Annotated in this window: 53 protein-coding genes and 1 pseudogene (2 of these 54 only partly in view); 34 read left to right on the forward strand and 20 right to left on the reverse strand. The window is 42.2% G+C overall.

Annotated elements, in window-relative coordinates:
• The 4 genes in view from IEE86_RS13195 to IEE86_RS13210 are tightly spaced (at most 14 nt apart) and all read left to right on the forward strand, a layout consistent with a single transcriptional unit that may run on beyond the window.
• Positions 1-263, forward strand: the final stretch of a protein-coding gene (locus tag IEE86_RS13195) for an aspartate aminotransferase family protein (protein WP_191097627.1). It extends 1,102 nt beyond the left edge of the window; the window shows 263 of its 1,365 coding nt (coding positions 1,103-1,365); the start codon falls outside the window, past its left edge; it ends in the stop codon at positions 261-263.
• A gap of 12 nt (positions 264-275) precedes the next feature.
• Positions 276-962 carry a CoA transferase subunit A gene (locus IEE86_RS13200; protein ID WP_191097628.1) on the forward strand — a complete coding sequence of 229 codons (687 nt, stop codon included), beginning with the start codon at positions 276-278 and terminating at the stop codon, positions 960-962.
• Entirely contained in the window at positions 938-1,603 is a 666-nt protein-coding gene (locus IEE86_RS13205) for a 3-oxoacid CoA-transferase subunit B (RefSeq protein WP_191097629.1), read from the forward strand. The genes IEE86_RS13200 and IEE86_RS13205 overlap by 25 nt, the downstream gene beginning before the upstream one ends.
• Positions 1,604-1,617: 14 nt before the next feature.
• Positions 1,618-2,883 carry a peptidase gene (locus IEE86_RS13210; RefSeq protein ID WP_191097630.1) on the forward strand — a complete coding sequence of 422 codons (1,266 nt, stop codon included), beginning with the start codon at positions 1,618-1,620 and terminating at the stop codon, positions 2,881-2,883.
• A gap of 31 nt (positions 2,884-2,914) precedes the next feature.
• Here the strand turns inward: IEE86_RS13210 and IEE86_RS13215 are convergent, their stop codons facing one another.
• On the reverse strand, positions 2,915-3,136 hold the full coding sequence (locus IEE86_RS13215; RefSeq protein ID WP_191097631.1) for a YgaP family membrane protein: 222 nt from the start codon (positions 3,134-3,136) through the stop codon (positions 2,915-2,917).
• 125 nt (positions 3,137-3,261) lie between these two features.
• Between IEE86_RS13215 and IEE86_RS13220 the strand changes: the two genes are divergently transcribed.
• Both IEE86_RS13220 and IEE86_RS13225 read left to right on the forward strand, forming a co-directional pair.
• Positions 3,262-5,004 (forward strand): adenine deaminase C-terminal domain-containing protein, encoded by a 1,743-nt coding sequence (locus IEE86_RS13220; RefSeq protein ID WP_191097632.1) that lies wholly within the window; start codon positions 3,262-3,264, stop codon positions 5,002-5,004.
• Between the two features lie 553 nt (positions 5,005-5,557).
• Positions 5,558-5,872 carry a YerC/YecD family TrpR-related protein gene (locus IEE86_RS13225; protein WP_191097633.1) on the forward strand — a complete coding sequence of 105 codons (315 nt, stop codon included), beginning with the start codon at positions 5,558-5,560 and terminating at the stop codon, positions 5,870-5,872.
• An 89-nt stretch (positions 5,873-5,961) separates the two neighbouring features.
• Here the strand turns inward: IEE86_RS13225 and IEE86_RS19695 are convergent, their stop codons facing one another.
• The 3 genes from IEE86_RS19695 to IEE86_RS13235 form a co-directional block, all read right to left on the reverse strand.
• The gene (locus tag IEE86_RS19695; RefSeq protein WP_224740982.1) at positions 5,962-6,060 is read right to left on the reverse strand and encodes a hypothetical protein; all 99 of its coding nucleotides are present in this window, start codon (positions 6,058-6,060) and stop codon (positions 5,962-5,964) included.
• Complete coding sequence (locus tag IEE86_RS13230; protein ID WP_224740983.1) at positions 6,041-6,271, reverse strand: DUF3916 domain-containing protein; 231 nt, start codon at positions 6,269-6,271, stop codon at positions 6,041-6,043. The genes IEE86_RS19695 and IEE86_RS13230 overlap by 20 nt, the downstream gene beginning before the upstream one ends.
• A gap of 118 nt (positions 6,272-6,389) precedes the next feature.
• Complete coding sequence (locus IEE86_RS13235) at positions 6,390-7,970, reverse strand: FMN-binding glutamate synthase family protein (protein WP_191097634.1); 1,581 nt, start codon at positions 7,968-7,970, stop codon at positions 6,390-6,392.
• Between the two features lie 139 nt (positions 7,971-8,109).
• Between IEE86_RS13235 and IEE86_RS13240 the strand changes: the two genes are divergently transcribed.
• Positions 8,110-8,340: a hypothetical protein gene (locus tag IEE86_RS13240; protein WP_191097635.1), complete on the forward strand. Its 231-nt coding sequence runs from the start codon at positions 8,110-8,112 to the stop codon at positions 8,338-8,340.
• Here the strand turns inward: IEE86_RS13240 and IEE86_RS13245 are convergent.
• On the reverse strand, positions 8,300-8,734 hold the full coding sequence (locus IEE86_RS13245) for a DUF2283 domain-containing protein (RefSeq protein WP_191097636.1): 435 nt from the start codon (positions 8,732-8,734) through the stop codon (positions 8,300-8,302). The genes IEE86_RS13240 and IEE86_RS13245 overlap by 41 nt on opposite strands.
• Positions 8,735-9,018: 284 nt before the next feature.
• Here IEE86_RS13245 and pcrB point away from each other — a divergent pair, with 284 nt between their 5' ends.
• The 5 genes from pcrB to IEE86_RS13270 all read left to right on the forward strand — a co-directional run bounded on the left by pcrB (position 9,019) and on the right by IEE86_RS13270 (position 16,563).
• Positions 9,019-9,711: a heptaprenylglyceryl phosphate synthase gene (gene pcrB / locus IEE86_RS13250; protein ID WP_191097637.1), complete on the forward strand. Its 693-nt coding sequence runs from the start codon at positions 9,019-9,021 to the stop codon at positions 9,709-9,711.
• 57 nt (positions 9,712-9,768) lie between these two features.
• Positions 9,769-11,991, forward strand: a complete 2,223-nt coding sequence (pcrA, locus tag IEE86_RS13255; RefSeq protein WP_191097638.1) for a DNA helicase PcrA — start codon at positions 9,769-9,771, stop codon at positions 11,989-11,991.
• 43 nt (positions 11,992-12,034) lie between these two features.
• A complete protein-coding gene (gene ligA / locus IEE86_RS13260; RefSeq protein ID WP_191097639.1) occupies positions 12,035-14,041 on the forward strand; it encodes an NAD-dependent DNA ligase LigA in 2,007 nt (668 codons plus the stop codon).
• A 15-nt stretch (positions 14,042-14,056) separates the two neighbouring features.
• Complete coding sequence (locus IEE86_RS13265) at positions 14,057-15,244, forward strand: CamS family sex pheromone protein (RefSeq protein WP_191097640.1); 1,188 nt, start codon at positions 14,057-14,059, stop codon at positions 15,242-15,244.
• A gap of 311 nt (positions 15,245-15,555) precedes the next feature.
• Positions 15,556-16,563 (forward strand): phosphotransferase enzyme family protein, encoded by a 1,008-nt coding sequence (locus IEE86_RS13270; RefSeq protein WP_191097641.1) that lies wholly within the window; start codon positions 15,556-15,558, stop codon positions 16,561-16,563.
• A gap of 42 nt (positions 16,564-16,605) precedes the next feature.
• On the opposite strand, the gene IEE86_RS13275 is transcribed toward IEE86_RS13270, so the two are convergent.
• Positions 16,606-17,298 (reverse strand): MgtC/SapB family protein, encoded by a 693-nt coding sequence (locus tag IEE86_RS13275; protein WP_224740984.1) that lies wholly within the window; start codon positions 17,296-17,298, stop codon positions 16,606-16,608.
• 169 nt (positions 17,299-17,467) lie between these two features.
• Positions 17,468-18,949 carry a sodium/proline symporter PutP gene (gene putP / locus IEE86_RS13280; RefSeq protein WP_191097642.1) on the reverse strand — a complete coding sequence of 494 codons (1,482 nt, stop codon included), beginning with the start codon at positions 18,947-18,949 and terminating at the stop codon, positions 17,468-17,470.
• Positions 18,950-19,359: 410 nt separating this feature from the next.
• Between putP and gatC the strand changes: the two genes are divergently transcribed.
• The 3 genes from gatC to gatB are packed head-to-tail and all read left to right on the forward strand — an operon-like array spanning position 19,360 to position 22,566.
• Positions 19,360-19,650, forward strand: a complete 291-nt coding sequence (gatC, locus tag IEE86_RS13285) for an Asp-tRNA(Asn)/Glu-tRNA(Gln) amidotransferase subunit GatC (protein ID WP_191097643.1) — start codon at positions 19,360-19,362, stop codon at positions 19,648-19,650.
• A gap of 14 nt (positions 19,651-19,664) precedes the next feature.
• Entirely contained in the window at positions 19,665-21,122 is a 1,458-nt protein-coding gene (gene gatA / locus IEE86_RS13290; protein WP_191097644.1) for an Asp-tRNA(Asn)/Glu-tRNA(Gln) amidotransferase subunit GatA, read from the forward strand.
• A gap of 13 nt (positions 21,123-21,135) precedes the next feature.
• The gene (gatB, locus tag IEE86_RS13295) at positions 21,136-22,566 is read left to right on the forward strand and encodes an Asp-tRNA(Asn)/Glu-tRNA(Gln) amidotransferase subunit GatB (protein ID WP_191097645.1); all 1,431 of its coding nucleotides are present in this window, start codon (positions 21,136-21,138) and stop codon (positions 22,564-22,566) included.
• Positions 22,567-22,747: 181 nt separating this feature from the next.
• On the opposite strand, the gene IEE86_RS13300 is transcribed toward gatB, so the two are convergent.
• Complete coding sequence (locus IEE86_RS13300) at positions 22,748-23,593, reverse strand: TetR/AcrR family transcriptional regulator (protein ID WP_191097646.1); 846 nt, start codon at positions 23,591-23,593, stop codon at positions 22,748-22,750.
• A gap of 133 nt (positions 23,594-23,726) precedes the next feature.
• On the opposite strand from IEE86_RS13300, the gene IEE86_RS13305 reads away from it, so the two are divergent.
• Positions 23,727-26,936: an efflux RND transporter permease subunit gene (locus tag IEE86_RS13305; protein WP_191097647.1), complete on the forward strand. Its 3,210-nt coding sequence runs from the start codon at positions 23,727-23,729 to the stop codon at positions 26,934-26,936.
• 30 nt (positions 26,937-26,966) lie between these two features.
• Here IEE86_RS13305 and IEE86_RS13310 read toward each other — a convergent pair whose 3' ends face one another.
• The gene (locus tag IEE86_RS13310) at positions 26,967-27,920 is read right to left on the reverse strand and encodes a nucleoside hydrolase (protein ID WP_191097648.1); all 954 of its coding nucleotides are present in this window, start codon (positions 27,918-27,920) and stop codon (positions 26,967-26,969) included.
• A 181-nt stretch (positions 27,921-28,101) separates the two neighbouring features.
• Here IEE86_RS13310 and IEE86_RS13315 point away from each other — a divergent pair, with 181 nt between their 5' ends.
• From IEE86_RS13315 to IEE86_RS13330, 4 genes and pseudogenes are all read left to right on the forward strand, one after another.
• Complete coding sequence (locus IEE86_RS13315) at positions 28,102-29,010, forward strand: diacylglycerol kinase (protein ID WP_191097649.1); 909 nt, start codon at positions 28,102-28,104, stop codon at positions 29,008-29,010.
• 61 nt (positions 29,011-29,071) lie between these two features.
• Positions 29,072-30,451: a 23S rRNA (uracil(1939)-C(5))-methyltransferase RlmD gene (gene rlmD, locus IEE86_RS13320; protein WP_191097650.1), complete on the forward strand. Its 1,380-nt coding sequence runs from the start codon at positions 29,072-29,074 to the stop codon at positions 30,449-30,451.
• A 251-nt stretch (positions 30,452-30,702) separates the two neighbouring features.
• Positions 30,703-31,677, forward strand: coding sequence for a tRNA dihydrouridine synthase (locus IEE86_RS13325; protein WP_191097651.1), 975 nt, complete (start codon positions 30,703-30,705; stop codon positions 31,675-31,677).
• A gap of 107 nt (positions 31,678-31,784) precedes the next feature.
• Positions 31,785-32,234 (forward strand): annotated as a pseudogene (locus tag IEE86_RS13330) (SMI1/KNR4 family protein); the annotation flags it as partial.
• 131 nt (positions 32,235-32,365) lie between these two features.
• Here IEE86_RS13330 and IEE86_RS13335 read toward each other — a convergent pair.
• Complete coding sequence (locus IEE86_RS13335) at positions 32,366-33,130, reverse strand: MurR/RpiR family transcriptional regulator (RefSeq protein ID WP_191097652.1); 765 nt, start codon at positions 33,128-33,130, stop codon at positions 32,366-32,368.
• A gap of 148 nt (positions 33,131-33,278) precedes the next feature.
• Here IEE86_RS13335 and IEE86_RS13340 point away from each other — a divergent pair, with 148 nt between their 5' ends.
• A complete protein-coding gene (locus IEE86_RS13340) occupies positions 33,279-34,868 on the forward strand; it encodes an alpha-glucoside-specific PTS transporter subunit IIBC (RefSeq protein WP_191097653.1) in 1,590 nt (529 codons plus the stop codon).
• 17 nt (positions 34,869-34,885) lie between these two features.
• A complete protein-coding gene (locus IEE86_RS13345; protein ID WP_144485793.1) occupies positions 34,886-36,211 on the forward strand; it encodes a 6-phospho-alpha-glucosidase in 1,326 nt (441 codons plus the stop codon).
• 90 nt (positions 36,212-36,301) lie between these two features.
• Here the strand turns inward: IEE86_RS13345 and IEE86_RS13350 are convergent, their stop codons facing one another.
• On the reverse strand, positions 36,302-36,673 hold the full coding sequence (locus IEE86_RS13350; RefSeq protein ID WP_191097654.1) for a hypothetical protein: 372 nt from the start codon (positions 36,671-36,673) through the stop codon (positions 36,302-36,304).
• A 172-nt stretch (positions 36,674-36,845) separates the two neighbouring features.
• Between IEE86_RS13350 and IEE86_RS13355 the strand changes: the two genes are divergently transcribed.
• Complete coding sequence (locus IEE86_RS13355; protein ID WP_034623077.1) at positions 36,846-37,283, forward strand: Rrf2 family transcriptional regulator; 438 nt, start codon at positions 36,846-36,848, stop codon at positions 37,281-37,283.
• Positions 37,284-37,347: 64 nt separating this feature from the next.
• Positions 37,348-38,259: an NAD(P)/FAD-dependent oxidoreductase gene (locus IEE86_RS13360; RefSeq protein WP_191097655.1), complete on the forward strand. Its 912-nt coding sequence runs from the start codon at positions 37,348-37,350 to the stop codon at positions 38,257-38,259.
• Positions 38,260-38,269: 10 nt separating this feature from the next.
• On the opposite strand, the gene IEE86_RS13365 is transcribed toward IEE86_RS13360, so the two are convergent.
• Entirely contained in the window at positions 38,270-38,476 is a 207-nt protein-coding gene (locus IEE86_RS13365; RefSeq protein ID WP_191097757.1) for a hypothetical protein, read from the reverse strand.
• Between the two features lie 113 nt (positions 38,477-38,589).
• On the opposite strand from IEE86_RS13365, the gene IEE86_RS13370 reads away from it, so the two are divergent.
• Complete coding sequence (locus IEE86_RS13370; RefSeq protein ID WP_191097656.1) at positions 38,590-39,237, forward strand: DUF3885 domain-containing protein; 648 nt, start codon at positions 38,590-38,592, stop codon at positions 39,235-39,237.
• Positions 39,238-39,418: 181 nt separating this feature from the next.
• On the opposite strand, the gene IEE86_RS13375 is transcribed toward IEE86_RS13370, so the two are convergent.
• Complete coding sequence (locus IEE86_RS13375) at positions 39,419-40,747, reverse strand: 6-phospho-beta-glucosidase (protein WP_191097657.1); 1,329 nt, start codon at positions 40,745-40,747, stop codon at positions 39,419-39,421.
• A gap of 205 nt (positions 40,748-40,952) precedes the next feature.
• Between IEE86_RS13375 and IEE86_RS13380 the strand changes: the two genes are divergently transcribed.
• Positions 40,953-41,684 (forward strand): MurR/RpiR family transcriptional regulator, encoded by a 732-nt coding sequence (locus tag IEE86_RS13380; protein WP_191097658.1) that lies wholly within the window; start codon positions 40,953-40,955, stop codon positions 41,682-41,684.
• Between the two features lie 13 nt (positions 41,685-41,697).
• Here the strand turns inward: IEE86_RS13380 and IEE86_RS13385 are convergent, their stop codons facing one another.
• Positions 41,698-42,900, reverse strand: coding sequence for an MFS transporter (locus tag IEE86_RS13385; protein WP_191097659.1), 1,203 nt, complete (start codon positions 42,898-42,900; stop codon positions 41,698-41,700).
• A gap of 146 nt (positions 42,901-43,046) precedes the next feature.
• Here IEE86_RS13385 and IEE86_RS13390 point away from each other — a divergent pair, with 146 nt between their 5' ends.
• Positions 43,047-43,526, forward strand: a complete 480-nt coding sequence (locus IEE86_RS13390; protein ID WP_191097660.1) for an aminoacyl-tRNA deacylase — start codon at positions 43,047-43,049, stop codon at positions 43,524-43,526.
• Between the two features lie 36 nt (positions 43,527-43,562).
• Here IEE86_RS13390 and IEE86_RS13395 read toward each other — a convergent pair whose 3' ends face one another.
• The gene (locus IEE86_RS13395) at positions 43,563-44,471 is read right to left on the reverse strand and encodes a LysR family transcriptional regulator (protein WP_191097661.1); all 909 of its coding nucleotides are present in this window, start codon (positions 44,469-44,471) and stop codon (positions 43,563-43,565) included.
• Positions 44,472-44,574: 103 nt separating this feature from the next.
• Between IEE86_RS13395 and IEE86_RS13400 the strand changes: the two genes are divergently transcribed.
• Entirely contained in the window at positions 44,575-45,777 is a 1,203-nt protein-coding gene (locus IEE86_RS13400) for an MFS transporter (RefSeq protein ID WP_191097662.1), read from the forward strand.
• Between the two features lie 93 nt (positions 45,778-45,870).
• Here IEE86_RS13400 and IEE86_RS13405 read toward each other — a convergent pair whose 3' ends face one another.
• Together IEE86_RS13405 and IEE86_RS13410 are read right to left on the reverse strand one after the other, a co-directional pair.
• Positions 45,871-46,950 (reverse strand): DUF3900 domain-containing protein, encoded by a 1,080-nt coding sequence (locus IEE86_RS13405; RefSeq protein WP_191097663.1) that lies wholly within the window; start codon positions 46,948-46,950, stop codon positions 45,871-45,873.
• 198 nt (positions 46,951-47,148) lie between these two features.
• Entirely contained in the window at positions 47,149-47,298 is a 150-nt protein-coding gene (locus tag IEE86_RS13410; RefSeq protein ID WP_191097664.1) for a DUF1540 domain-containing protein, read from the reverse strand.
• Between the two features lie 351 nt (positions 47,299-47,649).
• Here IEE86_RS13410 and rfbF point away from each other — a divergent pair, with 351 nt between their 5' ends.
• The 5 genes from rfbF to IEE86_RS13435 are packed head-to-tail and all read left to right on the forward strand — an operon-like array spanning position 47,650 to position 52,431.
• A complete protein-coding gene (rfbF, locus tag IEE86_RS13415) occupies positions 47,650-48,414 on the forward strand; it encodes a glucose-1-phosphate cytidylyltransferase (RefSeq protein ID WP_191097665.1) in 765 nt (254 codons plus the stop codon).
• Positions 48,415-48,418: 4 nt separating this feature from the next.
• Positions 48,419-49,390, forward strand: a complete 972-nt coding sequence (locus IEE86_RS13420) for a GDP-mannose 4,6-dehydratase (protein WP_191097666.1) — start codon at positions 48,419-48,421, stop codon at positions 49,388-49,390.
• Positions 49,391-49,402: 12 nt separating this feature from the next.
• On the forward strand, positions 49,403-50,314 hold the full coding sequence (locus IEE86_RS13425; protein WP_191097667.1) for a putative nucleotide-diphospho-sugar transferase: 912 nt from the start codon (positions 49,403-49,405) through the stop codon (positions 50,312-50,314).
• Positions 50,311-51,501 (forward strand): glycosyltransferase family 2 protein, encoded by a 1,191-nt coding sequence (locus IEE86_RS13430; RefSeq protein WP_191097668.1) that lies wholly within the window; start codon positions 50,311-50,313, stop codon positions 51,499-51,501. The genes IEE86_RS13425 and IEE86_RS13430 overlap by 4 nt, the downstream gene beginning before the upstream one ends.
• Entirely contained in the window at positions 51,502-52,431 is a 930-nt protein-coding gene (locus IEE86_RS13435; RefSeq protein ID WP_191097669.1) for a putative nucleotide-diphospho-sugar transferase, read from the forward strand. It begins immediately after the preceding gene.
• Between the two features lie 36 nt (positions 52,432-52,467).
• Here the strand turns inward: IEE86_RS13435 and IEE86_RS13440 are convergent, their stop codons facing one another.
• Together IEE86_RS13440 and pbp4 are read right to left on the reverse strand one after the other, a co-directional pair.
• A complete protein-coding gene (locus IEE86_RS13440; RefSeq protein WP_191097670.1) occupies positions 52,468-53,706 on the reverse strand; it encodes an MFS transporter in 1,239 nt (412 codons plus the stop codon).
• Positions 53,707-53,852: 146 nt separating this feature from the next.
• On the reverse strand, positions 53,853-55,892 hold the full coding sequence (gene pbp4 / locus IEE86_RS13445) for a penicillin-binding protein PBP4(5) (protein ID WP_191097671.1): 2,040 nt from the start codon (positions 55,890-55,892) through the stop codon (positions 53,853-53,855).
• Between the two features lie 262 nt (positions 55,893-56,154).
• Between pbp4 and IEE86_RS13450 the strand changes: the two genes are divergently transcribed.
• Positions 56,155-57,567 (forward strand): SLC13 family permease, encoded by a 1,413-nt coding sequence (locus tag IEE86_RS13450; protein ID WP_191097672.1) that lies wholly within the window; start codon positions 56,155-56,157, stop codon positions 57,565-57,567.
• On the opposite strand, the gene IEE86_RS13455 is transcribed toward IEE86_RS13450, so the two are convergent.
• Positions 57,499-57,671, reverse strand: the 3' portion of a protein-coding gene (locus tag IEE86_RS13455) for a hypothetical protein (protein ID WP_191097673.1). 232 nt of this gene lie beyond the right edge of the window; the window shows 173 of its 405 coding nt (coding positions 233-405); its start codon lies beyond the right edge, outside the window — the gene reads right to left on this strand; it ends in the stop codon at positions 57,499-57,501. The two genes, IEE86_RS13450 and IEE86_RS13455, sit on opposite strands and share 69 nt — an antisense overlap.

Raw genomic sequence — 57,671 nt, forward strand, 5'->3', positions numbered from 1 at the left:
TGGCAGATCGATTATCCAAAACACCATTTCCTGCCCATGCTCAGATGACTCAACTAGTCGTTGAGACGGCAAAGCAAAATGGATTGCTCGTTTATCCAGCAAGCGCCGGGGAGGATGGAGTGGGAGGGGCAGCGGTCATGGTCGCACCGCCGCTTTCCATCACACAGCAGGAAATGGATGAACTCATTCAATTATTTGAGCAGACCATCACGCAGGTTGAACAAGAAGTCATCAATCGAGGGTTTTTCCCATCTGCTATGTAGGGAGGTAAGATGATGAACAAAACAGCGGGCTTTGATGAAGTAATCACACGTTTTAAAGACGGCATGACCATCATGTTTGGCGGTTTTGGCGGCGTGGGTTCCCCGCCATCGTTGATCGATGCCATTCTAGAAGCCAATATCAAAGATCTGACATTGATCGGAAATGATGCAGGCTTCCCGCAAATTGGTGTGGGCCGGCTGATCACAGAAGGGAGAGTCAAGAAAATCATTGCTTCTCATATTGGCTCAAATCCTATTGCAGGGCAGAAAATGCAGGCAGGTACACTAGACGTTCTTTTTTACCCGCAGGGCATCCTAGCAGAAAAAATTAGAGCAGGCGGAATGGGTTTAGCGGGCATTGTGACAGATGTCGGCATGGATAGTCTGAATCTCGATGAGAAACAATTGGTTCCGCTTAATGGGAAAAATTATATCCTTGAGCCTGCGCTGACAGCAGATATTGCCATCGTGAATGCCTTCAAAGCGGATGAAGTAGGGAATCTGATTTTTGATAAAAGTGCACGGAATACAAACCCGATTGTGGCGATGGCAGGAGACTGGACCGTTGCGGAAGTAGAAGAGATTGTGCCAGTGGGCGGGCTTCATCCAGAAGAAATCGTGACACCAGGTGTATTTGTAAACCAGATCGTGCAATCAAAAGGAGTGAACTGGACATGGGCATGGGAGACATCGATTTAAGACACCGCATAGCCAAACGAGCGGCGCAGGAAATTGAAGATGGCATGGTCGTGAATCTTGGGATCGGCATCCCGACCCTTGCAGCTGAATACATCCCGGCGCATTACCGGGTGTGGCTACATGCAGAAAACGGCATTATGGGGGCAGGGGCTTCACCCCTGCAAGGTGAAGAAGATCCAAATTTGTGCAATGCCGGCGGTTTTCCCATTACGTTAACAAAAGGCGGCTCCTACATGGACAGCACGACCGCTTTTGGCATCATTCGAAAAGGGATGCTGGATATGACCATTTTAGGTGCACTTGAAGTAAGCAGTCAGGGTGATCTTGCGAATTGGATTGTGCCAGGTAAACGAGTGCCTGGTATGGGCGGAGCGATTGAGCTGGCGCAAAAGGCGAAAAAGGTTGTGGTCGTGATGAGCCACCTTGATAAGCACGGACAATCAAAGGTGAAATCATCCTGTACATTGCCATTAACCGCTACATCTTGTGTCGATCTCATTATTACGGATATGGCGGTCATTGAGGTCAAGTCGCAGCTGCTCATTTTGCGTGAAGTGATGCCGCCGTTTCAGCCGGAAGATGTTATGAGGGCAACGGAAGCCCCTCTCATTTTAGCGCCTGATGTCAAATCTGTTGTGTAGAAAGGATGACCAACTTGCAGCCAATTACACGTATCAGAAACTGGATGAGAGAGCACCAGGATGAAGCGGTTACGCTTCTTCAGCAAATGGTGCAATGTGACAGCATCCAAGGGAATGAACAAGATGTACAGGAAATCGTGGCAAATAAGCTTTCCGCCATTGGCTTTGATGTAGACGTATGGGAAATCGGCGGCGATGATCTGCTGGAACATCCCTATTTTTATTCGCCACGGCGTTCTTTTAAAGGAAGTCCCAATGTCGCTGGACGATTGAAAGGAAAAGGGGACGGCAAATCCATTTTATTAAATGGCCACGTCGATGTTGTCCCAGAAGGAGATACGAATCAATGGACATCTCCGCCATACAGCGGGCATATCATAAACGGGAGACTTTATGGACGCGGGGCAACAGATATGAAAGGCGGGAATGTTTCTTTACTTTTTGCACTTGAGGCGCTGCATGCGCTTCAGATTCCGCTGAAAGGAGATGTCGTGTTCCATAGTGTCGTTGAAGAAGAGAGCGGCGGGGCAGGCACACTTGCAGCGATATTGAGAGGCTATACAGCAGATGCTGCCATCATTCCGGAACCAAGTCATATGAAAATCTTTCCGATTCAGCAGGGATCTAAGTGGTTCAGGCTGCATATTAAAGGAAGGGCAGCTCATGGCGGAACAAGATATCATGGCGTCTCTGCTATTGAAAAAAGCACCATCGTTCTTTCACATATAGCGGCACTAGAAGAAGAAAGAAATCAACGAATCACCGAGCCGCTGTTTCAGCATATCCCGATTCCGGTCCCGATCAACATTGGGAAAATTCAAGGCGGTGATTGGCCGTCCTCTGTAGCAGACCTTGTCATCATGGAAGGCAGACTTGGCGTGATGCCGGGTGAGACAGTTGAGCAGGCAGAGAAGGAATTAGAAAATTGGATGGCGGGACTTGGAGAAAAGGATGAATGGTTCAAGGATCATCCTGTCGAGGTCGAGTGGTTTGGCGCAAGATGGCTTCCAGGCTCAATCGATGCGGATCATCCGCTTTTACATCTATTGAAGGAGCAATATGAAGAGGTCATGAGGCAGCCGCCAAAGGTTGAAGCCGCCCCATGGGGAACAGATGGCGGATTACTGTCACAGGTGGCAGGTATACCAATCATCGTGTTTGGACCTGGAACAACGGAGCTTGCCCATTACCCGAATGAATCCATCGACATTGAACATGTGATCGAAGCAGCAGAAATAATCGCGGGTACAATGGTGAAATGGTGCGAGATAGCAGAATGATGCAAAGAATGATCAAAAAAAGAAGGCTGTCTCACTCAGCCTTCTCTTTATGTGCGTCCTGCTGCTCACACATATACGTCACCGGACAAAAACGTAGAATGCCAGATGCCAGCTTCAATCCGCCAAACATGATGCCAAAAAGGAGCATTTTACTCCATGGTTTTCTAGCATATAAGGATCCAGCCACAGTACATATTGTCATTCCGCAAGCAATTCTAATGAGCGCTTCCATTAAGCCGAGGTTAGGTTTCATTGAAGGTGAATCTCCTTTTTTAAATTATTTTAAGTGTGATTTCAAGAAATTGTAACGTTTCATTAATGCGTAACGTGGTTCGTTATGTTACGATAGGGCTAATACAAATGAAGGAGAGTATGTGAATGTCCGAACGTACTTTTAATTGGAGAAACAATGACATCCGCACACAAATCGATGTAGTCGACTCAAAAATAGTTCCAACACTCCTTTTAACGAATGGACTCGTGCTAAACCCGTTTTTAAAGCAATGGGTGAAGGCAAATATTTGGATACATGATGATCGAATTGTTTATGTCGGAGCAGAGCTTCCTCAAAATAAATCAGCTAAACGTGTGATGAATTGTGAAGGGAAATACATTGTGCCAGGGTATATTGAGCCTCACGCGCATCCGTTCCATATTTATAATCCCCAATCACTTGCAGAATATGTGTCTCAATTTGGCACAACAACCATGGTCAGCGATAACTTATTTCTTCTTTTGCAGAGCAATGAAAAGAAAGCGCTTTCCACGCTGTGCGAATTAAAAAAGCAGCCATTTCAGTATTTCTGGTGGTCCAGATACGACCTTCAGACTGAAGTAAGATATGAAGATGAAATGCTGCCAATCAACTACCGTAAGGAATGGATTGATCATCCTGATGTCCTTCAAGGCGGCGAATTAACAAGCTGGCCAAGATTGATGGACGGTGATGATCTCATCTTATATTGCATGCAAGAAACGAAGAAGCAGAGAAAACGAATTGAAGGGCATTTCCCTGGTGCTTCTGAGAAAACGCTAACAAAAATGAAGCTGTTTGGCGCGGACAGTGATCATGAAGCGATGAATGCAGACGATGTGCTCAAGCGCTTGTCCCTTGGCTACCATGTCTCACTTCGTCATTCTTCCATCCGTCCAGACTTAGTGAACATTTTAAGAGAACTGCATGAACGTGACTTTAGACACTACGATCACTTTTTCTATACAACAGATGGAGCTGCGCCTCATTTTTATGAGGAAGGCATGATTAATCGGTTGATTTCCATTGCCTTAGAAGAAGACGTGCCCATCATTGATGCGTACAATATGGCGACCTTTAACATTGCAAAATACTATCAAATTGACGACTTATTAGGCGTTGTCGGCCCTGGCCGGCTGGCTTCTTTGAATATTTTAGATGATCCGATGAATCCAAATCCTGAAACGGTGATATCTAAAGGGGTTATCCTCAAATCAGATGGCGAGAACCAGCATCAATTTCAAGAAACAAAATGGGAAAATGGCGGGCTGGTGCCGTTAGATTTAGGGTATGATCTGACGATGAGCGATTTGCAATTCTCCATGCCACTAGGTGTCAAAATGAGAAATGCCGTCATCATGGAGCCTTATACAGTAGAGATTGATAACTCCGTTAACCAGCTGTCATGTGACCATGATCAAAGCTTCTTTAGTCTGATTGACCGAAAAGGCGAGTGGCGCGTGAATACGATGCTAAAAGGTTTTGCAAACAAAGTGCAAGGCTTTGTCAGCTCATTTTCGCTTACGGGTGACATTTTAGTGATCGGGAAAAATAAAGAGGATATGATGCTGGCACATAAGCGAATGAAAGAAATCGGCGGAGGAATCGTACTCACAGAAAACGGAAAGATATTGCATGAGATACCGCTGCAATTATCAGGCTGTGCATCGGCTGAACCGTTTGAGACTGTTCTTCAGCAGATACAAACGTTACGCGAGCTGCTCATTGAGCGAGGCTATCCATTTGACTGCCCAATTGATACACTTGTCTTTTTCCAAAGTACACATTTGCCATATATTCGAGTGACACCAAGAGGAATATTTGATGTCATGAAAAAAACTGTACTCTTTCCGTCTATAATGCGTTAAAATATAACAGAGTGGAGCTGTATCATCTTTGCCGCATTTCTGACAGCTGTTATAGGGCAGAAGTGAACGATGGATCTCTTCACTGCCATGTAAGTGAAAATGCTTATATGGAGCTGTTGACAAAGCAGAGGGCTTTGACATGACGAGTGAAATGTCCTAATTGTAAAATGAATTTGTCGGTTACGCTGGCCGACCAACATATTTTGAATGATCGAGTAAGGCGGGACGCATGTTTGTGGTCTCGCCGAGCTTTCCGCGCAACCTGGATTTTAGGGTAGACCTAATCGAGCAGAAGTGATCTGGATACCGAAAGCAAACAAGTTTGTCAGATTGTCGTACAAGGAATATGACAAAACTTGTCGAATTTGTTTACGATAAAGAAGCTTCGGCTTTCGAAAGAACCTGACGGCATTTTCAGCGTAGAACCAAACCTGTCATGATTCGTTCAAAGCTCATTGCTAAGGTTGAAAAAAATAGTCAGGAAAGATACCGCTTTCTCGAAAACATATTGTGCGAAGCGGTGTGCCAATAGTAAAGGAGAAGATGTATAAAGATGCAAATTGATAAATTAAGGGGCAAAAGCTTAGATCAATTATTCAACTCCATCTTATCCCTTAAAGACCTGGAAGAATGCTATCGATTCTTTGATGATTTGTGTACCATCAATGAAATCCAATCTTTATCACAGCGTCTTGAAGTAGCCCGTATGCTTCGCGAGGGAAATACGTATCATAAAATTGAAACGGAAACAGGTGCGAGTACCGCAACCATCTCACGTGTCAAACGCTGCTTGAACTACGGAAATGATGCCTATACGATGGCACTTGACCGCGTAGCAGAACAGCAGGCAAATGAAGAAACAAAATAAAGCAATCTTCACTGTAAACACTCTTTACTGATCAAGTAGTTTGCAGTTTTTGAAGATGAACAATTTGAGCCATTTCAGTTGAAATGGCTCTATTTGATTTCATTCAATTCCCCCATAAACCATCGTTCATCTTCATAGGAAACTTCTTCTTCATCAGTGATGATTTCTTTAAAACCGATTGTTCGCATATTTTGTGAAACAGATAAATCCCATTCTCTTTGAATGTTTCTCTAATCGGAAAGGGGAAGGACGCTTGATCTTTTTCGGTGTTCTGTTGGAAGTAATAAAATCATAAGCCACTGGCAGAGGAAGGTGCCAGTAGTCATGATAAAAATACGCCGGAAACTCCTGCGTATTTGCTTCGATTCCTTTAATGATCTGTTGAGTCTTCCGTTTCATTCCGCGGCCCTTTTTTTTCACGCATACTCTTTTCCCTTTCTAAATATCTAGTAAGTTCTTTATACGAGATTGGGCAAGAATGTCAACGGAAAAAGGTACGTTTCCGCACCTTTTCAAGCTAGACAGATGACTCTGTCCCTGAGAACATAGGCACCTCGCTTGTCTGACCATTTTCTTGTCTATAGATAATATGTTTCTCATTAAAATGAATAGGCGATTCAATTCCAGCCGCTGCGCATAAATTAAACAAACCTTCTCTAAGTGACAGGATATAATTGCAGACTCGGTATTTCTTTTCTTCAATGGATAAACCTTTTTGCAGCTTTGGATCAGTGGTGGCAACTCCAACTGGGCATTTATTCGTGTGGCACACTTGCGCCCGGATGCAGCCAACTGAAAACATCAATCCTCGTGCGATATTCACAAAATCCGCTCCCATGGAAAGGGCAATTGCAATTTTATCAGGGGAGAGAAGTTTACCTGAAGCAAACAGCTTGAGCTGATCTCGAACCCCATATTTCTTCAAGATTTGATGAACCATTGGAAGAGCGGTGAAAATGGGTAGCCCTGCGGAATCTGCCAGTTCATGAAAGGAAGCCCCTGTACCGCCTTCTCCGCCATCTACTGTAATGAAATCAGGGTGCTTTCCGCTTTTTTTCATATAGCTGGCAAGCTCTTCAATCTCTTCTTTATGTCCCACCACAAGCTTAATACCTACAGGCTTTCCGCCTATACTTCGCAGTTGTTCAATGAAGTCAAACATGGCAGGAATGGAGTGGAACATCTCGAAACGGTTCGGACTATCAATTGATTGGTGCGGTGGCAATTTCCGAATATGCGCAATTTCTTCGGTGACTTTTTCGCCGTCAATGTGGCCGCCGCGTGTTTTTGCTCCTTGTGCGAGCTTGAGTTCAAAGGCTTTTACTTCATCATGTTCACTTTTTTTCTTAAACTCTTCAAACGAAAATGCGCCATCCTCTGTTCTCACGCCAAATAGACCAGGACCAATCTGGCAAATGATATCGGCGCTACCTTTTAGGTGATAAGGAGAAAGTCCACCTTCACCTGTGTTCATCCATGTGCCACCAGCCATTTTTAAGCCGGAGGAGAGAGCGGTAATCGCCCGGTCGCCTAAGGAACCATAGCTCATGGCGGATTGACCAATTAATCCTTTGACACGGAAGGGTTTTTGACACGTATGTTCACCAATGACTTGCACATCTTCTTCATGGAGGTAATAAGGTTTTGCTCCGATTTCTTTTATATGTTCACTTCTTCTAAGTAAATTATCTTGATCAATTTGATACACTTTTGTTTGAATATTTTCGGATTGGTCGATGCGCAATTCATCTCGCTGCTTTGGAAACAGGACATTTCGAATGTAATAACCTGGCTTGTCAAAATCACGTTTTGATCCAAACCCCATCGTCCGGCTTTTGTACTTTCCAGACATGACGGCCTGCTCGTACTCTCTTCTTGAAAAAGGAAGCTCCTCTCGATCATTTAAAAACAGATATTGGCGAAGCTCTGGTCCTATTTTTTCAAAAATGAATCGCAGCTTTCCAATGACCGGATAATTTCGCAGGACAGAATGTTCTTCCTGTTTTTCATCCCTCATCCAAATCCAGATCAATAAAATAATAGGTACAATGAAACAAATCAAAAGCAGTGCGGCTAGGACAATGAAAGTCGTTGTCACAAATATCCCCTCTTTTCTCTTTCATTGTTGTTGTTATTCCACTTTTCATTGAAAGAGAAACCACATCGGCATATTGTGACGTTTAGAAATGAAAAGGCGGGGTAACTTAAAAATAAGATAACAAGGGGAGGGAACATACATGAATAAGCGTCCAAATACGTATGTACTTGCAGGATTAGGGGTTGGAGGTGCTGTATTATTAGCAATGAAAAATAAACAGCATCTGAAAAAATGGGCAAGCATGTTCCGGTCAAATGAAAAGATTCCTGAAAAAGCCGGTCACCCTGATCCGTTAGATATCCAAGACAACAAAATGGTCGATGAAGGGGCTATGACCTCTGTCCATTATTATAATGAAGTGAGACAATAGTTTGAAAAAACCGTTTTGACCATTCAAAACGGTTTTTTCTTGTCTTTCTTTTGACGTGATATCTAAGAGGATCGACAATGGTAAAACCAATCAGTCCATTGTGATCAGGCGTCGAGAATTGAAATTCGATCCCTGATAAATGATAGGTTGAGAGAACTTCCTCATCTGTAAAACGTAACGAAAGCTCGTCCTCATAAACGGGTGTGTGCTTCAACACCTCGGCTTCTTCTGCAAATAACTCCAGCCCAGCCACTCGGCCCTCTTTGTCGATGTCTACGTTCACACATTCATTGACGTCTAATTCAATGGTTTCTTTGATTGTCCCGATTCCAAGCGGGATGAGATAGATGTATCCGGTGTTGATCGTTTGATCATATGTGATGGTTCTTTTCAAATCATTCACCTGCTTGGTCGATAGTAAAATGTTCCTTTATTGTATAATATCATGTGATGAGATGAAGCAGCTCTCATTTCAGTTCATTATCCATCTATTGATCTCCCTCAGCTCCTCTTGAAGTGGATCTTTCCATATAGTCTCCATTAGTCCCTCACCTAGAGTTAAAATCGTTCATTTTCAAAAGAATGAAACTTTTAGCTGAAGGAGGTTACCCATTTTTTGCGGTCTCTGATTTTGTTATAATATTTAAATGGAATGAAACGAATGGAGGAACGTTTTTCATGTATGATGTTACCGAGTGGAAGCATGTCTTTAAACTCGATCCAAATAAAGAGATTTCTGATGAACAGCTAGAAGCGATTTGCGAATCTGGTACGGATGCTATATTGATTGGCGGCAGTGACAATGTGACAGAGGACAACGTGCTCCAATTGATGTCAAAGGTTCGAAGGTTTCTTGTGCCATGTGTGCTTGAAATCTCAACACATGAGACGATTGTGCCGGGCTTCGATCTGTATTTCATCCCGACCGTTTTAAACAGCTCTCATCCGGATTGGATTGTTGGGCTTCATAAGGATGCGATGAAGGAATACGGTGATTTGATGTCAATGGAAGAGATTGTGCCAGAAGGATATGTGATCTTAAACGAAGATTGTAAAGCAGCCAAGCTCACAGAGGCAAAGACGGCGCTGGATATTGATGATGTACGGGCTTATGCAAGAGTGGCAGAGCATTTGATGAAACTGCCCATTTTTTATCTAGAATACAGTGGAACGCTTGGAGATATAGAGCTTGTGAAAGAAACGAAAGCAGTGCTTCACGAAACGGTTCTTTTTTATGGTGGAGGCATTGAGAACGCAAAGCAGGCAAAGGACTTCTCGCAGCATGCAGACGTTGTCGTTGTAGGAAACGTCATTTATGACAATTTCAAAGAAGCATTAAAGACAGTGGGCGCAGTCAAAAAGTCATCATAGTCAAACAAGACGAAACGGGTTAAAATAGAACGTAAGTTCGAATTGGCGGTGAATGAAATGAATGAAATATCGAATCATCTATTAGAAGGACTAAATGATGCGCAGAAAGAAGCGGTCAAAGCAACAGACGGTCCGCTACTCTTGATGGCAGGAGCAGGAAGCGGAAAGACACGGGTGCTCACACATCGAATTGCCTACTTAATGGCAGAAAAGCATGTGGCTCCGTGGAACATTTTAGCGATTACGTTTACAAATAAAGCAGCAAGAGAAATGCGTGAACGTGTCCAAGCCATTTTAGGGCCTGGTGCAGATGACATTTGGATCTCTACGTTTCACAGCATGTGTGTCCGCATTTTAAGACGCGACATTGACCGCATTGGTGTGAATCGCAATTTCTCTATTTTAGACACATCTGATCAGCTTTCAGTGATTAAGAACATTTTAAAAGAACGGAATATCGATCCTAAAAAGTTCGATCCTCGCAGCATATTAGGATCCATCAGCAGTGCAAAAAATGAACTCATTGATGCAGAGGAATACGCAAAAACAGCCGGTGATTTCTATGATCAAGTAGTCAGCGACGTCTATGCAGATTATCAAAAACGTTTACTTAAAAACCAATCCCTTGATTTTGATGATTTGATTATGATGACGATTCGTCTGTTTGAACGCATCCCCGAAGTATTAGAGCATTACCAGCGGAAGTTCCAATACATTCATGTCGATGAGTATCAGGATACAAACAGAGCGCAGTACATGCTTGTGAAGCTGCTCGCTCAGCGTTTTCAAAATATTTGTGTCGTCGGTGACTCTGACCAGTCCATTTATCGCTGGCGCGGAGCGGATATTACAAACATTCTTTCCTTTGAAAAAGATTACCCGTCGAGTGAAGTGATTCTGCTTGAGCAAAATTACAGATCGACGAAACGCATTTTGCATGCCGCAAATACGGTCATCCAAAACAATGCGAATCGTAAACCAAAAAACCTTTGGACAGAAAATGATGAAGGAGCGAAGATTGCCTATTACCGTGCAGATAATGAATTCGGTGAAGGTCAATTTGTTGCCGGAAAAATTCATCAGCTTTATCAAAGTGGAAAGCGCAAATTATCCGATTTTGCGATCCTCTATCGAACCAATGCACAGTCCCGTGTGATCGAGGAAACCTTATTGAAGTCAAACATTCAATACAACATTGTCGGCGGCACGAAGTTCTATGACAGAAAAGAGATCAAAGACATTTTGGCGTACTTACGACTTGTGGCAAACCCAGATGACGATATTAGCTTTGCGCGAATCGTCAACGTGCCAAAGCGCGGAATCGGTGCGACATCTGTTGATAAAATTGCGGCATATGCACAGATGAATGACCTGTCTATGTTTGAAGCGCTTGGTCAGGTGGATTTCATTGGACTTAGTGCAAGGGCAGCCAATGCGCTTGATGAGTTCAAACAGCTCATTGATCAAATGACGAATATGCAGGAGTATGTATCTGTCACAGAATTAACAGAAGAAATCCTCGAGAAAACAGGCTATCGTGAAGCGCTCAAGGTCGAAAAAACGATTGAAGCACAGAGTCGTTTAGAAAATATTGACGAGTTTCTCTCCGTCACAAAGAATTTTGAAGAACAAAATGAAGACAAATCGCTTGTGACCTTCCTGACAGATCTCGCCCTCGTCGCAGACATTGATAAGCTGGATGAAAATGAGGAAGAAAATCAGGATGCTGTCATCTTAATGACCCTTCACGCCGCAAAAGGTCTAGAATTCCCTGTTGTTTTCTTAATGGGGATGGAGGAAGGCGTTTTCCCGCATAGCCGTTCATTAATGGAAGATGCAGAGATGGAAGAAGAACGCCGCCTTGCATACGTAGGTATCACACGGGCTGAAGAAGAGCTTTATTTATCAAGTGCGAAGATGAGAACGCTATTCGGCCGGACAAACATGAACCTTGAATCAAGATTCATTCGAGAAATACCAGCCGATTTATTGGACAACCTAAATGAGAAAAAAGAAACGAAAACACCGTTTGGCCAAACAAGAGAAAGACCGCAAAGACGGGGGCCAGTCTCACGTCCGCAAACTCAAACCATTCAAAACACAGGCGCCGGCAGTATTGGCTGGGCTGTGGGCGATAAAGCTGCCCATAAAAAATGGGGTGTTGGAACGGTTGTGAGTGTGAAAGGTAGTGGAGACAGTACAGAGCTTGATATTGCGTTCCCAAGCCCTACAGGCATTAAGCGTCTTCTCGCAGCATTTGCGCCAATCGAGAAGCAATAAAACCAAAGGCTTACAAAACGGATGAATTGAAAGGAAGAAGCAGATGGATAAAGAAGCAGCGAAACGCCGGATCGAGGAACTGCACCAGATTTTGAATCAATACAACTACGAATATCATACACTTGATCGTCCAAGTGTTCCTGACGCTGAATATGATGCGCGGATGCGTGAGCTGATCTCTCTAGAGGAGGAATATCCTGATTTAAAAGCAGCAGATTCCCCCTCACAGAGAGTAGGAGGTGCTGTTTTAGACGCCTTCCAAAAAGTACGTCACGGCACACCGATGCTAAGTCTTGGCAATGCGTTTCATGAACAGGACCTTCTTGATTTTGACCGCCGGGTTCGTCAAGCAGTCGGTGACGATGTCGCATACAATGTCGAGCTGAAAATTGATGGACTCGCTGTTTCTCTCCGTTATGAAAATGGCGTGTTTGTCCGAGGTGCCACACGCGGAGATGGTACAACAGGTGAGGATATTACCGAAAACCTTAAAACCATTCGTTCCATCCCGCTCAAAATCAATCGTCCTCTGTCGATTGAGGTGAGAGGCGAAGCATTTATGCCAAAACCTTCTTTTGAAGCATTAAATGAAAAAAGAATACAAAACGAAGAGGAGCCGTTTGCGAACCCGCGTAATGCGGCGGCAGGCTCACTTCGTCAGCTTGATACGAAAATTGCGGCGAAACGAAACCTTGATATATTCGTCTACAGTATAGCGGAGCTTGATGAAATTGGTGTAGAAACGCAAAGCGCGGGACTCGATCTTCTCGACGAGCTTGGCTTTAAAACCAACAAGGAAAGACGGATGTGCCACACGATTGAAGAAGTGATCGACCTCATTGAAACATTGAAAACAAAGCGTGCCGATTTTTCATATGAAATCGACGGAATTGTCATCAAGGTCGATTCCTTGGCTCAGCAGGAAGAACTCGGCTTTACTGCAAAAAGCCCGCGCTGGGCGGTTGCGTACAAGTTTCCGGCAGAAGAGGTCGTGACGAAGCTGATTGATATTGAACTAAGTGTCGGGCGTACAGGCGTCATCACGCCAACAGCGATTCTTGAGCCTGTCAAAGTAGCAGGGACAACAGTGCAGCGTGCTTCTCTTCATAATGAAGATTTGATCAAAGAAAAGGATATTCGCCTTTTTGATCAGGTGATTGTGAAAAAAGCGGGCGATATTATTCCCGAAGTTGCAGGCGTCCTTGTCGATCAGCGAACAGGGGAAGAAAAGCCGTTTCACATGCCGACTGAATGTCCAGAGTGTCATAGCGAGCTGGTGAGAATCGAAGGCGAAGTAGCCTTGCGATGCATCAATCCAGAATGTCCCGCCCAAATACGTGAGGGACTCATTCATTTTGTTTCCCGTAATGCGATGAACATTGATGGTCTTGGCGAGCGAGTCATTACACAGCTTTTCCAAGAGCAGCTTGTGTCTCGTGTGTCCGATCTTTATCGACTAACGAAAGAAGAACTCATTCAGCTTGAACGAATGGGTGAAAAGTCTGTCGACAATTTACTCCGTTCGATTGAGCAATCGAAAGAAAACTCTCTTGAGCGTTTACTATTTGGTCTCGGTATTCGATTTATTGGTTCTAAAGCGGCCAAAACCTTGGCGATGCATTTCGGCGACATCGATCAATTAAAGCAAGCAACAAAAGAACAATTACTCGAAGTCGACGAAATTGGTGAAAAAATGGCTGATGCAGTCGTCACATACTTTGAGAAAGAAGAAATACTTGACCTGCTGCGTGAACTAAAAGAGCTTGGGGTCAATATGACCTACACAGGGCCAAAGCCGGTGAAAGTAGAAGAAAGTGATTCCTACTTTGCAGGGAAAACCATTGTGCTGACAGGAAAATTAGAACAAATGTCTCGAAACGATGCAAAGGCAGCGATCGAAGCATTAGGCGGCAAATTAGCAGGTAGTGTGAGTAAAAAAACAGATTTAGTCATTGCCGGAGAAGCAGCGGGCAGTAAGCTGACAAAGGCAGAAGAACTCAATATTGAAATTTGGGACGAAGCTAAAATGCTCGAGGAGCTAAAGAAATAAGAGGAGTGTTTTCTATTGAAAAAGTTGTTATTGCTGCTGACAATGCTCACACTGGTACTGTCAGCGTGTGCACCCTTTGGGGGAAAGGACGAGGAAGAGGTCACACAAAAAACGGATGAAACAAAGGAAACAGCCATCATCCCGATGTACAATATCTCTGACTCCTATTACAAAATGGTGCTACCGTTTAAACAAGGAGCTGCAAGAGGATTAACAGCAGAGCGTCTCAACACACGCTTGGACATTGATGAATTTGAAACAGGACTCATGCGCCTGGCAACAGAGTCATTTAATACAAACGACTATCTTTTCCAAGAAGGACAGCATTTAGATGAGGATACCGTTCTCAGCTGGCTCGCACGCAAAAAAACAGGCAGTGATCTGAAAAAAGCAGAAAAAGAAGATAAAAACTTTAAGAATCTAGGCTTAAACCCTGCTCTACCCAGCTCAGGTTCAACAAAGTCCAAAAATGAAAATAGTCCAATCTACTTAGCTTCGATGCTAGAGCATAATTACTTAATTCGAAAAGATAAAAATAGTTTGCAGCTTGGCGGAGTTGTCATTGGTCTTGCGCTGAACTCTGTTTACTATTACCGCGAAAATATCGGTGATCCACAGCAAGAGGTGACCATCGATTCATCGAAAAATTCAAAGAAACTGTTGGCAGAGGGCGAAAAAATTGCTGAACAAGTGATCAAGCGAATTCGCCAAATGGATGGGCTGCAAAAAGTGCCTGTCATGATTGCCCTTTATAAGCAAGCACCAAAATCGTCCATCGTTCCAGGAAACTTTATCGCCAAAACGGATGTGAAAGCAGGCTCATCTGATATCGGCAATTGGGATACGATCAAAGAAGAGAATGTATTTTTCCCTTCAGATAATGCGAAAAGCAGCTACAAAGATGATTCAGAGCGATTTGACCGCTTCAAGACAAAAGTAGAAGACTACTTCCCGAACTACACTGGAGTCGTCGGAACAGGCTTCTATAAAGACGGTAACCTGCAAAAAATGAAGATCGAAATTCCAATGCAGTTCTACGGAAAAACAGAAGTCGTGGCCTTCACGCAATATTTAACAGGTGAAGTCATGGATTACTATAAGAGCACAAATATAGAAATCAACATCACGTCTTCTGATCAACAAGAAGCCTTAATCACGAAAAATGCTGAAGACAAAGAACCAACTGTCCATATATATGACTAATAAAAACCGCCTTTTGGCGGTTTTTCAGGTTAGACAATTCTTCGCACTCACCCGAAGCCCTGCGTGCCGGTGCTCACGAATCTTAAAGCCGCTCCTCGCATTAGACTTCAAGGGTTTTCATATCACGCTGAAAAGACAAAGGATTAAAATGAACTTAAATTTTTAGCCCTTTGTGAGCAATCTAAAAAAGGATTTTCCAAACTTTTGTCAAAGTAGATGTAGAAACCAAGAGGAAAGGCTGGTATGTTGATGCTCGTATAATGCTGATTACCGTCATGAACATTTAAAAAGACGATAAAAGGAGAATCAGCATGCATAAAGAAGTAAAAGCACGATATGATGAACAGAAAGTCTTAAAGAAGGCGGCTCACTTGTACGACTTTCAGCTAGACCAAGTCACATTTCTAGCAGATGCAGAAAATTATGTGTATGAATATAAGGCTAGGAATGGCGAGAATTATATATTAAAAATCACCCATACCATTCGTCGTTCACCCACATATATTTTAGGAGAAATGGACTGGATTCGGTATCTATCTTGTCATGGCATTTCAGTAGCAAAACCGATTTCATCAGCAAGGGGAAAAGATGTTGAAACCATTCCTGATCAAGCAGGAGGCGCTTTTTTGCTTCGTGTGTATGAAAAAGCACCGGGCAGAAAAGTGAATGAAGCTGATTGGAATGGGAAGTTGTTTCATGCGTTAGGTACCTATACAGGGCGAATGCATCAAACAACAAAACAATATCAAGTGAAAGATCCTCGCTATAAGCGTCAAGAGTGGTATGAGGAGGAGCAATTAAAGCTTGATCAATATATTCCTTCTGATCAAACGGTTGTTTTGCGGCGAAAAGATGAACTGATGCAAAAGCTTCACCAGCTCCGTGTATCCAAGGATGTCTATGGACTGGTGCATGCCGATTTACATCACGGTAACTTCCATTATCGTCAGGGAGACATTATTGCTTTTGATTTCGATGATAGTGGATATCACTGGTTTATCAATGATGTGAGTATTTTGCTATACAATGTTCTTTGGTATCCTGTGATTCCATATGACGATAAAGCTGAATTTACCGCTGAATTTATGAGTCATTTTCTAAAAGGCTATCGACAGGAGAATGAGCTTGATGACGCGTGGCTGGCAACAATACCTGATTTTCTCATGCTGCGTCATATGCTTATTTATGGGCTTTTACATCAAGCAGTTGATCTCCAAACAATGACTTCTGACGAGAAGGCCATGCTGACACGTTTTCGAAAGGAAATTGAACAAAAAACACCAATTACTCCTTTTGACTTTCATCAGCTGGCCCGATAAAAAACCCCCCTGACTGTTTCAAACAGCCAGGGGGTTTTTTCACTACATCGTATCACACTTCACGCCAACGACACCTTCTAAATCTTTAATATCAAAGTATACATCGGTTGTATACCGATCCTTATGCACACGAACGCGTACTTCCATGATCGGATAATCCTTTTCCTTTAAATCATCAATTCGAACAGAATGAATGCGAATATTGAGTGCTTTCATTTCTTTTAAAATGGCCGTCATCCGGTTTCGATCAGAAAGTGACATTCTGATGCGGATTTCTTTTTCCTGTAGGCGAATTGGCCCGATCCGCTGGAAGAGCCATGGTAGGAATTCGACACTGATCAGAATAAAGAAAAGACTGAGGAAGGCTTCTTTATAAAAACCTGCACCTGTTGCAACCCCAAGTCCTGCTGCTCCCCAGATCATCGCAGAAGTCGTAAGACCTGAGATGACATCATTGCTTTTTCGAAGAATCACACCTGCTCCAATAAAACCAACACCAGATATAATTTGCGCCGGTAACCTGAGTGGGTCCATTTGAAGCTTAGAGACTCGAGGGAAATTGTAGGCTGCATCAATGCTGATGATGGTTAATACGCAGGAGCTGACAGCAATGACAATACACGTTTTTAAGCCGAGCGGCTTTTTCTTCAGCTCTCGTTCAAGACCGATGATCAGCCCGATCAAAGTGGCCACGGCCAACTTTAAGACGGTATCCCATTCAATTGTCCAAAACATGCGTATCGCTCCTTTCACTTCATGTACGTTTCACATCATGTATATGATCTTCTCACAGCCCATATGGCTGCACAACTTTTATTTTATTCAGATTCGAAAGAAAGAAAAGCTTTTTATTTAAATTAAAAAGAGAGTCACCTGCATGAGGCAGATGACTCTTCATTTCCTGTTATTTTGTTTCCTCTTCAAGATGATCTTCCATTTTTCTAAAGAGCTTTTTAGAAGCTTTAGACGGTTTATTTGTCAAGAGACTGACAAGAATAGCAGTCAAACCACTTAAAATAAATCCTGGAACCATTTCGTACAATCCAGTTGTGTTATTCAGGCCTGTTGAAATCCACACTAGGACAGTAACAGCTCCAACAACCATTCCGGCTAAAGCGCCATGATGATTCATTCGCTTCCAGTATAGACATAATAAGATCACCGGTCCGAATGAAGATCCAAATCCAGCCCAAGCATAGCCGACAAGTTCAAGGATCGTATCACTTGGGTTTAGAGATAGACAAAGGGCAACAACTGCAACGACTAATACAGACATACGTCCAATCATGACAAGTTCTTTGTCAGAAGCTTTTCTTCTAAAGAACGTACGGTATAAATCCTCTGTCATTGCACTTGCAGTGACAAGTAGCTGAGAAGAAATTGAACTCATAATCGCAGCTAAAATGGCAGAAAGTAAAAATCCAGTAATATACGGATGGAATAGTACCTTAGAAAACACAATAAAGATGGTTTCAGGATCTGCCAAAGTAGTGCTTGTTTCATGAACATAAGCTACACCGACTAAACCGACAGATAGTGAACCAATGACAGATACAATCATCCAGCTCATACCGATACGACGTGCTGGCTTTAAATCTTTTACAGTCGTAATCGCCATAAATCGAACAATGATGTGCGGCTGTCCAAAATAACCAAGTCCCCAAGCGAGGAAGGAAATAATGCCAATGACGCTCGTTCCTCTAAAAATATCAAGCAATTTAGGGTCAATCTGTTGAATATCATGGAACGTGGCAACAGGTCCACCTAATTGAGTAAAGGCAACGATCGGCACGAGCACTAATGCTAAAAACATAATAGCTCCTTGAACAAAGTCAGTTAAACTAACTGCCAAAAAGCCGCCGAATAGTGTGTATAAAATCACGATACTAGAAGTTAAGATTAAGCCAAACATATAATGAGCACCAAACGCTGATTCAAATAAGCGTCCGCCTGATACCATACCTGATGAGGTGTAAAGCGTAAAGAAAATCATAATAATAACTGCTGAGACAGCTTTCAATAAAGTAGACGAATCTTTAAACCGTTTGTCAAAAAAGTCTGGAATGGTAATCGCATCATCAGCAACTTCTGTATACGATCTCAAGCGTGGCGCTAGAAATAGATAGTTTAAGTAAGCTCCACTAATTAAACCAACAGCAAGCCATCCAGATGAAAGACCAGTTGTATACATAGCGCCTGGAAGCCCCATTAGCATCCAGCCACTCATATCAGCTGCACCAGCAGATAGAGCCGTTACATAAGGACCTAACCCGCGTCCACCTAACATATAATCATTCAAGTCATTTGTTTTTCTGAATGCATACCAGCCGATGGCTAGCATTCCAATAAAATAAATAGATAGAGAAATTACAATCTCAATACTCATGTTTCCATATCACCTTTTTCGTATTAATTTGACATCACCTCATTCAAAATATACACAGAACAGTCGATTCAACTGTCTGCTCACTGCTATGGTTACTTAACCTATCAGAGTATTCCCGAGTGATCAACCGTCTTAAACCTCCTCATTCACACAAAAAATCCGTGTATCGGTGATAAGAATCTATATGTAAGCGCTTACTAAATTAAATAAAAGTAAAAATTTTCTGAAAAACAAAAGGTTACCTGTATGAATATTTTCTTTATCGTTGAATGATCATGACGGTTCATCAGAAAAGGTCTTTTCCCGCGCCTGCGTAAAGTTGCTTTAGAACAGTAAAATTTGATATGATAAAGTGTATATGACTTATGATCATGACCACGAACACGTATCATTTTTGGAGGTGAACCTGCATGTCAAGAATTTCAATAGAAGAAGTAAAGCACGTTGCGCATTTGGCACGGCTTGCGATTACAGAAGAAGAAGCTGAGATGTTTACAGAACAGCTTGATAGCATCATTTCATTTGCAGAGCAGTTAAACGAGGTAGATACGGAGAACGTTGAACCAACAACACACGTATTAAAAATGAAAAACGTCATGAGAGAAGATGTTCCGAATAAAGGTCTTTCAATTGAGGCAGTCATGAAAAATGCGCCTGATCATAAAGACGGCTATATTCGTGTGCCATCAATTTTGGACTAAAGGAGGCCTGAGACATGTCACTGTTTGACCACAAAATTTCTGAATTAAAAGAGCTTTTACATAAAAAGGAACTGTCTGTTTCTGATTTAGTGGACGCGTCTTATAAACGAATCAATGAAGTAGACGGAAAAGTACAAGCATTCCTTGCACTGGACGAAGAGAAAGCACGTGCGTATGCAAAGGAATTGGACGAGGCCGTTGGTGAAAAGGACGAGCTGGGTCTATTGTTCGGTATGCCGATCGGTGTGAAAGATAACATCGTGACGAAGGATTTACGTACAACCGCATCAAGTAAAATCCTGCAAAACTTTGATCCAATTTATGATGCAACCGTTGTGAACCGTCTGAAAGAGGCGGAAGCTGTCACAATCGGTAAATTAAACATGGACGAATTTGCAATGGGTTCTTCTACGGAGAACTCAGGCTACAAAGCAACGAAAAACCCATGGAATTTAAACACAGTTCCAGGTGGATCAAGTGGTGGATCAGCAGCATCTGTTGCAGCAGGAGAAGTACCATTCTCCCTTGGATCTGATACAGGCGGTTCCATCCGTCAGCCGGCATCATTTTGCGGGGTTGTGGGTCTTAAGCCGACATATGGTCGTGTATCTAGATACGGTTTAATCGCATTTGCATCATCATTAGATCAAATTGGGCCGATTACGCGTAATGTCGAGGACAACGCTTATGTTCTTCAAGCGATTGCTGGTGTCGATCAAATGGACGCAACAAGTGCAAATGTCGATGTACCAGATTTTCTTTCTTCATTAACTGGCGACATCAAAGGTCTTAAAATTGCAGTGCCAAAAGAATACCTTGGCGAAGGTGTTGGCGAGGAAGCCAAAGAGTCTGTTCTTAAAGCGCTGAAAGTATTAGAAGGACTTGGTGCGACATGGGAGGAAGTGTCTCTTCCACATTCTAAATATGCGCTTGCGACTTACTACTTATTGTCATCTTCAGAAGCATCTGCGAACCTGGCTCGTTTTGACGGCATCCGCTATGGCTACCGTACAGATAACGCAGACAACCTGATTGATTTATATAAAAATACACGTTCTGAAGGCTTCGGGGATGAAGTGAAGCGCCGCATCATGCTTGGCACATTCGCTTTAAGCTCTGGCTATTATGATGCGTACTATAAAAAAGCGCAAAAAGTCCGTACGTTGATCAAAAAAGACTTTGAAGATGTGTTTGAAAAGTATGATGTCATTGTAGGACCAACAACACCAACTCCTGCATTCCACATTGGTGAAAAAACAAGCGATCCACTGACCATGTATGCAAACGATATTTTAACGATCCCTGTTAACCTTGCAGGTGTTCCAGGAATCAGTGTGCCTTGCGGATTTGCAAATGGACTTCCGTTAGGTCTTCAAATCATCGGTAAGCACTTTGATGAAGGAACAGTATATCGCGTGGCTCACGCTTTCGAACAAGCAACAGATCATCATAAAGCAAAACCTGAACTGTAAGGGGTGAATCAGAATGAACTTTGAAACGGTAATAGGACTTGAAGTCCACGTAGAGCTAAAAACAAAATCAAAAATCTTCTCAAGCTCGCCGACACCTTTTGGTGCAGCTGCCAACACGCAAACAAGTGTCATCGACCTTGGGTATCCTGGCGTACTGCCTGTACTGAACAAAGAAGCGGTGAACTTTGCAATGAAAGCGGCAATGGCGCTGAACTGTGAGATCGCAACAGATACAAAATTTGACCGTAAAAACTACTTCTATCCTGATAACCCAAAGGCGTATCAAATTTCTCAATTTGATAAACCAATCGGTGAAAACGGCTGGATTGAAATTGAAGTAGACGGCAAAACAAAACGAATTGGTATTACCCGTCTTCATTTGGAAGAGGATGCAGGCAAACTGACGCATACAGGCGACGGTTACTCACTTGTCGATTTCAACCGTCAAGGCACACCACTTGTTGAAATCGTATCTGAGCCAGACATTCGCACGCCAGAAGAAGCGTACGCTTACTTAGAAAAGCTAAAATCCATTATTCAATATACAGGTGTTTCTGATTGTAAAATGGAAGAAGGCTCACTTCGCTGTGATGCCAATATTTCTCTTCGCCCAATTGGACGTGAAGAGTTTGGTACAAAGACAGAGCTTAAGAACTTAAACTCGTTCGCTTTCGTACAAAAGGGTCTTGAGTTCGAAGAAAAACGCCAAGAGCAAGTACTTCTTTCTGGCGGCTTGATCGAGCAGGAAACACGCCGTTATGACGAAGCGTCTAAAAAGACGATTCTGATGCGTGTCAAGGAAGGATCGGATGATTACCGCTACTTCCCAGAACCGGATTTGGTGGAGCTGTACATTGATGATGAGTGGAAAGAACGCGTCAGAGCATCCATCCCAGAGCTTCCAGATGAGCGCCGCAAACGCTACATTGATGAACTTGGACTTCCTGCATATGATGCAATGGTTTTGACCCTGACAAAAGAAATGTCAGATTTCTTCGAAGCAACCATTTCAGAAGGTGCAGAAGCGAAGCAGGCATCGAACTGGCTAATGGGAGAGGTATCTGCCTACTTAAACTCCGCTCAAAAAGAGCTGGAAGATACAAAGCTAACGCCGCAAGGGCTAGCTGGTATGATCAAACTCATTGAAAAAGGAACAATTTCCTCTAAGATTGCCAAAAAGGTATTCAAAGAGCTGATCGAAAATGGGGGAGATGCAGAAACAATCGTCAAAGAAAAAGGACTTGTCCAAATTTCTGACGAAGGTGCACTGCTCAAGTTTGTGACTGAAGCACTTGATAACAACCCACAATCCATTGAAGACTTTAAAAATGGAAAAGACCGTGCGATTGGTTTCTTAGTCGGACAAATCATGAAAGCATCGAAGGGACAAGCAAACCCGCCGATGGTCAACAAGATTCTGATGGAAGAAATCAAAAAACGCTAAATAGCAAAAAACCGTCTCAGAGAAGAGGCGGTTTTTTTTGCTTGAAATGACAGGGTCGTATCATAGATTCAGACCACCGCCGTATATCAATTCGGAGATTCTTTTCTTATAATGAAGCATAAGCGATAGAGCAAATTCGAAGGGGATCAACGTGAACTAAATTGAAAAACAGCACGTCATGTTACTGGAGAAACAGCTTCAATTGTTCCACTACTCTGAGGACAGCAGGGTCCTCACACATGTCTAAATTAGTCAGCATCCCTTGAATGACCGGCTTACGAGGTTCATCTTTCGCTAGTTCTTCTTCAATCACTTCGATAGAGACGAGCGTATCATCAGAAAGCAAATGCTCAAGCTTTAACAATCGAAGCTCCTCTTGAAGGGACACGGTACTCGGCGCTTCATCCTCCCAAATGGCTTGATTCAGAATTGGCTTAGTCTTAGAACGCAGCAGTCCTTGAACCAAATCATCAAAACGGGCGAGTATAAAGGAAGACAGCTCATCAAATGATAATGGCACTTGATCTTGTAAAAGCAGTACCTGCACATACGATTGGATGATTCCTTGCATCATGACTGACAGGTCAGTTATATACGGCTCGATCTCCTGTCCATAAGTGGTCAAGATGGATATTTGAATTTCATCATTCATTTGTTTTTTAACCGTTTTAGAATACTTTTTAATTTGCTGGTTTTCCGGAATAATGTTCTCGCTGAGGATCAATATGATAAAGTCCTTGTTTTCGGCAAAATGCTGGAACTGTTCAGCGATCTGTTTCCGAAAGATCTCTCTAGGCGCAAGATGCTGATTCTCTTTTCGAATCTTTTCAATACTTTGCATAGAAGTGTCGATATAATATTCGAACGCTCGGTTGAAAAGCTGTTCCTTTGATTTGAAATGTAAATAAAACGCGCCTTTCGATATTCCGCACTCATCTGCAATTTCCTGAATGGTCGTAGAAGAAAAACCCTTTTTCGCAAACAACTGGATGCTCGCTTTAATGATTTTTTCTTTTTTTTCGTTCATGAAATAAAAGGCCCCTTCAGCTTTAGAATGTTACGTCAAACGCAAGTGAAATGGTTGACGGCATTGTGTATCACCGTTTATTATGATATAGAATGACCAGTCAGTCAATACATAAAGGAAAATGGAGGACATAATGAATTCGATCATCAATTTTGTATTAAAGAACAAGTTCGCTGTATGGCTCATGACGATTATCGTAACAGTTGCTGGTCTATATGCCGGATTGAATATGAAACAAGAGTCAATCCCGAATATCAACACTCCAGTCATTACGGTTTCTACAACGTATCCTGGCGCAACGCCGGACGAAGTATCAGATAAGGTGACTGATCCAATTGAGAAGTCTATTCAAAACCTCAATGGGGTGAATGTGGTCACTTCTAATTCTTTTGAGAATGCCTCATCGATTCAAATCGAGTACGATTACAATAAAGATATGGATGAAGCAAAGAAGGAAATTGAAGATGCCATTAGCAATATCAATTTTCCGGAAAATGCAGAAAAACCAAAAATCGCACGCTTTAGCATCAACGCGATTCCAATCTTAGCTCTTAGTGTCTCCGGTGATAAAGAATCATTACAAGACCTGACACAAAAAGTGGAAAATGATCTTATTCCTTCTCTTCAAGGCTTAGATGGTGTCTCTTCTGTCGAAGCTTCTGGACAACAAATCAAAGAAGTAGAATTTTCTTTTAAACAAAAGAAATTAAAGGAATATGGTTTAGATGAAGAAACTGTCCAAAACATGATCAAAGGCTCTGATGTCAATGTACCTTTAGGGTTATACACATTTGGCAACAAGCAAAAATCAGTCGTAGTGGATGGCAATATTTTAAGCGTTAAAGATTTGAAAAACATGCGAATTCCTGTTACGCCAAGTGCAAGCACAGGAGCATCTTCAAGCGGCTCAGGAAATGCAGGTGCCCAAGGTGCCGACCAGGAGGCTGGAAGTGCAGCAAGTCAGCAACAGGCAGCAGCAGCTCAGCAGCAAACTCGTGCAGGTGCAGCAAGCGGTCAATCTGTAGAGCTGCCAACGATCAAACTTTCTGAGATTGCAGATATTAAAGTCGTGAAAGATGCAGAATCGATTTCTAGAACGAATGGAAAAGACAGTATCGGTCTGCAAATTGTCAAAGGCTCTGATGCCAACACAGTGAGTGTGGCAGAAGAAGTCACAAAAGAGCTTGAGAAATTCAAAAAAGACAACAAAGGAATTAAAGTCAGCACCACATATGATCAAGCAGGACCGATTAAAGAGTCTGTCAGCACAATGTTGAACAAGGCGATCATCGGAGCAATCTTTGCGATCATTATCATTATGTTGTTCCTTCGAGATATCAAATCAACATTAATTTCGGTGATTTCCATTCCGTTATCCCTGTTGATTGCTGTTTTATTATTAAATCAGCTGGATATCACATTAAATATCATGACACTTGGTGCCATGACAGTCGCCATTGGACGTGTTGTCGATGACTCGATTGTTGTCATAGAAAATATCTATCGACGAATGGCGTTAAAAGATGAACCGTTAAAGGGCAAAGCACTCGTCAGAGAAGCCACAAAAGAAATGTTTATTCCGATTATGTCTTCGACGATTGTCACTATTGCGGTATTCTTGCCATTAGCTCTAGTGGGTGGAATGATTGGTGAACTATTCATCCCATTTGCATTAACCATTGTGTTTGCTCTAATGGCTTCACTACTTGTTGCCATTACAATCGTTCCAATGATGGCTCACAGCCTATTTAAAAAGAACCTGTACGGCAAAGCGAAAAAGGTAAAAGAACACAAACCAAGCAAGCTTGCTGGTGGTTATAGACGTGTACTGAATTGGACACTCAACCATAAATGGATCACATCAGGAATTGCGATTCTCATGCTTGTCGGAAGCTTATTCTTAGCACCACTTGTCGGCGTTAGCTTCTTACCACAGGAAGCAGAAAAAACGGCTATGGTGACATATACACCAGAACCTGGACAAACGAGAGAACAAGCCATTGCTGAAACGAAAAAGGCTGAAGAATACTTAATGAAACGTGATCATGTCAATACGGTTCAATATTCACTAGGCTCTTCCAATGCCCTTACAGCAAGTGTTGGTGGAAACTCTAACGGTGCATTATTCTTCGTACAATACGACGATGACACACCAAACTTTGATAAAGAAAAGGATCGAGTCGTCAAAGCCCTGCAAGACAAAACGTCTAAAGGGGAATGGAAATCACAAGACTTCTCATCTGCTGGTGCAAGCAATACAGTGACGTACTATGTGTACGGTGACAAAGCAAGTGATATTGAAGGTACAGTAAAAGATGTCGAGAACATCTTAAAAGATGAGAAAAATCTGAAAAACGTCAGCACAAGCTTATCTGAGAAGTATGACGAATATACATTTAATGCAGATCAAGAAAAACTAGCGAAGCTAGGCTTAACTGCTTCACAAATCGCTCAAGCGATTGCACCTCAAAATAGTGAAACAACACTGACGAAAGTCACAGAGGATGGCAAAGAACTTGATGTGAAGCTTCAAACAGAAAAAGATGAATATAAGAGCAAAAAGGATTTAGAAAATAAAAAGATCACAACACCGACAGGGCAAGAAGTCCGAATTGGTGATGTCGTAAAAGTAAAAGATGGTACGACAGCAAATACGGTGACAAAACGTGATGGGAAAATCTACGCAGAAGTGTCTGGTGACATGACGACAGACGATGTATCAAGTGTGACACAAGATGTTCAGAAGAAAGTCGATAAGCTTGATTTGAAATCTGGCGTTACGATTGATACAGGCGGTGTAAGTGCGGATATTGAGGAATCCTTTACACAGCTTGGACTCGCAATGCTTGCAGCGATTGCTATTGTATACCTTGTTCTCGTCATTACATTTGGCGGAGGTCTTGCACCATTTGCAATTCTGTTCTCACTTCCATTTACGATTATTGGTGCACTCGTTGGATTGTTTGTAGCGAAAGAAACCATCAGCTTAAATGCCATGATTGGATTGCTGATGCTGATCGGAATCGTTGTAACAAATGCCATTGTCTTGATTGACCGAGTGATTCATAAAGAAAAAGAAGGTCTTTCTACAAGAGAAGCTTTACTTGAAGCAGGTACAATAAGATTACGTCCAATCTTAATGACGGCACTTGCGACGATCGGTGCACTGCTGCCACTCGCATTAGGTTTTGAAGGTGGAAGTCAGATCGTATCAAAAGGACTTGGTGTCACCGTGATTGGCGGTTTAACAAGCTCTACACTTCTCACATTGGTCATCGTACCAATCGTGTATGAAATTTTAAGCAAGTTTAGACGTAAGAAAAAGTATGCAGATGAAGAGTAAGAGGAAGCCCCGCTAATGAGCGGGGCTTTTTTATGATGAAATCTGGCAAACGGCTTTTCTCATCAGCTCTTCAAACGCTTGGAAAAATGCATCACGATCAACATGATCAATCACTTGAATGGATTTTCCATCTGGATGCTCTTCGGTACGTCCTTGCTTTGGTGTTTCGGTATAAACGATCGCGCTCAATTCCTTTGAGCGAGTAAATGATGATGAAGCGAGAGTAATCGTTGTCAGCACATCCCATAAGTAGTAAGTCGAGTTCGTTTCGTGATGAATGAGAGGCGGACAAAAGGCATAACATTGCCCAATAAAATCAATTCCGATATGAGACCGAAGGGAAGCCCAGCGCTGACGGACATCAAGTGTAAGCGGGACTTGATTTGTGCTTTCAAGTGCGACCATTTCAATAGGAAAGCGTTCCTGAAAGACAGTGCTGACAGCGTAAGGGTCCCAAAAGGCATTCCATTCGGCTGTCCCATCATGCTCGGGTTCTTCGACATTTCCTTTTTCAAGGAACGTACCGCCCATCCACACCAATTTCTCAATTTTATTAGAGATTGAAGGATCCTCTTCTAAGGCGCGTGCAAGGTCAGTGAGTGGTCCTGTAAATAGAAGGATGACAGGTTCTGTTGCCTTTTTAACTGTTTCAATCAGATGAAGATGTGCTGGAAGCTTGGATACTTTTGTATCAACAGTGCCTTTTTCGTTTAAAATGGGCAGTGCATCTACATAAAAAGCATGCATGCGCCACTCTTTCGGAAAGGGATTGACGCCTCTAGAATTGGAAGCAGCGACTTCAATTTCATACGGGCTAAATCGATCAATGATTTTTTGAGAAGCACTTAGCGCAGGCTCTAAATAACAATCAGCAGGAATCACAGACATCCCAATGACTTTCAGGTGTTCCATTTGAAGGAGCAAAAATAAGGAGACGAGGTCATCAACACCGCCATCATGATTGAAATACACAGGCTTTTTCATCGCATACCATCCTTTTCATCGTTTTCTTTTATCTTATCAGAATGCTTTCCTGCTGAGGGATAAGAGCCATGAGATTTCAAATATTAGGTGGCTGTTCTGTTGCCATTTTCAAAACTCATAGTATAATTAAAGGTTGTTAGTGGTGAAAATAGATTGCATAATGAATATAGGATGATGATGAATGAAACGTGCTCGAATTATATACAATCCGACATCTGGACGTGAACTCTTCAAGAAGAATTTAGCGCAGGTTTTGCAAAAATTTGAACAAGCAGGCTATGAAACATCTTGTCATGCGACGACATGTGCAGGAGATGCCACGCAAGCAGCAGAACAAGCCGCACAGAGAGATTTTGATTTAATTGTAGCAGCTGGTGGAGACGGCACGATTAATGAAGTCGTCAATGGATTAGCACCGCTTGAAAAAAGACCAAAACTAGGAATCATTCCAGTTGGAACGACAAATGACTTCGCAAGAGCACTTGGCATTCCAAGAGAAGATATTTTAAAAGCAACAGATGCCATTATTGATGGTGTAGCGAAGCCGCTTGATATCGGTAAAGTCAATGGCCATTATTTTATTAATATTGCTGGCGGCGGCCGGTTAACAGAGCTCACCTATGAGGTGCCTAGTAAGCTGAAGACAATGCTTGGACAGCTTGCTTATTATTTAAAAGGCATGGAGATGCTTCCTTCTATCCGCCCGACAGAAGTCGAAATTGAATATGACGGCAAATTGTTTCATGGAGAAATCATGCTGTTTCTTGTTTCACTCACAAACTCAGTAGGCGGCTTTGAAAAGCTAGCACCAGATTCCATTTTAGATGATGGGATGTTTGACCTGATTATTTTAAAAAAGGTCAATCTAGCAGAAGCCATTCGAGTGGTCAGTCTTGCACTTCGAGGCGAGCATATTCATGATAACAATGTCATCTACGCAAAAGCGAATCGCGTAAAGGTAGATGTAAAAGATAAAATGCAACTCAATTTAGATGGCGAATACGGCGGCATGCTGCCAGGTGAATTTGAAAACCTGTATCGCCATATTGAATTTATTGTGCCAAAAGCGACAGCTGAAAAAATAGGGTAGAGATTGAACTTGGTTCCTTATGGCGACCAAGTTTTTCTTTGCAAATGAGGTGATAAAATTGGTGAAAATGAAACCGCCTGTTCAAAAAAATGAATACTACAATGTAACCTTCGAAGATTTAACGCACGAAGGTGCAGGAGTAGCGAAAATAGAGGGCTTCCCTGTCTTTGTACCGAATGCACTTCCTGACGAACAAGGGAAAATCAAAGTCACACGTGTCAAAAAAGGATTTGCTTTTGGACGACTCATGGAGCTGACAAAGGAAAGTCAGCACAGGCAAGATGCGCCATGTCCTATCTATAAGCAGTGCGGAGGCTGTCAAATTCAGCATATGAGCTATGAAGGCCAGCTGCTTTTTAAACAGAAACAAGTAAAGGACGTATTGGAGCGGATCGGCAAGCTTGATATGAGCCGTGTAAAAGTTCATCCTGTACTCGGCATGGAAGACCCTTGGAATTACCGAAACAAAGCACAAGTACCAGTTGGTGAACGGGAAGGCGGACTTGTTGCAGGATTTTATCAGCAGCGTACCCATGAAATCATTGATATGGAAAAATGTTTGATCCAGCAATCAGAAAATGACGAAGTGGTACAGGCAGTAAAAGACATCTGCAATGCGTTTGGCATAAAAGCATATAACGAAGAGCGGCACAAAGGCTGGCTGCGTCATGTTATGGTTCGCTACGGTATTGCAACAGGTGAAATGATGGTTGTGTTTGTCACTAGAACGGCTGACTTTCCGCAAAAACAGCAGGTGATTGAGCAGATTATAGCACGCTTCCCACACGTTCGGTCAATTGTGCAAAACGTGAATTCAAAGAAGACAAATGTCATTTTCGGAGACGAAACGACCGTTTTATGGGGAGAAGAATACATTTATGACACGATTGGCGACATCAAATTTGCCATTTCAGCCCGCTCGTTTTATCAAGTGAATCCAACTCAAACAAAGGTTCTTTACGACAAAGCCCTTGAATATGCAGAGCTGCAAGGCGAAGAAACCGTCATTGATGCGTATTGCGGAATTGGTACGATTTCCTTATTTCTCGCACAAAAAGCAGGCAGAGTATATGGCGTAGAAATTGTGCCAGAAGCAATTGAAGATGCAAAGCGCAATGCTGCCTTAAACGGGATTAACAACGTTGAATTCGCAGTTGGCGAAGCAGAAGCCGTTATCCCGAACTGGTACAAAGAAGGCATCAAAGCAGACACGCTAGTTGTCGATCCGCCTAGAAAAGGCTGCGACGAAGCACTGCTAGACACCATTTTAAAGATGAAACCAAACCGAGTTGTTTATGTTTCCTGTAATCCTGGGACGCTAGCTCGTGATTTGCGAATTCTAGAAGATGGCGGGTATGTGACGGAGGAAGTGCAGCCTGTGGATATGTTTCCGCATACGAGTCATGTGGAGTGCGTGGCAAGTCTTGTAATCAATCATTAATCTAATTGGCATCCCGATTTCGTGAAAAACGTCGATATCGGGATATTTTTATTTTCGTTTGCTCTACTTATACCAAAAAACGATAATTTGAGGTGAATTCAATATTTTTATGCCGCATTCCATCATCAAATGTCCTTTTTTGCAATTTTGCCCGGTTCATATTAAAGTATATAATGATAAAAATTGCTGAAAGACTTTATAGAAGGACATGCCCTGTAAGGCGCTATGTCATGAGAGGAATTGGATGAAAGATGAGTAAAAATTTCTGGCGTGATTTACCACGGCCATTTTTTATATTAGCACCAATGGAAGAAGTGACAGATGTTGTGTTTCGTCATGTTGTGAGTGAGGCGGCGAGACCGGATGTGTTTTTTACAGAGTTTACGAATAGTGAGAGCTATTGCCACCCTGATGGCATTAAAAGTGTGAAGGGCCGCCTAACGTTTACAGAGGATGAGCAGCCGATTGTTGCTCATATTTGGGGGGACAAACCTGAAAACTTTAGACAAATGAGCATTGGAATGGCGGAGTTAGGATTTCAGGGACTTGATATTAATATGGGCTGTCCTGTTCCAAATGTCACGCAAAACGGGAAGGGCAGTGGCTTGATTCTTCGTCCAGACGTTGCGGCAGAGCTGATTCAAGCGGCAAAGGCTGGGGGATTACCTGTCAGTGTGAAAACAAGACTAGGGTTTACAGAGGTCGATGAATGGCGCGGATGGCTTAGACACATATTGGAGCAAGATATTGCGAATTTATCGATTCATCTTCGTACAAGAAAGGAAATGAGCCAAGTGGATGCGCATTGGGAGCTTATTCCGGAGATTAAAAAACTTCGTGATGAAGTAGCCCCTGATACTCTTTTAACGATCAATGGTGATATTCCTGATCGTCAAACGGGCTTAAAGCTCGCTGAGCAACATGGAATAGACGGAGTGATGATTGGGCGCGGAATTTTCCATAACCCATTTGCCTTTGAAAAAGAACCAAAGGAGCATACGAGTGATGAATTGCTCGGTCTTTTAAGATTGCATCTTGATCTTCATGATCAATATTCCTCACTAGGCTTGCGTCCATTCAAGGCATTGCACCGCTTCTTTAAGATTTATGTGAAAGGTTTTAGAGGAGCGAGCTTTCTAAGAAATCAATTAATGAACACATCATCAACAGATGAAGTGCGTGTAATGCTGGATGAATTTGAAGCAAGAAATAAAGAACAATCATGACCAACAAGAGGAGGGGGAACCCTTCTCTTTTTTTATTAAATAGGACTATTAAACTAGTTATCTTAAATGGTAAAATGAGATAGAAATAACAATTGGAGGTACTTTATTTGAAACCATTTTGGGATAAAGACAGAGAAAGTGAAGAGACATTTAAGAAAATCAATGAGAAAGGCATTGCAAAAGCGGAAAAGAAGCTTGGCGTCATCTTGCCTGATACATATAAGAAACTTATTCTGGAACAAAATGGCGGGTATACACTGCATAACGCTTTTCCAACGGATCAGCCGAATGGATGGGCAGAGGATCATGTGTCATTTGATCATTTAAGAGGAATTTCCAAAGATGAAGGCATTATGGATAGTGATTATTTAATAGAAGAATGGGAATTGCCTGAGGGTCTTGTGCTTATTTGTGGGGATGGTCATACTTGGATCGCTTTGGATTATAGAGAAACAAAGGAACATCCGCCGATTCATTACTTTGATCTAGAAGATGAGACGGATTTCAAATTAGCGGATTCGTTTGATGAACTGCTTGCTGGGCATTATACTGCTGAATAACATGAAAAAGAAAAGGCAGCCGCAAGTAGATAACCGTTGTTATACAGTGTTTTTTGAGAGAGACAAAAGAGTCTCTCTTTTTTTGTGAAGCAACATTGAATCTCTCTCCAAAACTGTACCTGTTATGTTTAAGTCCTATTATTCAATTGGTTCACTTTCCACTCACTAAATTTCCTGACGATAATATCTGCCACAATATAAAAAGGCAGAAAGCTGGAGTTGTCTACTTTGTTATATAAGAGAAACGGGGTGCTGCTTACATAGATGTTAAACATGGCATTTTGTGCAAGAAGGTTATTTCTTAATGTGGTCATGCTGATAAATTTGATATGTCTCGTTTTCACCAATTGAATGATTTCATCTAAATTCTTCGATTCACCCGATAAGGAAATGATAAATAAAAGGTCATCCTCACCAAATTCAATGATTCCATCTGTTAAGTCCCGCTTGCTTCGTAATACTTGAGATTTTTTATGCAGTGACCATAGCTGCCGCTGTACATCATTGGCCAAATCGAGCTGTGCTGTTCCTGTCCCATAAATATAAATATACGGTGCACGATCTATCAGTTGATTTAATTGATGAAAGTCGAGCTGCTCCATATATTTTCTTGTCTGGCGGATATCTTGATCAAGCAGCTGCATTAAATCCTGTGTGGTCTCTTCAGTGAAAGCATTTAATTTCACATAAGACTTTAAGTCGCTGTAGCCGTCGAACCCTATTTTCTTGGCAAGCCGGTGGATGGATGAGATGGAAGTATGAGCATAACGGGCAAGGTCCTGAATTTTCATTGTCTTCATTTCTTCAAGATGATCATGGATCGTTTTAATAATATGCAGGTCATTCTTATTTAAATCTTCGAAGTGTTTATTAACCAGCTTGTCCAGTATCATGCGATGTGCCCTCCAACATGAAAATATTTTCTTCCTGTGAAAATATAATCTAATGTTACAACTTGATTTCTAAATACGTCAAACCTATTGGTTTTTGTAAGCGCTCCCTTTACAGTGATGTTATGGATCCAGCAAAGGGGGTATGCTTATGAATGCAATCAAGAGGTTTGGCAGTGCTATGGTAGTTCCTGTACTTTTATTCGCGTTTTTTGGTATTGTTGTCGGCCTCGCGACTTTATGTAAGAATCCAGCGATTATGGGGGAAATGGCTGCAGAAGGTACGATGTGGTACAAGGTTTGGTCACTGATTGAAAGCGGGGGATGGACGATTTTCAATCATATGGAACTAGCTTTTGTGATTGGATTGCCCATCTCACTTGCGAAAAAAGCGCAAGCACGTGCGACACTCGCAGCTTTAATGATTTATCTCGTATTTAACAATTATATTCATGCTATTTTGACACTTTGGCCGTCTACTTTTGGTGTTGATTTATCGCAAGGTGTCGAGAACGTAGCGGGTGTAAAAGAAATTGCGGGTATACCTACACTGGATACAAGTATCATTGGTGCGGTGATGATATCTGGAATTGTCATTTGGATCCATAATCGTTTTTATGATCAAAAGCTGCCTGAGATGCTTGGGATTTTCCAGGGGCTTGTATTTGTTGTCATCATCGGATTCTTTGTGATGATTCCTATTGCTTTTATCGTGGCTTTTGTATGGCCCTATATTCAGCAGGGGATTCAATCTCTCCAAGGGTTCATGGCACAGTCTGGTTATATTGGTGTCTGGCTGTTTCATTTCTTGGAAAGGGTGTTAATTCCAACAGGACTTCACCATTTTATTTATACACCTTTTGAGTTTGGTCCAGCGGCTGTAAATGGGGGGTTAAAACCATATTGGATTGCTCACTTAAATGAATTTGCGTCCTCCACTTCCGATTTGAAGGATCTTTATCCATACGGATTTTTATTGCATGGGAATATTAAGATGTTCGGCTGTTTAGGGATAGCTTTAGCCATGTATTTTTCAACACCGAAAGAAAATAGAAAAAAGGTTTTGGCATTAGTATTACCCGCCACATTAACAGCCATATTTGCCGGAATTACAGAACCACTTGAATTTACATTTCTATTTCTCGCGCCTTATTTATTTGTGATACATGCACTTCTTGGAGCGACCATGGTGACAATCATGAATATGTTTGGTGTTGTGGGCATGATGGGTTCCGGGCTTATTGAAATAGCTGCATTGAACTGGATTCCGCTCTCTTCAAATCATGGAGGGATTTATCTAATCCAAGCGGTGATTGGACTTCTCTTTACAGCATTGTATTTTGTCATATTTAGATGGATGATTGTGAAATTTGATATTCCATTACCAGGACGAAAACATGAGGAGAAGACGAGGCTATATACAAAACAAGATTATGAGAATGCTCATAAAAAAGCTCATGACCAAAAGGAAGCGCCCGTTTATGCGTCTGAGTATGAAGAGAAAGCCGTTTATTTCTTAGAAGGCCTCGGCGGTAAAGAAAACATTAAAGATGTGACAAACTGTGCCACGCGTCTGCGAATTACAGTGATTGACCCTAGCTTGGTGAAAGATAGAGAATACTTTACAAAAAATAAACTGGCACACGGCATGGCGAAGAGTGGTCAAAGCATTCAGATCATTGTTGGCTTAAGTGTACCGCAAGTGAGAGAGTCCTTTGAGACAAAACTTTCATTAGATTGAAAAAGGAGCTGGATATCATGAAAAAATTTAATATTACGATCGCTGGAGGAGGAAGTACATTTACACCAGGGATCATTTTGATGCTGTTAGACTATTTAGAGGAGTTCCCAATTCATACAATTAAACTCTATGATAATGATGAAGCTAGACAAAAGACGATTGCAGATGCATGTGAGATTATGTTAAAAGAACGAGCACCAGAAGTGCGATTACTGGCAAGCACGGACCCAGAAGAAGCCTTTACTCAAGTCGATTTTGTGATGGCACATATCCGTGTCGGCAAATATGCAATGCGTGAATTAGATGAGAAAATTCCATTGAAGCATGGAGTCGTCGGACAGGAAACATGCGGTCCAGGCGGGATCGCTTACGGAATGCGGTCCATTCCAGGTGTATTAGAACTTGTCGATTATATGGAAAAATACTCACCTGAAGCTTGGATGTTAAACTATTCTAACCCTGCAGCGATAGTAGCAGAGGCAACACGTAAGCTAAGACCGAATTCTAGGATTTTAAACATATGTGATATGCCAATTGGCATCGAAGAATTAATTGCAAAAAATTTAGGCTTATCTTCACGGAAAGAACTAGAAGTAGATTACTATGGTTTGAATCATTTTGGCTGGTGGACAGATATTCGAGATAAAGCTGGAAATAGCTTAATGCCTGAGGTGATTAAGCATGTAAGCGAGCATGGTTATGCAACAGATGGAACATCTGAATTAGAACAGCAGAAGAGCTGGAACAGCACATTAAAAAAGGCTAAAGATATTCAAGCACTTGATCCAAAAACGGTACCGAATACGTATTTGAAATACTATCTATTTCCAGATGAAGAAGTGGCACATTCAAACATAGCGTTCACGCGTGCCAATGAAGTGATGGAGGGGCGGGAAGCTTTTGTTTTTAGTGAATGTCAGGCTATCATTGATAAAGGAACTGCAAAGGATACAAAGCTGACCATTGATGAGCACGCTTCCTATATCGTTGATTTAGCAAGAGCTATTGCTTTTAATAAAAAGGAACGGATGCTGATGATTGTAGAGAACAATGGCGCCATTAGGAACTTTGATCCAACAGCCATGGTCGAAATTCCTTGTATCGTTGGCAGCAATGGTCCAGAAAAATTAGTAGTTGGAGAGATTCCAAGATTCCAAAAAAGTCTCATGGAGCAGCAAGTTGGCGTAGAAAAACTAGTAGTAGAAGCATTTGAAGAAGGGTCCTATCAAAAATTATGGCAGGCCATCACATTATCGAAAACGGTGCCGAGTGCTAAAGTAGCAAAAGATATTTTAGACGACTTAATTGTGGCAAATCAAGCATTTTGGCCAGAGTTAACTTAACACGAGAATAAGCAATATGGGCGTCACAGCGCTCATATTGCTTATTTGTTTTTTTAACCGATGTATTGTGATGGAGAGGAAAAGGCCCCCTTACTCTGCACTCTCCTTAACCTCACGGCTATCCTCTGTTTCACCAATGTAAATAGGGCCGTTTGCGTGGTCGATTCGGATTGGCCATTCGTATGGAATTTGAAGACGTCTAGCAATGGCTCTCCAGAATTTTGTGGAATCCAATTCGAATTCTTGGAAGTCTTTTAATAAGTCTTTGTAAGACGAGCCATCAAATTGAATGAACATATCTTGAAGGCGCATGAACGCGACATGTCTCACTTCAAGTGCTGCTGCGGCTTCCATTTCTTCTTCTGTTGCTTCTCCGATGATTGTACCTGCGGGCGGAAGCATGTCGTATACGTTAAATTCCTCTTCTTCTTCGTGTGCTGCATTGTGCTGTTGATCTGACATTTTTCTTCACTCCTTCTCGTTCTCAATCAAAACTTTATTCTGTGCTTACTTCTATTATCGGAAGGAAATGTGAAAAGTGGAGCAGATCCACAACACTTGCTTTTTTCTCTTGAATCATCTATGATCAATTACAGATATAAAAGGTCTATAATAGATAGAAAGGAATTTCCCCATGAAATATTCTAAAGCGACCAACTATGCGCTGCATACGATGGTATTTTTAACTCTTGCGCCAAAGGGTAAAGCGATTGGCGTTGAGCCTCTTGCTAAGATGCAAGACCTTTCACCAACCTATTTATCCAAAATTTTAACAAAGCTTGTGAAGGCGGGATTGATTGAGTCAACACCTGGTGCAAAGGGAGGTTATACCCTTATCAAACGAAAGGAAGACATTTCGTTTTTAGATGTCATTCAAGCTGTAGAAGGACAAACGAATTTATTTCGCTGCTCTTTAGAGCATGACTCCTTCATGCCTCATGATGGCTGTTTGATTGAACAAGTCATGCAGGATGTGGAAACGAAAATGCAGGAGACGTTAAGTCAAAAACGGTTAATTGATATTGCGAACCAAATTGAGCAGACAGAAAAAAATCCATTTTTCAATATGTGATTTTTTTGAACTAATTATAGATATTAAGAGTCTTTAAAGTCTTGAATAAAAAGGAGAGATTGATATGTTATTAGATTGTGCCATTATCGGAGGCGGACCAGCCGGATTAAGTGCAGCACTTGTTGTAGGGAGAGGCAGAAAGCAGGTCATTGTATTTGATGATGAGCTGCCAAGAAATCGAGTGACGCAGGAATCACATGGATTTATTACAAACGATGGAATGACACCGTTTGAAATCAGACAAGCCGGAGAGGCAGACCTTCAAAAATACCCTAGTATTAAAATCAAACGAAGTCGAATTGTTGATATACAAAAGAAAGAGGAAAGCTTTACGTTACTGACACACGAGGGGGATACATTCGAAGCGAAAAAAATCATTTTGGCAACAGGACTTCAGGATATTCTGCCAGAGATCGAAGGAATTCATGATGTGTACGGAAAAACGTTGTTTAGCTGTCCTTTCTGTGATGGATGGGAATTAAAGGACAAAGCACTTGCCCTTATTGCAGAGAATCAGCGAGCCTTGCATATGGCTAAGCTTCTTTCCAATTGGACAAAGGATTTGATCGTGTTTACAAATGGGCACATGTTGGCTGAAGCGGACAAGGCACTTCTGACGGCACATTCTATTCAAGTCATTGATGTGCAAATTGTGTCGATTGATCATGACAATGGGCAGCTGCGCGCTCTCCAGCTTGCGAATGGGGAGATAGTGAGAAGGGAAGGCGGTTTTGTCGCAAGTGAATTCATGCAGTCAGCCCCATTTGCCGAAAAGCTTGGCTGTCAAATGACGAAGAATGCGGGGATTGAAACAGATATTCTTGGACGTACAACCGTCAGTGGAGTCTTTGCGTGTGGGGATAATTTAGGCGGCCCTGCTCAGTTAGTTCTTGCAGCAGCAGCTGGAAGCCAGGCAGGAATGGGCGTCATTCATGAATTTGTGCAAGAAGAGTTCCAAGAAAAAACATCTCTTTGAAAAGAGATGTTCAGCGGAGAGCGGTTTTTCGTTTTGCTAAGACGTGAGCTGTCCATTCAAAAATTGCGTAGATAACAAAGAAGATCAGGATCCAGCTGCTGGCATCGACCCAAACATTGGTGATCTGAATGATGTTCGCCTGATCAAGTCCAGCCTGTATCCACATTGTGATCAGAGTTGTAAGGAACACTTGTAAAAACCATTTTGATTTTTTCAATTGGTCACACCTCCATCTCTTTCTATCATATAAGAAATGACAGTTTATTTCCAATTGTTTTCCTGTATGTTTCAACGGTAAAATAAGAAATAAAATCAATGGAAGGACATGAGATGAGCGATCAAACGAATAGATTTTTAAAAAGTCATTTTCCTGACCTTCTCCTCACGCCGCCTCTTTTTTATGGGTGGCCTATTGGGCTACGGTTTGAAGTGGCAGATTGGTCATTAGGAAAAGAATCGATTGTATTAGAAAAAGCGGGAGATCGTGCTTTAGAGATTGTGAAATATGCTTTTGATCCAGAAGACGACATACTGTTTGTAACGGATGTGTATACAGAACATGAACATGAATTAACGAAGCGTAAGCTCCTGGTCTATCAAAAATATGTGCATCGGCAACTAAGGAACAGATTGCGCCACGAGCTTTTGACTTATGTACGTCCAGAAATAGAAGATTCACTGACATTAGAGAGATTTACACTCAAATGCCAGCTGAAAGAAATTCGATTGCGTCCGCTTCTTCATGCGATGTGCCAGGAGGACTTCTATGCACCGAATCAAATCTTGAAGGGAAAACTGGGGTATGAAATTTACCTAATGAATCTCTCGAAAAAAATGATTTTTCACTTATATGATGATCGAGGCTGTGATCTCATTGCGGCAGATGCTGAGCGTCTACGTCCAGTCTATGAGGGCTTACATCACTGGCTATTAGATTATGATCGCCCTAAGATGGACCGGCTGTTTGCAGCCAAATAAGAAAAACCGCACTTTCGACAAGTGCGGTCAGCGTGTAGACAAACCCTCGCATTCGGTGTCAGTTCTGCGTGCCGGTGCTCACGAATGTCAAATTCGCTCCGCTCCGGTACTCGTCCTTCCTAAACTGCAAAGGTTTTCTATCACGCTGAAAAGAAGACAAAGGGCTAAAATCAAGATCTTTTTATGCTTCTACTTTATTGAAGAATTGTGGCAAATACTCTTTATGTGCTTCAAGCATTTCATCTAGGATGCTTTTTGCAATGGTATCTGATGGGACAAGTGGATTGATGGTCATCGCTACAAGTGCTGTGTTATAATCGCCTGTCACGGCTGCTTCAGCGGCAACACGTTCAAAGGATTTAATTTGAGAAATGAGTCCTTTGACTGCGACTGGCATCTCGCCAACAGCAATTGGTTTAGGACCGTCTTTTGTGATGACACAGTTCAGTTCAACGGCAGAATCATTTGGAATGTCACTGATGGCACCATTGTTGATCGTGTTCACAGGCTGAATATCATGCTTGTCGTTATAAATCGATGCAATCAAGTTACAAGCCGCATCACTGTAGTAGGCACCGCCTCGTTTTTCAAGCTGTGGCGGCTTGATATCAAGATCAGGATCTTTGTAAAGCTCGAACAGGTCATTTTCTAATGCACGAACGACTTCTGCACGAGTTCCTTCATTCTCTGCTGCTTTCTTTTCTTCAGCTAGCATATCACTTGTTTTGTAGTAGTAGCGGTGATACGGACATGGAATAGCGTCAAGCCCTTTTAAGAAGTCCGCATCCCAAGGAATGGCATGAATGTTGTTCATTGACATGCTTGAGTTTGGATCAGCCATGTCTTCGATCACTTGATCCATGATGCTTTTGCCATCTAAGAATACATTGAGTCCAAAGACCATATGGTTTAAGCCAGCAAAGCTGACCTCGACTCTGCTTGCATCGACATCAAGGCCTTTGGCGATTCCCATGCGAATGCCGATTGGCACGTTGCATAAGCCAACGACTTTGCGATGGTTTGAATAACGAAGTACAGCTTCTGTGACCATCCCAGCTGGATTTGTGAAATTCACAAGCCATGCGTCCGGGCATAGTTCTTCAATATCTTTGACAATATCAAGAATGACAGGAATGGTACGAAGCCCTTTGAATAGACCTCCTGGACCATTTGTTTCCTGACCGATGACATCATATTTTAAAGGAATGCGTTCATCCTTCATGCGTGCTTCAAGCAGTCCAACACGGAATTGTGTTGTGACGAAATCAGCGCCTACAAGCGCCTTCTTACGATCTAATGTTAAATGAACCTCGATTGGAAGGCCTGCTTTTTTGACCATACGTTTTGCAAGGTCTCCAACGATCTCAAGCTTCTCTTTTCCAGCTTCAATATCAACAAGCCAAAGCTCGCTAATCGGAAATTCATCGTACCGTTTAATGAATCCTTCTACAAGCTCTGGTGTATAGCTTGATCCTCCGCCAATTGTGACAACCTTTAATCCTTTTGCCATGTTCTGCACCTCCGAATAATGTATCGCGCAATGTTATAATAAAGTGAAGCCAATTCTTTTTCTGTTGATTGTACATCTATAGCTTATCGTGAGAGCATCTTGTGCGTAAATGACTTCAGCGTCTTTAGGCAAGGGTGCCCTATTTAGAGATTTGTTACATAAAAGAAACACGTTGTGCCATGTTGTTGGAGAAAGGGGAAGTCAGATGTTTTCAAGTGAGGTCATTTCCAGCTTTAATGAACTAGAAAGCGCTTTATATCGATATATTATGGAAAATAGTGAAAAGGTCGTGTATATGAGAATTCGTGATTTGGCAGATGCGGCTCATATTTCCACCTCGTCTGTTCTTCGCTTTTGCCGTAAAGCGAATTGTGAAGGCTTTTCAGAGTTTAAAGTCAAGCTCAAAATGTATTTAGAATCAGAGCAAACACCTTCTTTGAAAAGCACGCAGCATTTTCTGTATGAATTTATTGAACGAACACTGAAAGGAGACTTTGATGAGAAAATCAAAGAGGCAGCAAGGCTGATTGCCGAGGCAAAAAATGTGCTGTTTATCGGAACTGGTAGTTCTGGCATTTTGGCGCAGTATGGGGCAAGATACTTTTCAAGTCTTGAGAAGTTTTCATTTTACATCAATGATCCGTTCTTTCCGATGAATATGCAGTATTTAGACAATAGTGTCACCATTGTGCTTTCTGTATCAGGGGAGAATCGTATTACGATTGATCATATTTCAAAATTAAAAAGAGAAGGCAGCAAGATCATTAGTATTACTAACAATCAGCACTGTACAATTTCTCGTATTTCTGACTTAAATATTGCCTATTACGTCACAGACGAACGAGTACATAGAGCCAATATCACCACACAGACACCCGTTGTGTATATCCTAGAAGCAATGGCACGTGACATGTTTGCAATGTTAAAAGAAAAGTAAAAGAGCCGCTGCCTCAAACAGCCGCTCTTTTTTTCTGCATCATGAAAGTGGTGATGGCAATGCTTGAGCAGATGAGTACAAACAGTCCGCCTAACAAATACACAAACCGCGCGCCAAAGGCATCTGCAATCAACCCAACAAAGAAAATAGATAAACCGACAGAGACAGACGAAAGTACATAGTGAGCGGCGTACACCTTTGATAAATCATGGATAGGTGTTTCTGTTTGAAGAATGGTTTGCTGTGAGACATCTCGTATTTGATAGGCAGGCCCCATCAAAATACAAAGCAGAAGAGCAAGCCATGGCAGGCTGTTCAGTGCAAATACAATGGTCAGCATTGCATAAATGAATGAGCCTGCTGCCATAAAGAGGAGAAGCTGTTTTTGGATCAACCGGCTCATCCACGCAGCGAGGAGCCCGCCTATAATGGCACCTGTATAATAAGCGGCATTGATAAATCCCCACCATTCCTCACCTTGCTTTAAATCATGTGTGACAAAGGCAAGCGTAATCGCCCCGATCCACACAGCACCCGCTATATTTTCACAAACATCCATAAAGGTCAGGGTGCGAACGGTTTTATTTTTCCAAATGATCGTCCAGCCGTCTTTGAAACTGCTCATTTTATTTACTTTTCGATTCACATCTTCTTGCTTGAGAAGAGGGAAAATAGGGATGAAAAATAGATAAGACAACACAATCATGAGACAAGTGATCCCGAGTAAATAAAATGGACCAATCAACAGGACGAGCATTCCAGTAAACGAATAGCCAGCGATTTGAACCATTTGATGAAAAATGGAGGCTGTACTGTTCGCCTTCACAAGTTGATTTGCTGGCACAAGTATTGGCATGATTGCCTGTAATAAAGGACTAATGAATCCGCCAGTAATGGAAATTAACATGAGCGCACCAAATAGCCACACCATATGCTGCTGAAAGAAATGAAATTGAGCTGTAAATACGATGAGCATTCCAAGACGTAAAAGAGGGACCCATTTCAATAGAGGACCGACTTGAAACCGGTCCGACAAAACAGGGGAAATGAGCCCAGCTAATAGCTGGCAAAGCGTTCTAATTAGTGGAAATACAGCGGCATAGGCAACAGATTGTGTATCTTGATAGATGACAAACGTGATGGTCATCACAAAAAGAATATCACTTAGCATGAGGAGGCTTTTACTGCCTGTGTAAAACCAGAACTTATTTCCCATATCAAACCGACTCCTTTTCAAAAACAAGTTCAGTATAGCACGGGGGTGATGTGCCCAGAGCCTTTCTATTGAAAAATACATCTTAAGGATGAGATGATTGTGATAAGCTAAATGAAAGGACATTGTAAGGAAAGGGGTTCAATCGATTGAAAAAATTACCGGCACATGACTTTTTGGACAAACACGACATCCCATATGACATCAAAACATTTTCTTCCGAAACAGAAAAAGGGGCAGCAAATGTAGCGGCAGCCCTTGGTTTTCGTGAAAGACAAATGATCAAAACATTGATTTTTGAAACAGGGGAAGGGGAGCAGCTGCTTGTGATGGTCGGCGCTGACCAGCATATTAAATCAGGCAAACTAAAGAAAGCAGCGGGCTCCCGTAATATTAAAATGGCTTCACCAGAGAAGGTTCTTGAAGTGACGGGGTATCGAATTGGCTCGATTCCGCCGTTTTGCTGGCAGCCAGAAGGGTTCCGCACGATAATCGAAGCTTCGCTATTAGAAGAAGAGGTATTAGGCGTTGGAGCGGGCGAATGGGGAAATGAAATACTCATCACACCAGAACAATTAGTGAAAGCTTCAAGGGCTGTACCGTTTGATATTGTTCAATCAGCCGAATAGATAAAAAGTGCCTGCCCTGAGAAGCAGGCACTTTTTTTAATTGGCAGCAGGCGTTGTAAATGGACCGATGCCTTTCATTTGCAGGAAGGCATTCACCGTCCTATTTTCCTCAAGGTCGTTCGCTCGTTTGCACACCACAACAGGTCTAACGATCTCAATGCCTTCAATGTATACGCGTCCAATCTCTTTCCGCTTGAGACTGCCTTTAACCGCATCACGAGGAACAAGTGTGATGCCATAGCCAGCTTTTATCATTTGAATCGCTTCATGAACTCCACTGAATTGTAAATCAACGGTCGGTTTTTTAATTCCTTTCGAGGTAAAAAGAGAAAAGAGCTTATCTCTTGTGGAGCTGCCTTCTTCACGCATCAAAAAGGGTTCCTGACTCAGGCGCTCTAGCGGGACGGTTTTTCCGTTTAACGGATGGTCCGCTGGCACAATAAAATCATAGCTTAAATTCGTCAAATGGGAGGTAAGAATCTCTTCGTGGTGCAGATCCTCGATCACAGCGATGGCCACATCTGATTCATATTGAAGCAGGCTATCTAGGACTTGAGCGGAGTTTCCGCTTTTTAATTCAATTTCTGCCTGTGGTGAGGATGTTTTAAAAGCAGCCAGCCAATCAGGCAGTAAAAAGTTGAGTGGTACGTAAGTAGAAGCGATGCGGAGGCGCCCCTTTTTCCCGTTTTGTAATAGCGTGATCTGATATTCTACTTCCTTTTCAGCTTCAAACACTTGCCTAGCATAAGGATATAGCATTTTTCCCATTTCTGTGAGTGTAATTCCCCGGCCATTTCGTTTAAAAAGGGGGAAACCGATCTCTCGTTCAATGCTTCTTAGTTGAGCTGTCACAGCTGGCTGTGTCAAAGATAGTGCGTCTGCTGTTTGTGTAACACTTTTTGTCTCTGCGACCTTTGCAAAAATTCGGAGGGCATGTAAATTCAACTTTGCACCACCTATCAATTATTTTGATGATTTGATCAAAAACATTCATTAGATTTATTATAAAGCATCCCTTATCGTAAAGGTAGCGAAGGGGGATGGGGAAATGGATCGTCGTCAAAAGCAAGTTGTGTCAATATCGCTCATCACAGCATTTGCACTCATTGGAGATTCAATGCTTTATATTGTTCTTCCGGTCTATTGGAGAGAGGTTGGTTTATCATCTATTTGGGAGGTCGGATTACTGCTGTCGATCAATCGCTTCATTCGTATCCCGCTTGCGCCTGTTGTTTGGTGGCTCTATCGATATGTACCAATGAAGACCGGTGTATTGATCGCTATTTTGATCGCATCAGTGACCACGATGCTATATGGTGTGAGCGGTTTTTGGCTGCTTTTGATCTGCCGCTGCGCATGGGGACTGGCATGGACGTTATTGCGTATGAGTGGAATGCGATTGATTGCTGAAATGGATGAAGGCTCACAGGGGCATTTAACGGGTCTTTATAACGGGCTTTATCGCCTTGGTAGTTTATTTGGTATGTTATTTGGCGGGCTATTTGCTAGCATCATCGGCTTCCAAGCGATGACGCTCGTCTTTGGTTTACTCACATTGCTAGGGTGCATTTTTTATGTATCTTTGGATGAGATTGAAAAGGGAGAAGGCGAGAAGGTATATCAAGTCATCAAACAAAAATGGTTTGCACGAGGTGTCGTAAAAGTACTGCTGACTGGAATGCTGATCGCACTTGTGATACAAGGTTTATTTGCTTCAACGCTGAGTCATGTGATTGAAGCAAGGGTCGGCCAGGGGGAATTTGCTCTGTTCGGCTTTGTCATAGGAGCTTCTGCTTTAAGTGGAGTCATTCAAGCGATCAGATGGGGATGGGAACCATTTGTTGCACCGAAAACAGGCAGATGGTTTGATCGGCTTGTGCTCAAGGAACGAATGCTTTGCTGGCTGTTTCTTTCGTTTGGAGGTCTCAGTCTTCTTGCGGTCATGCTGAAGGTCAGTGGCTGGTTTCTTGTAATGTTGCTTTTAATCCAGATGCTGTCAACGATCTTAACGACGTTGACAGATACGCTTGCTTTTCAAAAAGCCTCTACTCAAACAGATAAAAATCGCTTCCTTGCAAGCTATTCCTTCGTTCAAGATATAGGTGCTGCTTTAGGGCCTTTGTGCGGATATACGATGATTCAATTTTTTGGATCGAGCAGTGTCTTTTGGTTGATGATCATCATCAGCTTATTGCTTTTAAGCATGTGGGCGAGAGCCGGTCGTCTGCATGTTTCCTCTGATGCAGCATAAAAAGTTTACACTTTTCGATGTCAGCATCTGCAAAAGCTGATTTAAGCCAAAAACTGCCTCATGCAGCTAAACGCAAGAGGCAGTGATGTTCTCTTATTCGATGTCTGAATCATAGGCTTTTTGCGTCAGCTGGCTGACAACCTCTTTTAATCCATTTGGTTTATGAAATTCAACAGGTGTGCTTCCTTTTTCGAAGACGATTTGATCTGCTTCAACGAGCACGACATATCGATTGTTGACCTTTGCAATATGGATGGAATGACCAAAGTCTGCTAGAAGACCTTTGATTTCTGTTTCTCCTAGGCGCATTTTCATTGTGATATCAGGGGTCTGTTCAACAATGTGGGAAGCCGCTAGTGTGACCTGTTCTGTATCAAGTGTTTCTCTAATTTCTCGTTTTTCACTCGCTTCCCATATTTCAAGATCCTCTTCAAACTGCTTTAATTCTTCACTTTCATCCTGCAATGTTTCGAATACTTGTTCCTGCACCATATTCATGACCTGTGATTTCATGATTTCAGGCATCGATTCTCCATATTCGACGAATTTTAGAAAGTCTTCAAAATAACGGGCGTGTGAGGACTGGTGTATTTTCACTTCAGCTTCCTCTGTCATGCCCTCTTCTGGCATAAACGGGTATTGAATTGATTTCATGTTTTTTGTTGTAATGGCCATTTCGACTTTTCTTATCAAGGTAGATGTATCAGCGATAGAAGCCACTTTCTGCTCAAAATCGCATTTCATGATAAAAACAAAGGAATCATCGAAATACTTTTTAGGAACCGCAGACGCAACTAAAAAAACGCCGCCTCTGACAGCACTTGTATCTAAATACGTGCGAACAAACTGTTCACTGCATTCATTAAACAATTCTTTTGTATCTGCAAATCTCGTCTGATGAAATAAATTGTAGTTTGGATTTGAATCGAGCTCATGACCGGGTTCGACAATGAATCGGCCAATTTTGGTTGGTACTTGCTCAGATTTAGGGTGTCTGTCCACTTTGCGTTTGACGATTTTTTTCAGCTCACCGTCTAGAAAGTCCTTCAGCTCACTTTGTTCAAATTCCTCTTGGTCTAATGTTTGGTAATGCTTAAATCGTTTATTTGCTTGGTCATCCTTGCCTTCGACTTCAACGACAAAGAATGATAGAAAACGTATCGTAAAATCCATTGATTGGTCACCACTTTTTCTTCTTCGGATATGTTGAGTATAGAAAAAGGAGTGAAAATCGTCAACGAATGGCGTCATATTGTGTCATTATTTCCCGAGAAATGTTTATTGAAAAATACTTGATAATAATTATCATTCTTGATAGAATGATAAAAGAAAAGAAGGAACCTGCCAGTTCCTTCAACTTAGAAAAACAACTTATTTTGTTTCAAATGTTTCGCAATCAGTATCTGCATTGCGGGTCACATCAGTCATTGTGCTTTTACGGATTTTAATTGTAGAAGCGGTACAGCTGTTTTCAGCCCAAAAACGGCAAGAGTTCACTTCACAAAGTACGTTTTGTGCCATGGGAATTCACCTCCGTGATTCATATTGAGAATGAAGCAAGCTGCCACTTGAATTCATTTAATCTAGTAGTCTCTTTATAGAAAGAGACTGTTTGTGCTGTGTATGCACATGTTTATCATACCATCTACCCTGAAAATAGACAATTTAAACTTTGAAAGAGCGAGAATACAAATCTCGCTCTTTTTTATTTGCAAAAATAGTTAAATGCTAGGTGGCACCCTCTCTCATTTCGACATATGAATAGAATAGATTCAAAACCTGATGTCGGACAAAGTATGAGGCTACATGCACTGATTTTCCGCGTGAAAGGGTTTTCAATCAAAAATCTTCATAGAGAGATGAGGGGAGAAGATGAAGGCAGTCATTCTCTGCGGAGGAAAGGGAACGAGAATGAGTGAGGTCACACAAGCGCTTCCTAAACCACTTGCTATGATCGGAGATCGGCCTATTCTATGGCATATTATGAAAATCTATCAGTATTATGGTGTAGACGAGTTTATCTTATTACTTGGATATAAAGGTGAGAAGATCAAAGAGTATTTTCTCAACTATGATTGGCGGCATCAGAGCATGCAGCTGGATATGTCGACAGGAGAAATGAAGCTTTTAGGGAAATCAGAAAAATGGGAAATCACCTTTTTAGATACGGGCGAAAATACGATGACAGGCGGACGTTTAAAGCAGGCTCAGGACTACATTGGTGATGAGACATTTATGATGACGTATGGTGACGGGCTTGCCAATATCAATATGTTTCATTTGCTTAAGCGTCATCAGGAGCTTGGGGCAGTTGCTACTGTCACGGGAGTTGAAAAGATGTCACAGTATGGGACGCTGAAGGTGTATAACGGGATGGCAGAATCCTTCTCTGAGAAGACGGACAGTATCGGGATGATCAATGGAGGATTTTTTGTGTTGTCTCCAAAGGTATTTGATTATTTGACAGATGATGATCAATGCGTGTTTGAAGCGGAGCCTCTTCAACAGCTGGCGAATGATGGAGAGCTTGCGGTTTATGAGCACCACGGATTTTGGACAGCAATTGATACGTATAAAAACTTGAAGGAAATCAATGGCATGTGGAAAGAAGGAAAACAACCATGGAAGGTTTGGTGACGACATGAGCGGGTTTTGGAATGGCAAGAACGTTTTTGTAACTGGATGTACAGGGCTGTTAGGGAGCTATCTTGTCAAGGAATTGATTGATCAAGGCGCAAACGTGACGGGGCTTGTGCGTGACCAAGTGCCAAGATCGAATTTATATCAAGGCAGTCAATTTGAAAAGATGAATGTGGTGCAAGGCGCACTCGAGGACATGCAAACGATTGAACGAGCATTAGGAGAATACGAAATTGATACCGTCTTCCATTTGGCAGCCCAAGCGATTGTTGGGGTCGCAAACAGACATCCTGTTTCTACATTTGAAGCCAATATTTTAGGGACATGGAATGTGCTGGAGGCGTGCAGAAGACAGCCGCTCATCAAACGAGTCATTGTAGCTTCAAGTGACAAAGCATACGGTGATCAGGAGCAGCTTCCATACGCTGAAGATATGCCGCTTAACGGAAAACACCCGTATGATGTATCGAAAAGCTGCGCAGATTTAATTTCTCACACGTACTACAACACATATGGTCTTCCGGTTTGTATTACGCGGTGCGGCAATTTATACGGAGGCGGGGATTTGAATTTTAACCGAATCATTCCGCAAACGATCCAGCTTGTATTAGAGGGAAAGGCGCCAGAAATTAGAAGTGACGGAACCTTTATTCGTGATTATTTCTACATTGAAGATGCAGTCAAAGCTTATTTACTGCTAGCAGAGAAGATGGAGGAAAAAGGGCTGGCTGGAGAAGCCTTTAACTTTAGTAATGAAATTCAGCTGACGGTGCTTGAGCTTGTAGATAAGATTTTAAAGGCAATGGGAAGTGAGCTGAAGCCTCGTATTCTGAACCAAGGGTCGCATGAGATTAAGCATCAATATTTGTCGGCGGAAAAAGCGAGAAAGCTGCTTGATTGGAAGCCTGACTATTCCATTGATGAAGGTTTAGAAAAGACGATTGAATGGTACCGCGAATTCTTTCAAAAATAGAGGTGTGAATAGATGAACAGCATATATTGTACGGTTCTATCAAGTGGAAGACTTTATCAAGCCATTGCACTTTTCTTATCGTTGAAGCAAGTAGAAGAGGATGCTGTCATCAAGACGTTATGTATGGATGATGCTGCATTTGATTTGCTTCATCAAATGAATTTCCCGCATGTCGATCTTGTTCATGTGCGGAAGCTTGAAACACCGGAGCTGCTAGAGAAAAAAGGGGAACGGGACGCGTCGGAATATTGCTGGACGTTAAAGCCGATGTGGATTGAGTGGTTGTTTGAACAGGAGCAGGCGGCCGAAGTGACCTATCTTGATGCGGATTTGTTCTTTTATGAGAGCCTGAAAGTCATTTTTCGAAACCAGCCGGATGCCTCTGTTTTACTCTCGAGAGGGGATATTGTCATCCCAAGCTTTGATCCAGAGGAAGTGATCATGCTTCAGAAGCTTTTAGGACGCTATAACTCAGGCTTCCTATACTTTAAGGGAGATGAAGCCGGACGGAAGTGCCTTAACTGGTGGAAAGAAAAATGTTTAAAAGAATGCAAAAATGCGCCGGGAGAAGGCAAGTTTGGCGATCAAGGATATTTAGATCATATGCCGATGCTGTTTGAAAAAGTAGAAGATATTGAAACAAAGGGCGTGAATATTGGTCATTGGAACTATGGACAGCATTCCTATGAGGAAAAGAATGGACGTATTCTGCTTGAGGATGGGAGCCCGCTCATTTGTTATCATTTTAGCGGATTTCGGATCGTGAGTAAGGATGATATGCTACAAATCCATGAAAAAGGGAGAACCGATTTACCATTCTTCCAAGAAGCCTATCGGGAAGTGCTTCGCCATGTGATTGAATCGGTAGAGCAAGTCAACCCGATGTTTAACGGCTATGCCAAGCTGGAGGGGGATGACGCATGAACGAAAAGCCGAAGGTAAGCGTCATAATTCCGAGCTATAATGCGAAAGAGCGCTTAGAAGGAAGCCTTGTTTCCTTAACGCTTCAGGAAACAGATATCCCGTTTGAGGTCATTGTGGCTGATAATGGGTCAACGGATGATACGATGGAAATGCTCGAAAAAATAGAGGTGAACTTCCCATTTAAAAAGGTGCGTATACCTGTCAATCAAGGGATTGCAAAGGGGCGTAATCATGCCATTCGCGAGGCAGAGGGAGATCTGCTGATTTTTCATGACAGTGATATGCTGGCAGAGCCGAGGTTTATTCAAAAGCATGTAGAGGCGCATGCTGACAGGGAGGATCTCGTTATTTGCGGTGTGTGCTGGAAGCGGATCTATCGTTATTTTTACACAGCGTTTGATAAAGATCATTTGATGAGTTTGAAAAAGCAGGGTTTGTATAAGCGGAACATGAAGAACAAAACGCCTCTTTCATCAATGGAAGAAGTCGAAAATGGTGCATTTCTAGAGAAAAGCTTCGATTTGCAATCCGAGTTTATTCATCACCTTAAAGAGATATTGCATACGTACCACTATGATTTAAGTTCCTATGAGCTGCCGTGGCGATTTTTCATTACAAATAATTCCTCTGTTAAACGAAAGCATGTCATGGCACTGGGGATGTTTGATGAAAATATTGTTCGGTACGGGTTTGAGGATTATGATTTAGGGATTCGTCTTCATCAGCTTGGCCTGTCATTTGTGCTAAGAGAGGATATCATGAGTGTGCATCAGGAGCATCCAAGTAATTTAACGTCGTTTGATGACATCAAATATAATATTTTGTATATGTGCGAGAAATATAACCATATTGATGCCATTGATGTCCATTTGGCCTTCTCTGGTCCGTTTTCTCATACCGTGACAAATGACATGATGAAAGAAATTCGTCAGCTGCGTGAGAATCCGGCATTTGATGGTCTGCTATCTTATTTTTTAGAGTTGCTTCATTTGGTCACAGAGCGGAATGTAGGCATCAAACGCGATAAAAAAGATGTACTGACAGCAAAGCATGTTCCTTTGAAAAAGTTGTCAGAGACTGCGCAGCTTGCAAGGAAGGAATATGGCTGCGCGGTTCTTGTGGAAGCGATTCAAGGGCTAACGAAAGAGCTGTTATGCGTTGACTTCTTTCAAGTGGACGTGTTGTAGATGGCGTCTTATCATTTTACAACCATTGTGTCGAATACCCATGTATTTAAGCTGCTGGCGCTGCTTCATTCGCTTGAACAAACCGCCCATTCTTTTAAGTTGTCTGTGTTATGTGCGGACCCTTTGGCTTATAAGGTGTTAAGTGAGTTTCCTCATCCGCATGTTCAATATGAACAGCTTGAAGACATTGAAGATGATTCGCTGCGAAAGGCAAAAGATAACCGGACATTTCATGAGTATTGCTGGACATTAAAGCCTGTCTTTCTGCTCAAAATGCTTGAGTCCTCAGATGCGGATTATCTCGCTCATTTGGATACCGATTTGTACTTTTATCATGATCCAGAGGCGATTTTTGCAGAGAAGCCGCTCGCTCATTTATTTTTGACGGATCATATGAATTCCAAGCGGTTTTATCACTTTTATGAGTTGTCTGGTCGCTTTAATACTGGTTTTGTAGGCTGTCGTAACACAGACGTTGCCAAACAGGCGGTCACGCAATGGAAAGAAAACTGCATTGCGCACTGTACAGTAGAAATGGATACGGAAAACAAGACATACGGAGATCAACGTTATGTTGAAAAGTGGGTAGACGATTTTGAAGGCGTTCATGTAGTAAAGGCCAAAGGAGCCAATGCAGCACTTTGGAATATTGAAAATTATCATCTTTCAATTGTTGGTAGGGAAATTTACCTCGACGAAGATCCACTCATTTTCTATCACTTTTCTGCCTTTACAATTATTGATCAGAGCACATTTAATCTCAATTGGTATTATTATATGAAAGATCAAAAACTGGTGGATCATATTTATATCCCCTATGCGAACTTGATTCATCAAAAAATCAAACAGGTGCAGAAGGTATTTCCAGAATTTCAGCAAGGGTTTATTGCAAAGAAGCATGTTCCTGACACACATTTTTATGAGATATGAAAAAACCCGCTCGGTAAAATGAGCGGGTTTTCTCTTTTATGATTCATTCCATTTGGAGATGGTTTGATCACTAGGGAGTAAGACAGCTAGTATGCCTAAAATCGGTAAAAAGGCTGCACCGATCATTGTAGATGTTAAGCCGAATGCATCAATGAATGAACCGAGGGCAACCGAACCGATTGCACCCATTCCAAACGCAAGCCCAACCGTTAAACCAGACATTGTCCCAATTTTCCCGGGAAATAGTTCTTGGGCGTATACCACTGTAACAGAGAAGCTCGACATCAAAATGATGCCAATAAGTCCAAGCAGCACGTAGGCAAGAACAGGTCCGGCAAAAGGTAATAAAAGGGCAAGGGGGAAGGATGCCAATAATGAAGCCAAAATCACGTTTTTCTTGCCAAATCGGTCTGCAAGCGGCCCGCCTAAAAATGTCCCGACTGCACCTAGAATGAGAAATAAGAAGATATAAGTCTGTGATTCTTTAATCGTCAAACCATATTGTTCAATCGCATAAAACGCATAGAAATTTGAGATCGCATTCCCATACCAAGAGCGGGCAAAAATAAGAAAGACGATGATGCCAAGCGCCGCGAGTGCTGATTTGCGGTGAATAGCAGATCTTGCCGCTTTTGCAGGTGCTTTTTTCGCTTGTGCCCGAATGGTATGAAGCTTCTGTGCGTACCATCTTGAAATATAAAGAAGGAAACCGACAGCAATCATTCCAACAATTGTAAACCAAGCCACTCCTGGCTGTCCGAGTGGGACGAGCATTAATGCAGCGATGAGCGGAGCAAAGGCTTGACCTGTATTTCCGCCTACTTGATAGATGGACTGGGCGAGTCCTCTTCTTGGACCTGCCGCCATGTTGGCAACACGGGAGCCCTCTGGATGGAAGATCGCAGAGCCGAGTCCGATAAAGACCACGCAAAGCAGAATGGTCACAAAGGATGGGGCATACGCAAGCCCGAATATACCGATAGCACTTAAGAATAAAGCAACCGGAAGTGCATAGGGCATCGGCCGTTTATCTGTGTACCAACCAATAGCAGGCTGCATCACGGAGGAGACCATATTTAATGTAAAGGCAATCAGCCCTAATTGTGTAAAGGTCAGCCCCATTGAACGTTCTAAAATAGGGAACATGGCAGGAATAACGGCTTGCAATGTGTCGTTGAGCATATGGCAAATCCCAATAATCAATAGAATGGGATAAACTGTTGAGCCGGTGACAGCTTTTTGAGATTTATCCTTTGTACGAGCAGCAATAGCCAATGAGACTACCTCCTTTCATCCAACTGTTTATTTTTTGCATTCTTCTCATTTTATTCATAAGGTGAATTATAAAACAATAGCAAAAGGTCATAATTTAGAAAAAAAAGAGACACAGCGCTTGGTTGACAGCGTGCGTCTCTAAAGAATTATTGATAAAAAGAAGCGATCACAGGCTTCATTTTTTGAATGACAAGTCCACTGCCGCCGCGGTTTTTCACACCTTCGATCATGCCGACGAGGAGGTAATCTTCTTTTTTAGGATTAAACGCAAGTAAAAATCCATTTTCAGTGCCGTCTGTCGCACCTTGTTTGCTCTTTAGTTCTGCCGTTCCAGTTTTAGCAGCAATATCTGCTCCTTTTATTTGTAAGGAGTGAGCTGTACCGTTTGGACTGGTCACGACCTCAGTTAGCGCGTCTTTCACTGTATCTGCCGAGTTTTCTTTGATGATTTGTTTTGATGCTGCTGTTTTTTCATCTTGAATCACTCGAGGGTAGACAAGCTTGCCTCCTGTTGCAAATGGGGAATAGGCATGTACTTGCTCAATTGGTGACATGAGTAACTCTCCTTGGCCGTACGCCGAGTCAGCGAGTAAGATGTCCGATTGGATGCCATCGTTTGACACTTGTGCGGGCTTCATTGTAAACGGCATGTGTAAATCTTCGCCAAACCCAAATGTTTTCACCTTTTTCTCGTACGTGTCTTTGCCAATTTCAAGTGCTTCCTGTCCGAAGTAAATATTGTCAGAGTACACAAGGGCATCGACCATATTTACTTTTTCTTTGTCATGCACTCGTGTAATTTGATAATTTCCCCAAGATTGATCCTTTTGCCATTTCAGTCCATGAATGGTGCGCACTTTATTAGGCTTTGTGACACCTGTTTCCAGCCCAATGGCTGCTGTAATGGTTTTGAACGTGGATCCTGGTGCATACCGGCTCGCATAACGAGCTTGGAATGGGAGGTCTGGGTTTTCACTGTATGCCTGATATTGCTTAGGTGTGATTCCGTTTGTCATGAGATTGACATCGTAGGAAGGGGCGCTGACAAGCGCTAATAGATCACCAGATGATGGATTCATGATCGTGACGGCTCCTTTTTCACCTTTCAGCTGTTCATAGGCTTTTTTCTGTAAAGAAGCATCAATGGTCAGCTTCACTGTTTTTCCGTCTTTCCGGTCTGTTTTTTGCAATGTTTCTTCAATACCTGTTTCATCATGGACAATGAGAATGCTTCCGCCATCTTGTCCTCGTAAATTTTGATCAAATGTGAATTCAAGACCGGTTTTGCCAATGATTTGATCCGCTTTTAATGCTGGATTTCTTTTCATATCATCTGCATTTGCTTTTCCGACATAGCCTGTCAGGTGAGCAGCAGCTTCGTTATATGGATAGTATCGCATTTCCTTTGATTGATAGGTAACACCACTTACGTCCTTTGGAATCGGCATTTGCTCTAACATAGATTTCAGCGGGACAAATGTGTCGTCTGTGACCCATGCTTGTTTGAGCTGATTTTGAATCAGTTCTTTATCTATATCAAAAGCTTTGCTGATTTTTTTTATATTTCGTTCTTTTTCTTTCCCTGTCCCGAGCTTTCCTGGGATGATGCCAAGTGCATGTCCACCAGTTGTTTCTGCTAAAGTACGCCCTTTCCGGTCCACAATGTTTCCACGTACCGCAGGATCAGATTTCACTTGGATGGTATCTCCCTTTTCCATTTGCGGGAAGATGAGATTTGGTTTCCACTCTACTTTCCACTTGTCATCTTCTTCGGAGAGAATCCCCTTGTAAGATAGCTTGTTCAGCTTTCCAAGAGACGTTTTCATCGTGACATCATAGGTGAACTGATACCCATTTCCTTTGTCCTGCTTTTCGACGTTGAGCTTTGATACGTTGAGATCATAAGCGCCAATTCCACTAAAAATATTGTCGTATTTTTCGGCTAGTTGTTTTTTGGAGAAGTCATTGGCTTTCAGAGAGCTACTTGTGACCTCATTTGCCAGCTTCGTAAAGTCTTTCTTCTCCATGTGTTTCGTAAAGGCTTGAGCTGCCTGTAAAGCCTCTTTTTCTTTTGAGAAAAGAGAATCCTTTAAGAAAAAGAAAGCAGCAGCAATCACGATTATACTAAGAAGGGGAATGATGACTTTTTTCTGTTTCCAAAATGCCTTTCGCTGATCTGTATACAATGAAAACACCTCAATTTTTGATTAGATCCTCTATATTTTACAGTGATTGCACAGGATTTGTATAGCTTCTCCTATGAAAATAGACCAAGGGATTCTGTCATGATTTGAGAAATAAGAATACATGACAGCATGCTTTGAGGAAAGATATCTTCATTTTTTCTTATGATTTAAAGGATTTCTTAAGAGATCATCGAATGTGGAAAAATAGAAAAAATATGACAAACGCTTTCAATAGGGGGGAATCGTTATCGTTTATAAAAAGGTGAATTTGATTGGACTTGTTCTTGGGCCGGCACTCTTCTTGCTGATTCTTTTTCTCATACCTGAAAATGAATTGACCTATGCAGCGAGAGTGGTATTAGGCATTACGGCTTGGACTGCGACGTGGTGGGTGACAGAGGCTTTACCAATACCCGCAACCTCTTTATTGCCGATCATCCTTCTGCCAACACTTGGCGGGCTTTCTATGGAACAGGCATCAAGGTCTTATGGAGATCCGATTGTCTTTATGTACATGGGTGGATTTATGATCGCAATTGCCATTGAGAAGTGGAACTTGCATAGACGCATGGCGTTACATATTTTGAAGATGATTGGTACAAGAAGTGACCGCATTGTATTAGGTATCATGATCGCTACTGCTTTTTTATCTATGTGGATTTCTAATGCAGCGACAGCGCTGATGATGCTGCCGGTGGCACTGGCTGTGATAAAAGAGGTCAAGACAAATGAGATCTTATCTGGTGCATCTCTTGACCGATTCAGTAAAAGCATCTTATTGTCAGTAGCGTATTCAGCATCAATTGGTGGTTTGGCGACACTTGTTGGGTCTGTGCCAAATGCTGTGTTTGCGGCGATGTCGAAAAAACTGCTCGACCGAGAAATTATGTTTTTCGAATGGTTTTTGTTTGGATTTCCTGTTGCTATAGTTCTTCTCATTCTCTTATTTCTGTATTTGACCAAGATACAGTTCAAGGTAGAGCACACAGGTGAAATGAGCGTGGCATTCATACAAAAGGGATTAGAGGACTTAGGTAAAATGAAACGAGAGGAAAAATGGGTTTTTGCTGTTTTTCTTATGACGGCGTTTTTGTGGATATTTAAAACCTTTTTGTTTGGAGGTTTTACCGTATCTGATACGTCTATCGCTATTTTTGGTGCGATGCTGCTATTTCTTATTCCAGCGACAAATGGAGAGAGATTACTAGAATGGCACGATATGAAACAGCTGCCATGGGGACTTTTGCTTTTATTTGGTGGCGGGCTGTCGCTTGCTACGGGCTTTGCTGAGACCAATTTAACAGGATGGATCGGGGAAAATTTACAGCATTTAAACGGGCTATCGTATCTCATGCTGTTAATCATTTTAACGGGTACTATTTTATTTATGACTGAAATTATGTCCAATACAGCTGTTGCCAATATGATCATTCCGATTACGGTAGGGCTTGGCCTTGCGATCGGCATCGAGCCTTATGGTTTAATGGCCGCAGCTGCTTTGGCTTCATCATGTGCGTTTATGCTGCCGATCTCCACACCGCCAAACGCCGCTGTCTTTAGTGCGGACGTGCTCAAAATCTCTGATATGGTCAAGGCGGGCTTTTGGTTAAATGTGATCAGTATTGTGGCGATTGTCCTTGCGGTTTATTTCTGGCTCCCGGTTGTCCTTAGATGAGGGCTTGGATCGTATAGAGACGACCGGTGCTTTTGTTTCTTTTGGCTTCGGAACTTGGGCTGACTTGTTGAGTCGCGCCTCCTTTGGCGTGTAATAGGTTGCCC

This window comes from Bacillus crepusculi (assembly GCF_014764715.1).
In the GTDB taxonomy this organism is placed as follows: domain Bacteria; phylum Bacillota; class Bacilli; order Bacillales; family Bacillaceae; genus Bacillus.

What these genes read in the sequence shown, in the direction of transcription:
- IEE86_RS13200 (WP_191097628.1), top strand. Translation starts at nt 276, where the DNA reads ATGAACAAAACAGCGGGCTTTGATGAAGTAATCACACGTTTTAAAGAC.
- IEE86_RS13205 (WP_191097629.1), top strand. Translation starts at nt 938, where the DNA reads ATGGGCATGGGAGACATCGATTTAAGACACCGCATAGCCAAACGAGCG.
- IEE86_RS13215 (WP_191097631.1), bottom strand. Translation starts at nt 3,136, where the DNA reads ATGAAACCTAACCTCGGCTTAATGGAAGCGCTCATTAGAATTGCTTGC.
- IEE86_RS13220 (WP_191097632.1), top strand. Translation starts at nt 3,262, where the DNA reads ATGTCCGAACGTACTTTTAATTGGAGAAACAATGACATCCGCACACAA.
- IEE86_RS13225 (WP_191097633.1), top strand. Translation starts at nt 5,558, where the DNA reads ATGCAAATTGATAAATTAAGGGGCAAAAGCTTAGATCAATTATTCAAC.
- IEE86_RS19695 (WP_224740982.1), bottom strand. Translation starts at nt 6,060, where the DNA reads ATGCGAACAATCGGTTTTAAAGAAATCATCACTGATGAAGAAGAAGTT.
- IEE86_RS13230 (WP_224740983.1), bottom strand. Translation starts at nt 6,271, where the DNA reads ATGAAACGGAAGACTCAACAGATCATTAAAGGAATCGAAGCAAATACG.
- IEE86_RS13240 (WP_191097635.1), top strand. Translation starts at nt 8,110, where the DNA reads ATGAATAAGCGTCCAAATACGTATGTACTTGCAGGATTAGGGGTTGGA.
- pcrB (WP_191097637.1), top strand. Translation starts at nt 9,019, where the DNA reads ATGTATGATGTTACCGAGTGGAAGCATGTCTTTAAACTCGATCCAAAT.
- pcrA (WP_191097638.1), top strand. Translation starts at nt 9,769, where the DNA reads ATGAATGAAATATCGAATCATCTATTAGAAGGACTAAATGATGCGCAG.
- ligA (WP_191097639.1), top strand. Translation starts at nt 12,035, where the DNA reads ATGGATAAAGAAGCAGCGAAACGCCGGATCGAGGAACTGCACCAGATT.
- IEE86_RS13270 (WP_191097641.1), top strand. Translation starts at nt 15,556, where the DNA reads ATGCATAAAGAAGTAAAAGCACGATATGATGAACAGAAAGTCTTAAAG.
- IEE86_RS13275 (WP_224740984.1), bottom strand. Translation starts at nt 17,298, where the DNA reads ATGTTTTGGACAATTGAATGGGATACCGTCTTAAAGTTGGCCGTGGCC.
- putP (WP_191097642.1), bottom strand. Translation starts at nt 18,949, where the DNA reads ATGAGTATTGAGATTGTAATTTCTCTATCTATTTATTTTATTGGAATG.
- gatC (WP_191097643.1), top strand. Translation starts at nt 19,360, where the DNA reads ATGTCAAGAATTTCAATAGAAGAAGTAAAGCACGTTGCGCATTTGGCA.
- gatA (WP_191097644.1), top strand. Translation starts at nt 19,665, where the DNA reads ATGTCACTGTTTGACCACAAAATTTCTGAATTAAAAGAGCTTTTACAT.
- gatB (WP_191097645.1), top strand. Translation starts at nt 21,136, where the DNA reads ATGAACTTTGAAACGGTAATAGGACTTGAAGTCCACGTAGAGCTAAAA.
- IEE86_RS13300 (WP_191097646.1), bottom strand. Translation starts at nt 23,593, where the DNA reads ATGAACGAAAAAAAAGAAAAAATCATTAAAGCGAGCATCCAGTTGTTT.
- IEE86_RS13305 (WP_191097647.1), top strand. Translation starts at nt 23,727, where the DNA reads ATGAATTCGATCATCAATTTTGTATTAAAGAACAAGTTCGCTGTATGG.
- IEE86_RS13310 (WP_191097648.1), bottom strand. Translation starts at nt 27,920, where the DNA reads ATGAAAAAGCCTGTGTATTTCAATCATGATGGCGGTGTTGATGACCTC.
- IEE86_RS13315 (WP_191097649.1), top strand. Translation starts at nt 28,102, where the DNA reads ATGAAACGTGCTCGAATTATATACAATCCGACATCTGGACGTGAACTC.
- IEE86_RS13325 (WP_191097651.1), top strand. Translation starts at nt 30,703, where the DNA reads ATGAGTAAAAATTTCTGGCGTGATTTACCACGGCCATTTTTTATATTA.
- IEE86_RS13335 (WP_191097652.1), bottom strand. Translation starts at nt 33,130, where the DNA reads ATGATACTGGACAAGCTGGTTAATAAACACTTCGAAGATTTAAATAAG.
- IEE86_RS13340 (WP_191097653.1), top strand. Translation starts at nt 33,279, where the DNA reads ATGAATGCAATCAAGAGGTTTGGCAGTGCTATGGTAGTTCCTGTACTT.
- IEE86_RS13345 (WP_144485793.1), top strand. Translation starts at nt 34,886, where the DNA reads ATGAAAAAATTTAATATTACGATCGCTGGAGGAGGAAGTACATTTACA.
- IEE86_RS13350 (WP_191097654.1), bottom strand. Translation starts at nt 36,673, where the DNA reads ATGTCAGATCAACAGCACAATGCAGCACACGAAGAAGAAGAGGAATTT.
- IEE86_RS13355 (WP_034623077.1), top strand. Translation starts at nt 36,846, where the DNA reads ATGAAATATTCTAAAGCGACCAACTATGCGCTGCATACGATGGTATTT.
- IEE86_RS13360 (WP_191097655.1), top strand. Translation starts at nt 37,348, where the DNA reads ATGTTATTAGATTGTGCCATTATCGGAGGCGGACCAGCCGGATTAAGT.
- IEE86_RS13370 (WP_191097656.1), top strand. Translation starts at nt 38,590, where the DNA reads ATGAGCGATCAAACGAATAGATTTTTAAAAAGTCATTTTCCTGACCTT.
- IEE86_RS13375 (WP_191097657.1), bottom strand. Translation starts at nt 40,747, where the DNA reads ATGGCAAAAGGATTAAAGGTTGTCACAATTGGCGGAGGATCAAGCTAT.
- IEE86_RS13380 (WP_191097658.1), top strand. Translation starts at nt 40,953, where the DNA reads ATGTTTTCAAGTGAGGTCATTTCCAGCTTTAATGAACTAGAAAGCGCT.
- IEE86_RS13385 (WP_191097659.1), bottom strand. Translation starts at nt 42,900, where the DNA reads ATGGGAAATAAGTTCTGGTTTTACACAGGCAGTAAAAGCCTCCTCATG.
- IEE86_RS13400 (WP_191097662.1), top strand. Translation starts at nt 44,575, where the DNA reads ATGGATCGTCGTCAAAAGCAAGTTGTGTCAATATCGCTCATCACAGCA.
- IEE86_RS13405 (WP_191097663.1), bottom strand. Translation starts at nt 46,950, where the DNA reads ATGGATTTTACGATACGTTTTCTATCATTCTTTGTCGTTGAAGTCGAA.
- IEE86_RS13410 (WP_191097664.1), bottom strand. Translation starts at nt 47,298, where the DNA reads ATGGCACAAAACGTACTTTGTGAAGTGAACTCTTGCCGTTTTTGGGCT.
- rfbF (WP_191097665.1), top strand. Translation starts at nt 47,650, where the DNA reads ATGAAGGCAGTCATTCTCTGCGGAGGAAAGGGAACGAGAATGAGTGAG.
- IEE86_RS13420 (WP_191097666.1), top strand. Translation starts at nt 48,419, where the DNA reads ATGAGCGGGTTTTGGAATGGCAAGAACGTTTTTGTAACTGGATGTACA.
- IEE86_RS13425 (WP_191097667.1), top strand. Translation starts at nt 49,403, where the DNA reads ATGAACAGCATATATTGTACGGTTCTATCAAGTGGAAGACTTTATCAA.
- IEE86_RS13430 (WP_191097668.1), top strand. Translation starts at nt 50,311, where the DNA reads ATGAACGAAAAGCCGAAGGTAAGCGTCATAATTCCGAGCTATAATGCG.
- IEE86_RS13435 (WP_191097669.1), top strand. Translation starts at nt 51,502, where the DNA reads ATGGCGTCTTATCATTTTACAACCATTGTGTCGAATACCCATGTATTT.